Annotated in this window: 51 protein-coding genes, 1 tRNA gene and 6 pseudogenes (2 of these 58 cut by a window edge); 22 read left to right on the top strand and 36 right to left on the bottom strand. The window is 33.2% G+C overall.

From position 1 onward, the window contains the following. Together ADIWIN_RS08345 and ADIWIN_RS20510 are read right to left on the bottom strand one after the other, a co-directional pair. Positions 1-390, bottom strand: partial view of an ATP-binding protein gene (locus ADIWIN_RS08345; RefSeq protein ID WP_020898234.1) — the 5' end (the start) only. The gene continues 1605 nt to the left of window position 1, outside the view; 390 of the gene's 1995 nt are visible here — the first part of the coding sequence; it begins with the start codon at positions 388-390; its stop codon lies off the left edge, out of view. A 172-nt stretch (positions 391-562) separates the two neighbouring features. Then, a complete protein-coding gene (locus ADIWIN_RS20510; protein ID WP_020898233.1) occupies positions 563-736 on the bottom strand; it encodes a hypothetical protein in 174 nt (57 codons plus the stop codon). Between the two features lie 915 nt (positions 737-1651). Between ADIWIN_RS20510 and ADIWIN_RS21855 the strand changes: the two genes are divergently transcribed. The 6 genes from ADIWIN_RS21855 (at position 1652) to ADIWIN_RS08315 (ending at position 7894) form a co-directional block, all read left to right on the top strand. Then, entirely contained in the window at positions 1652-2875 is a 1224-nt protein-coding gene (locus ADIWIN_RS21855; protein ID WP_020898231.1) for a helix-turn-helix domain-containing protein, read from the top strand. An 807-nt stretch (positions 2876-3682) separates the two neighbouring features. Continuing rightward, on the top strand, positions 3683-4585 hold the full coding sequence (locus tag ADIWIN_RS08335) for a CsgG/HfaB family protein (RefSeq protein WP_020898230.1): 903 nt from the start codon (positions 3683-3685) through the stop codon (positions 4583-4585). A gap of 38 nt (positions 4586-4623) precedes the next feature. Beyond that, positions 4624-5091 (top strand): hypothetical protein, encoded by a 468-nt coding sequence (locus tag ADIWIN_RS08330; protein WP_020898229.1) that lies wholly within the window; start codon positions 4624-4626, stop codon positions 5089-5091. A 2-nt stretch (positions 5092-5093) separates the two neighbouring features. Beyond that, a complete protein-coding gene (locus tag ADIWIN_RS08325) occupies positions 5094-6002 on the top strand; it encodes a DUF6175 family protein (RefSeq protein WP_020898228.1) in 909 nt (302 codons plus the stop codon). 107 nt (positions 6003-6109) lie between these two features. After that, positions 6110-6937, top strand: a complete 828-nt coding sequence (locus ADIWIN_RS08320; RefSeq protein ID WP_152487235.1) for a hypothetical protein — start codon at positions 6110-6112, stop codon at positions 6935-6937. 198 nt (positions 6938-7135) lie between these two features. Further along, positions 7136-7894: a hypothetical protein gene (locus ADIWIN_RS08315; RefSeq protein ID WP_020898226.1), complete on the top strand. Its 759-nt coding sequence runs from the start codon at positions 7136-7138 to the stop codon at positions 7892-7894. Positions 7895-8145: 251 nt separating this feature from the next. Here ADIWIN_RS08315 and ADIWIN_RS08310 read toward each other — a convergent pair. From ADIWIN_RS08310 to ADIWIN_RS19520, 15 genes and pseudogenes are all read right to left on the bottom strand, one after another. After that, positions 8146-8219: transfer RNA gene (locus ADIWIN_RS08310), tRNA-Asp, on the bottom strand. Positions 8220-8294: 75 nt separating this feature from the next. Continuing rightward, positions 8295-9224, bottom strand: a complete 930-nt coding sequence (locus ADIWIN_RS08305) for a DUF58 domain-containing protein (protein ID WP_020898225.1) — start codon at positions 9222-9224, stop codon at positions 8295-8297. 67 nt (positions 9225-9291) lie between these two features. Then, entirely contained in the window at positions 9292-9609 is a 318-nt protein-coding gene (gene trxA / locus ADIWIN_RS08300; RefSeq protein WP_020898224.1) for a thioredoxin, read from the bottom strand. Between the two features lie 296 nt (positions 9610-9905). Beyond that, a complete protein-coding gene (locus ADIWIN_RS08295) occupies positions 9906-10874 on the bottom strand; it encodes an alpha/beta fold hydrolase (protein WP_020898223.1) in 969 nt (322 codons plus the stop codon). 9 nt (positions 10875-10883) lie between these two features. Then, positions 10884-11864 carry an alpha/beta fold hydrolase gene (locus ADIWIN_RS08290; protein ID WP_020898222.1) on the bottom strand — a complete coding sequence of 327 codons (981 nt, stop codon included), beginning with the start codon at positions 11862-11864 and terminating at the stop codon, positions 10884-10886. A 106-nt stretch (positions 11865-11970) separates the two neighbouring features. Then, positions 11971-12717 carry an SDR family NAD(P)-dependent oxidoreductase gene (locus ADIWIN_RS08285; RefSeq protein WP_020898221.1) on the bottom strand — a complete coding sequence of 249 codons (747 nt, stop codon included), beginning with the start codon at positions 12715-12717 and terminating at the stop codon, positions 11971-11973. Between the two features lie 62 nt (positions 12718-12779). Then, positions 12780-13343, bottom strand: a complete 564-nt coding sequence (locus tag ADIWIN_RS08280) for a TetR/AcrR family transcriptional regulator (RefSeq protein ID WP_040756739.1) — start codon at positions 13341-13343, stop codon at positions 12780-12782. A 51-nt stretch (positions 13344-13394) separates the two neighbouring features. Beyond that, on the bottom strand, positions 13395-13748 hold the full coding sequence (locus ADIWIN_RS08275; RefSeq protein ID WP_020898219.1) for an SdpI family protein: 354 nt from the start codon (positions 13746-13748) through the stop codon (positions 13395-13397). 141 nt (positions 13749-13889) lie between these two features. After that, the gene (locus ADIWIN_RS08270; protein ID WP_020898218.1) at positions 13890-14912 is read right to left on the bottom strand and encodes an SseB family protein; all 1023 of its coding nucleotides are present in this window, start codon (positions 14910-14912) and stop codon (positions 13890-13892) included. A gap of 154 nt (positions 14913-15066) precedes the next feature. Further along, a complete protein-coding gene (locus tag ADIWIN_RS08265; RefSeq protein WP_020898217.1) occupies positions 15067-15606 on the bottom strand; it encodes a hypothetical protein in 540 nt (179 codons plus the stop codon). Between the two features lie 342 nt (positions 15607-15948). After that, the gene (locus tag ADIWIN_RS08260; protein WP_020898216.1) at positions 15949-16896 is read right to left on the bottom strand and encodes a hypothetical protein; all 948 of its coding nucleotides are present in this window, start codon (positions 16894-16896) and stop codon (positions 15949-15951) included. Positions 16897-16957: 61 nt separating this feature from the next. After that, complete coding sequence (locus ADIWIN_RS22410) at positions 16958-17200, bottom strand: hypothetical protein (protein WP_498370481.1); 243 nt, start codon at positions 17198-17200, stop codon at positions 16958-16960. Positions 17201-17272: 72 nt separating this feature from the next. Continuing rightward, a pseudogene (gene dnaE / locus ADIWIN_RS08255) lies at positions 17273-21336 on the bottom strand (DNA polymerase III subunit alpha); the annotation flags it as partial. Between the two features lie 217 nt (positions 21337-21553). After that, on the bottom strand, positions 21554-22003 hold the full coding sequence (locus ADIWIN_RS08250) for a ferritin-like domain-containing protein (protein ID WP_020898213.1): 450 nt from the start codon (positions 22001-22003) through the stop codon (positions 21554-21556). 192 nt (positions 22004-22195) lie between these two features. Continuing rightward, on the bottom strand, positions 22196-23407 hold the full coding sequence (locus ADIWIN_RS19520; protein ID WP_020898212.1) for a DUF6252 domain-containing protein: 1212 nt from the start codon (positions 23405-23407) through the stop codon (positions 22196-22198). 214 nt (positions 23408-23621) lie between these two features. Between ADIWIN_RS19520 and ADIWIN_RS08240 the strand changes: the two genes are divergently transcribed. The 6 genes from ADIWIN_RS08240 to ADIWIN_RS08215 all read left to right on the top strand — a co-directional run bounded on the left by ADIWIN_RS08240 (position 23622) and on the right by ADIWIN_RS08215 (position 29225). Further along, complete coding sequence (locus ADIWIN_RS08240; RefSeq protein WP_020898211.1) at positions 23622-24134, top strand: 30S ribosomal protein S16; 513 nt, start codon at positions 23622-23624, stop codon at positions 24132-24134. A 173-nt stretch (positions 24135-24307) separates the two neighbouring features. Then, a complete protein-coding gene (gene rimM, locus ADIWIN_RS08235; RefSeq protein ID WP_020898210.1) occupies positions 24308-24838 on the top strand; it encodes a ribosome maturation factor RimM in 531 nt (176 codons plus the stop codon). Positions 24839-24894: 56 nt separating this feature from the next. Next, on the top strand, positions 24895-25554 hold the full coding sequence (locus ADIWIN_RS08230) for a tRNA1(Val) (adenine(37)-N6)-methyltransferase (RefSeq protein WP_020898209.1): 660 nt from the start codon (positions 24895-24897) through the stop codon (positions 25552-25554). 180 nt (positions 25555-25734) lie between these two features. Further along, positions 25735-26766: an AI-2E family transporter gene (locus ADIWIN_RS08225; RefSeq protein ID WP_020898208.1), complete on the top strand. Its 1032-nt coding sequence runs from the start codon at positions 25735-25737 to the stop codon at positions 26764-26766. 255 nt (positions 26767-27021) lie between these two features. Beyond that, the gene (locus tag ADIWIN_RS08220; protein WP_020898207.1) at positions 27022-28200 is read left to right on the top strand and encodes an acyl-CoA dehydrogenase family protein; all 1179 of its coding nucleotides are present in this window, start codon (positions 27022-27024) and stop codon (positions 28198-28200) included. Positions 28201-28328: 128 nt separating this feature from the next. Further along, positions 28329-29225, top strand: coding sequence for a metallophosphoesterase family protein (locus ADIWIN_RS08215; RefSeq protein WP_020898206.1), 897 nt, complete (start codon positions 28329-28331; stop codon positions 29223-29225). 512 nt (positions 29226-29737) lie between these two features. On the opposite strand, the gene ADIWIN_RS08205 is transcribed toward ADIWIN_RS08215, so the two are convergent. The 8 genes from ADIWIN_RS08205 to trmB all read right to left on the bottom strand — a co-directional run bounded on the left by ADIWIN_RS08205 (position 29738) and on the right by trmB (position 35359). After that, positions 29738-30070 (bottom strand): 2Fe-2S iron-sulfur cluster-binding family protein, encoded by a 333-nt coding sequence (locus ADIWIN_RS08205; RefSeq protein ID WP_040756735.1) that lies wholly within the window; start codon positions 30068-30070, stop codon positions 29738-29740. 59 nt (positions 30071-30129) lie between these two features. Further along, positions 30130-31191 (bottom strand): NAD(P)/FAD-dependent oxidoreductase, encoded by a 1062-nt coding sequence (locus tag ADIWIN_RS08200; RefSeq protein WP_020898204.1) that lies wholly within the window; start codon positions 31189-31191, stop codon positions 30130-30132. 62 nt (positions 31192-31253) lie between these two features. Then, positions 31254-31496, bottom strand: a complete 243-nt coding sequence (locus tag ADIWIN_RS08195) for a NifU family protein (protein ID WP_020898203.1) — start codon at positions 31494-31496, stop codon at positions 31254-31256. Next, positions 31497-32636: an Mrp/NBP35 family ATP-binding protein gene (locus ADIWIN_RS08190; protein ID WP_020898202.1), complete on the bottom strand. Its 1140-nt coding sequence runs from the start codon at positions 32634-32636 to the stop codon at positions 31497-31499. 180 nt (positions 32637-32816) lie between these two features. Beyond that, positions 32817-33698 carry a hypothetical protein gene (locus ADIWIN_RS08185; RefSeq protein ID WP_020898201.1) on the bottom strand — a complete coding sequence of 294 codons (882 nt, stop codon included), beginning with the start codon at positions 33696-33698 and terminating at the stop codon, positions 32817-32819. A 25-nt stretch (positions 33699-33723) separates the two neighbouring features. Next, a complete protein-coding gene (locus ADIWIN_RS08180) occupies positions 33724-34053 on the bottom strand; it encodes an MGMT family protein (RefSeq protein ID WP_020898200.1) in 330 nt (109 codons plus the stop codon). Next, positions 34053-34607 carry a hypothetical protein gene (locus ADIWIN_RS08175; protein ID WP_020898199.1) on the bottom strand — a complete coding sequence of 185 codons (555 nt, stop codon included), beginning with the start codon at positions 34605-34607 and terminating at the stop codon, positions 34053-34055. Before ADIWIN_RS08175 ends, ADIWIN_RS08180 begins: the two co-directional genes overlap by 1 nt. A 77-nt stretch (positions 34608-34684) precedes the next feature. Then, complete coding sequence (gene trmB / locus ADIWIN_RS08170) at positions 34685-35359, bottom strand: tRNA (guanosine(46)-N7)-methyltransferase TrmB (RefSeq protein WP_040756756.1); 675 nt, start codon at positions 35357-35359, stop codon at positions 34685-34687. 96 nt (positions 35360-35455) lie between these two features. On the opposite strand from trmB, the gene ADIWIN_RS08165 reads away from it, so the two are divergent. Continuing rightward, positions 35456-36517: a glycosyltransferase gene (locus ADIWIN_RS08165; protein ID WP_020898197.1), complete on the top strand. Its 1062-nt coding sequence runs from the start codon at positions 35456-35458 to the stop codon at positions 36515-36517. Here the strand turns inward: ADIWIN_RS08165 and ADIWIN_RS08160 are convergent. Then, positions 36491-37534: a sensor histidine kinase gene (locus ADIWIN_RS08160; protein WP_040756731.1), complete on the bottom strand. Its 1044-nt coding sequence runs from the start codon at positions 37532-37534 to the stop codon at positions 36491-36493. The genes ADIWIN_RS08165 and ADIWIN_RS08160 overlap by 27 nt on opposite strands. Further along, on the bottom strand, positions 37534-38220 hold the full coding sequence (locus ADIWIN_RS08155) for a response regulator transcription factor (RefSeq protein WP_020898195.1): 687 nt from the start codon (positions 38218-38220) through the stop codon (positions 37534-37536). Before ADIWIN_RS08155 ends, ADIWIN_RS08160 begins: the two co-directional genes overlap by 1 nt. A gap of 231 nt (positions 38221-38451) precedes the next feature. Here ADIWIN_RS08155 and ADIWIN_RS19515 point away from each other — a divergent pair, with 231 nt between their 5' ends. Together ADIWIN_RS19515 and ADIWIN_RS08145 are read left to right on the top strand one after the other, a co-directional pair. Further along, the gene (locus ADIWIN_RS19515; RefSeq protein WP_020898194.1) at positions 38452-40047 is read left to right on the top strand and encodes a T9SS type A sorting domain-containing protein; all 1596 of its coding nucleotides are present in this window, start codon (positions 38452-38454) and stop codon (positions 40045-40047) included. A 75-nt stretch (positions 40048-40122) separates the two neighbouring features. Continuing rightward, a pseudogene (locus ADIWIN_RS08145) lies at positions 40123-41102 on the top strand (long-chain-fatty-acid--protein ligase). Positions 41103-41360: 258 nt separating this feature from the next. Here ADIWIN_RS08145 and tyrS read toward each other — a convergent pair. Beyond that, positions 41361-42674, bottom strand: coding sequence for a tyrosine--tRNA ligase (gene tyrS, locus ADIWIN_RS08140; RefSeq protein WP_020898191.1), 1314 nt, complete (start codon positions 42672-42674; stop codon positions 41361-41363). 162 nt (positions 42675-42836) lie between these two features. Between tyrS and ADIWIN_RS08135 the strand changes: the two genes are divergently transcribed. Then, entirely contained in the window at positions 42837-43850 is a 1014-nt protein-coding gene (locus ADIWIN_RS08135) for an NAD-dependent epimerase/dehydratase family protein (protein ID WP_020898190.1), read from the top strand. Here the strand turns inward: ADIWIN_RS08135 and ADIWIN_RS08130 are convergent. The 3 genes and pseudogenes from ADIWIN_RS08130 to ADIWIN_RS08120 form a co-directional block, all read right to left on the bottom strand. Beyond that, a complete protein-coding gene (locus ADIWIN_RS08130) occupies positions 43837-44310 on the bottom strand; it encodes a DUF4296 domain-containing protein (protein WP_020898189.1) in 474 nt (157 codons plus the stop codon). The genes ADIWIN_RS08135 and ADIWIN_RS08130 overlap by 14 nt on opposite strands. Before the next feature lies 1 nt (position 44311). Then, entirely contained in the window at positions 44312-45655 is a 1344-nt protein-coding gene (locus ADIWIN_RS08125; protein ID WP_020898188.1) for a dihydroorotase, read from the bottom strand. 6 nt (positions 45656-45661) lie between these two features. Continuing rightward, a pseudogene (locus ADIWIN_RS08120) lies at positions 45662-46380 on the bottom strand (polyprenol monophosphomannose synthase). Positions 46381-46527: 147 nt separating this feature from the next. On the opposite strand from ADIWIN_RS08120, the gene ADIWIN_RS08115 reads away from it, so the two are divergent. Together ADIWIN_RS08115 and ADIWIN_RS08110 are read left to right on the top strand one after the other, a co-directional pair. Then, on the top strand, positions 46528-47178 hold the full coding sequence (locus tag ADIWIN_RS08115; protein ID WP_020898186.1) for a DUF4271 domain-containing protein: 651 nt from the start codon (positions 46528-46530) through the stop codon (positions 47176-47178). A 16-nt stretch (positions 47179-47194) separates the two neighbouring features. Further along, positions 47195-47943, top strand: a pseudogene (locus tag ADIWIN_RS08110) (uroporphyrinogen-III synthase). Between the two features lie 73 nt (positions 47944-48016). Here ADIWIN_RS08110 and pckA read toward each other — a convergent pair. Beyond that, the gene (gene pckA, locus ADIWIN_RS08105; RefSeq protein WP_040756730.1) at positions 48017-49633 is read right to left on the bottom strand and encodes a phosphoenolpyruvate carboxykinase (ATP); all 1617 of its coding nucleotides are present in this window, start codon (positions 49631-49633) and stop codon (positions 48017-48019) included. Positions 49634-49698: 65 nt separating this feature from the next. After that, positions 49699-50086 (bottom strand): annotated as a pseudogene (locus ADIWIN_RS08100) (DUF423 domain-containing protein). A gap of 134 nt (positions 50087-50220) precedes the next feature. On the opposite strand from ADIWIN_RS08100, the gene ADIWIN_RS08095 reads away from it, so the two are divergent. The 3 genes from ADIWIN_RS08095 to ADIWIN_RS08085 all read left to right on the top strand — a co-directional run bounded on the left by ADIWIN_RS08095 (position 50221) and on the right by ADIWIN_RS08085 (position 52760). Beyond that, complete coding sequence (locus ADIWIN_RS08095) at positions 50221-51585, top strand: saccharopine dehydrogenase family protein (protein WP_020898181.1); 1365 nt, start codon at positions 50221-50223, stop codon at positions 51583-51585. Positions 51586-51696: 111 nt separating this feature from the next. Beyond that, on the top strand, positions 51697-52218 hold the full coding sequence (locus ADIWIN_RS08090; protein WP_152487234.1) for a hypothetical protein: 522 nt from the start codon (positions 51697-51699) through the stop codon (positions 52216-52218). Between the two features lie 71 nt (positions 52219-52289). Further along, positions 52290-52760, top strand: a complete 471-nt coding sequence (locus ADIWIN_RS08085) for an Lrp/AsnC ligand binding domain-containing protein (RefSeq protein WP_020898179.1) — start codon at positions 52290-52292, stop codon at positions 52758-52760. 56 nt (positions 52761-52816) lie between these two features. Here the strand turns inward: ADIWIN_RS08085 and ADIWIN_RS08080 are convergent, their stop codons facing one another. The 3 genes and pseudogenes from ADIWIN_RS08080 to ADIWIN_RS08070 all read right to left on the bottom strand — a co-directional run bounded on the left by ADIWIN_RS08080 (position 52817) and on the right by ADIWIN_RS08070 (position 55893). Next, positions 52817-53854: an aldo/keto reductase gene (locus tag ADIWIN_RS08080; RefSeq protein ID WP_020898178.1), complete on the bottom strand. Its 1038-nt coding sequence runs from the start codon at positions 53852-53854 to the stop codon at positions 52817-52819. 256 nt (positions 53855-54110) lie between these two features. After that, positions 54111-55070, bottom strand: a complete 960-nt coding sequence (locus tag ADIWIN_RS08075) for an OmpA family protein (RefSeq protein ID WP_020898177.1) — start codon at positions 55068-55070, stop codon at positions 54111-54113. Positions 55071-55132: 62 nt separating this feature from the next. Further along, positions 55133-55893: pseudogene (locus ADIWIN_RS08070) on the bottom strand (exodeoxyribonuclease III). Between the two features lie 202 nt (positions 55894-56095). On the opposite strand from ADIWIN_RS08070, the gene ADIWIN_RS08065 reads away from it, so the two are divergent. Beyond that, positions 56096-57671 carry the start of a DUF8818 domain-containing protein gene (locus ADIWIN_RS08065; protein ID WP_040756729.1) on the top strand. It continues 1850 nt past the right edge of the window, so the window shows 1576 of its 3426 coding nt (coding positions 1-1576); the start codon lies at positions 56096-56098; its stop codon lies off the right edge, out of view.

The raw sequence follows: 57671 nt of genomic DNA, 5'->3' as shown, positions 1-57671 counted from the left end.
TAATTCATCATAATACTTTAATGCGCCACTGTAGTAATAAAATGCGCTATCATATTGAATCTCATAATACTGTTTTGCTATACCAATATTAAGATTAGCTACAGCTAATGCCAATGTATCAGATAATTTATGCGCTAGTTGTAAATTATTTTTATTTTGTTGTCGCCACAGATCAGTTTGACCTAACACATCATATAATAGACCTAAACTTCTTCCACTTTTAAGAACTGTGCTGTCTTCAGAAGTTTTATGTGATAACACCATCGCTTTTTTAGCATAAACAACCCTTAAACTATCAGATAAATCATCATCAAACGATAGGCTTCTTAACTTAAAAATACTATCGTATGTATTTGAATAGTGTTTTTGAGCAAATGCGTTTCCAAACAAGAATAAAAAAATTAAAGCAAGATAAATACGCATCCAAACGAAGTCATTAATTAGTCACTCAAATATATACTAAAATATCAATACTATATTTTAATAATCGATAGGTTTCAGACTAACGCAAAAAGCCCACTCAATGAGTGGGCTGTGAAGTCTTATTAAATAAAACGTTATATTATCCTTGAGTTTTCAATTTTATTCTAGTCTTATCATGAGCCAATAGGTCATAACTCGTTTTTTCTTTGTAAGTAGGTTCTTCATCATTAACTGCAACGTTGTCTGATTGGATTCCAGATACTGTTAATAATAAAACAGCTAGTAATGCAAAAGTAATTTTTAGGGTTTTCATAAGTATTATATTTAGGGTTAAAATTAGTCAATATCAAAATCGGTAACGCTTCGCGATACACTGAGGGAAGGGAATGGATAATTAACTATTTTAGGGAAACCTAAAACAATACTAAAACTTAAAACGAGGGACGTTTTTGTAGACAATTACTTGCCTCTAGTAAAATGGATTAAAATTCTCCTTTTTAAGCGTTTTCAAAACTTAATTAGAACTGCAAATATACACGTATTTTTGAATATTCCTAACGAATATCCGACTAAACGCTTTTATTACCCGATTAACCGTTAAATTAATGTTCATAACCTGTTGAAAACTCGCGCCCTAGTTAACATTATTGCTTTATTAAATTCTTTAAAGTTTATGAACTAAATAACCTTTAAAAACAAAAAAAGGGCACCAATTTCTTGCTGCACCTTTTTTTTATTGATTAATAGCATTTATAAGACACATCCTTTTCGATAAAGTCACATAAATTAAATCCACTATATTCTAAAATAAATAAAAACTCCACATCAGCATTACCACAAAAAATATTTAATATTCCGCAAAATGAATACAGCCACCTACAGTTCTTTTAAACTTATTTCCTCTTAACAAATCACTCTAAATTAAAAGCCTAACAATCTTGTAATTATGTCGATAAAACTACAAGCGAAATACAGTCTAATAAACAAAAAGATTATTCTAGAACTAAGGATGAGAAACTAATGAAACAGACTCAACCGACACTAAAAGCTATACCTTTTGAGACGTCATAAAATTGATACACCAAAAATTAATTTTGAGTGTGATTATTATATATATTTAAGATTTTTTAAGCAAATTCGTACAAAACATTTAAAAACCATTGATAAGTTTCTAATCTAAAAATTTTATTTTAAAATTTAGCTCACTATTAAACCACCCTATCGACTAATGCTTCACCATTATTTAAAAATTGTTTTTTACTTCTTTCCAATTCTAATTATCGCACAAAATATTGATCCCGTTGCTCTAGAAGACGACATTTCCAAACTCAATGATCAGCAACTATATGAAACCTCTTTATTAAAATTAGACAAAATCATTCAAAATCCTAAGTCGGATTCATTTGACAAAGCTCACGCTCATATACAAATGGCCTATACATTTAAACGCGTGTATAACTATGTCATGACCATAAATAAGCTTGACCTAGCCGAAACAGAAGCCAAAACATCCATTCATAGAGAGGAATTAGAAGCACAAATATTGGCAGAGAAAATGTTTGTTTATTTTGACATGCAGGATCAATCAAAAGTGTCAATGCTTCTTAAAAAATTGGCTGACAATAAAGTAAAACACTTAACGCGAGAAACGCTTGCCCATTACTATACAGTATTAGGCACAGTAGCTTTTCAGGAAGAAGATTATGTAGAAGCAGAAGAGAATTACGACCTAGCCATTTCGATTTTAGAACAAGACAACCCCAAACACTTACCTAATATATATAGAGCAAAACTAGCACTATACTCAACACTGGGTGATTATACTAAAGTAATGAAAGCTTTTGAAAAAGGTTTATATTATGCAGAAAAACATAATGTGCCAATCTATGATATTATCATACACGAAGGTCTAACTAAACATTATGAGAACATTGGCGATTATGAAAATGCTTTAAAAACGCAACAATTAGTTTCTAAGAAAAGAGATGAGTACAAGGCCACTAACAACAGCGAAAAGCTTTTAACTTTACAAAACAGCCTCAAACAAGAAAGATTAAAAATTGAACTAGAAGCTAAACAAAAACAACAGTTTTATTTAATTGTTATTTCGATAACCGTTATTACCTTAATTATTGTGCTCTTAGTATTACTACGTGTTTATAAACAAAAGAATAAATTGATATTACATGAAAATCAATATATCCGTAAAGAGGTCGAACGCCTTACTACCGAAATAGACACAAAAAATAACCCTAAGACTATTTTAGAATCACACAATTTAACCGAACGACAACTCGAAGTCATTAAATTAGTACAAGAAGGAAAAACGAATAAAGAAATTGGTGGCGAACTTTATATTTCCGAAAACACTGTAAAATATCACTTAAAAGCCATTTACGAACTTTTAGGTGTAAAAAATCGAATAGTTCTGCGTCAAACCTATGAGCTATAATTAAAATTCTATATAGCCTTAAAACAGAATAAATACAACACTGCCATAAAAGAGTAACATAAGAAAACCGCCAAAAGCGGTTTTTTTTTATGATAACAATTTTACAGACTCTATGCGAGAAGTTATTCTGGCCAGCAGGATAAATCTTTCCCTAATTAAAACACCGTTAATTTAAATATCTAAGATTAACCAAGGATAATACCTATAGATTAATAATCCATTTTGCACCTAAAAATTATTAAGAAACAGTGATTACAACCCATTTTTAAGAGCTTTCATCGATAAAATTAAGTCGAAAAATTGAATTATTCACGAAATAAAATTCAAAACAACACTTTCAAAGTCATAGTTGCTTTTAATCCAATACTAGATAATCACCTAAAAAACAACAAACTACACAACACTACCCTATAGGTAGTTTGCAAAACTACACACTTACTACCCGCTGAATTTTCAGTTTTGCAGAAAAATCCAATCATATTTGCCAACACCAAATCAAAAATTATGACGAACCTAAATCTTTTAAAAAACCAAAGAATCTCACCCCCTATGAAAAGCCACTTCAGCTTAAAGGATTCTAAGCCACAACTCAAATTTTTGAAACTTCAAGTCAATTAAAAATTTGACATAGCTAGCAATTCGCAAATTATAAGAGCTAACCAACAACAAAAAAGCATCTTCTAAAAAGCACCAACAAGTTGAGACAATTAGAAAAACAAATTATTAATAACACAGAACAATTCAATTAAAAGAAAGGACAACAATCCTAATACTTTTTAAACCACATTAATTCTAACTTAATATAATATGAAAAATACGATTACATTTTTATGCTTACTGTTTTCAATTTTGGCTATTAAAGCTCAAAACAGAACCACTATTGCTTTTCTTCCAATGTCCTATGACGAAGCATCTATTAGCAGCAATGAAGCAAGAATAGTTCAAGAAACAGTAATAAATGGCTTTGTTTCCTCCAAAAGATTCACCGTAGTAGATAGAGAAAAATTAGAGGAGATTGAAAAAGAAAAGAGCCTTCAAAGAACAGAAGCTTTTATGGATAGCGATAATACCGTCGCAGATGGTCTAGGAAAAGGAGCTAACTTTTTAGTTGACGGAAGTATTATTGCTATTAGCAACTCTGAAATTAAAAAGAATAAATGGACATCCAATATCAGTGTACAAATTAGAATGCTAGACGTTTCTACCGGTGAAATTCTATCTACTGAAACGGTAAATTCAACTTTTATCTCATACAGTGGAGACGTTAAAAAAGTGATGAAATCTTATTATTCAAAAGATGAATTTAAACGAGTAGAAGAAAAAGAAGAGCGATTACAAGACCCATCACCTACAAGCTCAGAGGCATTTAATGTTGCCTTAATCCCCTTAAGTGACAACATCATTAAAATCACAAGATCTCTTTTCCCTATGGCAGCCCAAATCATTAGCTGGGACAAGAAGAAAAAAGATGAGTTTATACTTGGAGCAGGCCATGCTTCAGGGATACAAATCGGACAAATTGTAGATGTTGTTAAGCCCTCAACAGTTGTCATTGGAGATAAAGACTTGCAAAGAAATGAGATCGTAGGGTCTGCTTGGATAATTAGAGTAGATGACCAAAACTTTTCCGTGGCCACATTAATAAATAACCAAAAAGACATCAAAAAAGCCATTAAAAAAGGAGAACCAATAGGAGTATTAATCAGATAAATAACCCATCAAATATTAACCATTAAATTTTAACAATTATGAAAAACACGTACTTATTATTAATTCTTGTTGCTATACTAGCTACAAGCTGCGGATCACAAAAAATAACAAACCCATACTCTACTTCTGAACTTATAGCTCATGACACGCAAGGTATTGTGACGTTACGAGGTGTTAGCGATGAATTTAAAGGAGAATCTGAAGCTGAAGCTAACGCACATAAAAAAGCTATGCAACATTTATTTTACATGGGCTTCCCAGGAACTGACATGAAAAACCCTATGATCCAAAAAGGACAGCGTATTGAAACTGAGAACAAAGCTTTCTTTGATGAGTTTTACAAATCAGGCTACAAACAATACATAACAAGCAACAAAGTTGATTATTACGGCTGTCAAACTGAGACTAAAAACTGCGTAACTGCAGCGTCAACTTTTACTCTTAACTATAATCTTTTGAGAAGAGATTTAGAACGTAACAAAATTTTAAATAAAATAGGATTTTAAACATGACTAAAAGAACAAATATTATAAAAACAGGAATTTTAGTGATGTGCTTTTTGCAAACCTTTTCTACGTTTGCTCAGATTGCATCAACTAGAAGTGATGAAGTTGAAAGGGCACAAGCTAAATTAATGGTTGTACCCTACACCAAGGAAGGTGAAGAAGTGAAATCAATCCTAGACGACAATCCATACATTCGCTCTGCCATGTCTATGGTTAAACAGTCTTTTGATCAACGCGGATGGACTACTGTAGATTTCGTTGCAAGTCTTAGAGCTGCAGAATCTAATCGTGCTTTTCAAATGGATAGACAAGCAGACTTTAAAGCCGATTTAATTGCTGGTTCTGGTGCAGATATCTATGTTGAGGTAGATACACAACTTTCTACTGATGATTCTGGATCCGCAAGTGTAACGTTGGTCCTTCAAGCTTTTGAAGCCCATTCGGGAGCTAGTTTTTCTAATCAATCAGAAAACAGTGGGCGATTCAACACTCAAGATTACGATAAGCTAATCGAAAAAGCCTACGACCGTATTAGAGAAGAGTTCTTAAACATGCTGCTTATAAAAACAGATGAAATTAGAGAAATAGGACGCGCTATTAAAATAGAACTGAATTTGCATGAAGATGCTGAAATTGATTTTGATACAGAAGTAGGGGAAGGTGACTTTCTTAACGAAGCTATCGAAGATTGGATTTATAAAAATGCCTATAAAGGAAGAGCTAATTTAGCTGGCATTTCAGAAAAGACAATGGCATTTGACCAAGTGAGAATACCGCTTTTTGATCAAGAATCTGGCCGACCATATAACCCAAATAGATTTGCGAGCGAACTGATTAGATTTTTAAAATCTAATCAGGTATCAGCCTCTAGAAACATTAAAGGACAGAACCTATTTATTACAATTAAATAATGTTTATACAGCGTACAACATATAGTTTGTTTTTGGTTTTGTTTTTGGTGTTCTCTAGTAGCATAATTTTTGGTCAAGATTCTAGTACCATTAACTTTAGCTACAAAATGCCAAATACAAAGACTAAAAACGGTGTCAATAAGGAGCATTACAAATTGCTGGAACAAAAAATTGAAGGGATTTATAATCAAAGAGAAAATAACTTCCTTTCTACTCAAACTCCCTTTGAAATTGTTCCAAGAATAGAAATCGTTGACGAAAAGAATGCTGGAGATATTCAGACGGTTAAGGTCGTTAAAGTTGCAGTGTATTTAACCATTACAGAAGCAGAACTTCAAACGCTATTTAATCAGTTTAAAACAACGGTAATAGTAACTGATAAAGTCTTGGAAAAAGCAATAACAAAAGCAATCAAGCAAATAAAAACTTCAGACCCAAAATTCAAAATCTTTTTTACCAAGGCTGAAGCGAATGTTTTAGCTTATTATGAAAAGAATTGTGCCAAAATCCTCAAATCAGCGAGCACACATATCGAAAGAAAAGATTATAATAAGGCTTATGGATTGCTAAAGTATATCCCGGAAAACATGAGTTGTTTTACTGATGTTGAGCACTTAATAACCAAGATTTATACCGATAATAAAGATGACAATTGTAAAAAAATACTTGAACAAGCACGTAATCAAAAAGCATATAAGGATTATTCTTCAACCTTATACAGTTTAGTATTTATTGATTCCGAAAGCTCATGTTATCCTGAAGCCTTAAAAATGGCTCAAGAGGTAAAAACACTAATGGACAAAGAGGATGCAGAAGCATTTATGCCACCACATGAGGAGAGAAAAGCGAATTTTGCTAAACTTTCACATTTAGAAAAGATTAGAATGTTAGCTGCGCAAGCTCGTATTTTAAATCTCAATTTCATTCAAGAATAGATTTAGGGAGTCTATTAATTCTAAGTAAAGCCGTCTCAATGTCATTTTTAGAGTCGGCTTTCTTGTTTCTCAATTTCGCTACATATTTCATTAAAACCCATCTTAATTCAAATTACTTAGACCACTTATCATTAAGTAATCTTAGTTATACAAACCAACCATACATGACATTTTAAAAATTTATAAAAACACCTAATTATGAAAATCAGATTTTTAGTTTTACTACTATTTGTTGCAAAAATAGGTTTTACACAAAGCGAAACGCTTGATGAGCAAAAAAGAACCAACATCAACACAATAACAAGCTTGTTTAAAGCCAAAAACATTGACCAATTAGCTAAGCACATCAATTACCCTTTAAACCGAGAATATCCTCTACTAAGCATACAAAACGAAGCCGATTTTAAGCAGCGCTTTTCCGAGGTTTTTGATGATAAACTAGTTGCACTAATCACAAATTCTAAAGCTGAACAGTGGGAAGAAGTTGGTTGGAGAGGTATTATGCTAAATGATGGAGTAATCTGGATGGATAGCGACAACGGAAAAATAAAAGCCATAAACTACGAAAGCGAGACTGAAAGAAAGAACAGAACCGCATTGATAGCCAAGGATAAAGAAAACCTGCACAGCTCTTTGAAAACATTTGACAACCCAACGCTTAAGCTAAAGACTAAAAAACACATCATTAGAATAGACCAGCTCGCTAATAACACTTACAGATACGCATCTTGGAACATAACTGATAAAGAATCTTCAAAACCCAATTTAGTGTTGAGTGACGGAGACTATGAATTTCAAGGTAACGGAGGTAATTATGCTATTACATTTACAAACGGACTATACACTTACACAATATACAGAAATAGCATATCTAAAGATGATGAACCCGAAGCTACGCTCGAAGTTTTAAAAAACGATCAGATTGTTTTAACAGAGAATGGTAAATTGATATACTAAAAACGAAAGTTAAAGACGGCAACGACCTCTAAATTTAAAATAGAAACTAATATTGACGCTACTCAAAAAGCCCCTAAAAACAAAAAGCATCCCGATCTTCTTATACAGAAAAAAGGAAAGCTTCTCATTGGTAAGAACTCAACAACAATGAGTTTCTTACAACTACTCTAGGATCTCTCCTAGAACAACACAACGTCATTATATTGCTAAAAAAAAGCCTCAATTTCTTGAAGCTTCTTTTGCAATTTTAGCGGTCTGGACGGGACTCGAACCCGCGACCTTCGCCGTGACAGGGCGACATTCTAACCAACTGAACTACCAGACCGTTGCTTAATTGCGAGTGCAAATATACACTGCATTTTCAATTCCACAAACAAAAAACAAAAAAATAAAAAATATTTTAAATAAATTTTTGTCGCTCTATCATGTAGGTGGTTAATATACTATTAAAACCAGCATTAATATCAGCCTCTACATACTTAATTCGGTATTGACCACACCTTAATTTTAAGTCTGTAAAGTATTCTTTTACAGATTTTTCGTAGTTCTCTTTGATGTTATCGGCGTACAAATTTATATGGTCACCAGTCTCAACATCTATAAATCGTGTTGGTATATTATTAAAATTAAAAGATTGTTCTTTTTCTTTATCAAAAACATGAAATAAGACCACTTCATGCTTATTATGCTTTAAATGTCGCAACGCTTCAAACAATTTTTCATCCTCTTCTGAGGTTTGAAACATATCTGTAAACACAAAAATCAAAGATCTACGATAAATTTTTTCTGCAATCTGATGTAAATACCGATACGTTTCTGTTGTTTTAGTCTCAGATTTAGAAACTACCGCGTCACTCAACTTATGTAATAGCATTTGATGATGACGCTCACTACCCTTTTCAGGGGAATAGAAATCATAAGTATCACTATAAATACTCAAGCCAACAGCATCGCGTTGTTTTTTAAGAATATGCATCATAGATGCACTTGCCAGAGCCGAGAATGCGATTTTATTAAGATTATCTATAGAAGTTCCAGCCGATTCAGGATAATGCATAGAACGGCTATTATCTAATATAATATGGCAACGCAAATTGGTTTCTTCATCATAACGCTTGGTATACAAACGGTCTGTTTTCGCATATAACTTCCAATCTATATGTCTCGTGCTTTCTCCCGGATTATAAATCTTATGCTCAGCAAACTCAGCAGAAAACCCATGAAATGGACTTTTATGCATCCCAGCAATAAAGCCTTCAACGACTTGCTTCGCTAATAATTCGAGATTTTTAAAACCTCCTGTTTTATTGAGTTCTTGTTGTAAATCCATCAGTTACCGAAACTAAAAAAGGTTTGCCGTATAGGCAAACCTTTTATCATTTCTTTTAGAGTATTGACTACAAAAGTGCGTCGATAGCGTCAGAATATGCCTTTTTAGGCGCAACTCCAACCTGGCGACCAACAACTTCACCACCTTGAAAAACCAAAACAGTAGGGATGTTTCTAACACCATACTTAGCAGCGAATTCTTGATTTGCATCAACATCTACCTTACCAACTACAGCTTTACCTTCGTATTCTGTACTGATTTCATCAATGATTGGTCCAACCATACGACATGGTCCACACCAAGCAGCCCAGAAATCAACTACTACTGGTTTGTCACTCTTTAATACTGTCTCTTCAAAATTTGCATCTGTTATTTCTAATGCCATAATATTTATTTTTAATTGTATTGTACTTCGTTTTTAGTGCACCTTTTACTGGTACAACTGCAAAATTAGTCAAAATATTTGGCAAACCTTACAATGGCTGTATATGTTTTGGTTATAGCCATATAGATGCCTTATATATTTACTTTGTTGGGCGCATAAACCAGGCTGTCCACTATATCTTTTTTGCTTTTAATGGCAAAAAAGGATGCCGTTACCATCCTTTGCGCAAATTTAGGATAACTACAAGCCTTTACCTTAAATATGATTTATAAAGTAGGTTTCGCACTTTTAACTCTTTATCTTATCTCATTCTTAGACAAAAATTCTAAAATAAGTATTGCAATATCCTGTGTCTTTTCTTCTGCTGCAAAATGGCCAGCATCTAATAAGTGCAACTCTGCATTGGGTAAATCTCTTAAATAAGCTTCCGCTCCTTTATAATTGAATTTCAAGTCCTTTTTACCCCAAGCTATTAAGGTTTTTGGTTGGTTCTCTCTCAACATCTTTTGCCATTTCGGATAGCGAATTAAATTGGTATTGTAATCTTTAAATAGCTGCACTTGAATTTCTCTGTCTTTCTTAGACCTTAAAAATGTTAAGTCGTGTGTCCAAGCATCCGGACTCTGAATATTGATACTTGTAGCGTCTAAATCAAATAAATACTGCTGGTTTATTATCGCATCTTCACCTGTTAAACGATATAAAAAATCGTGCTTTACTTGTGAGGTATCCGTTTGTGCTGTTCTAAAAAAAGCTTGTCGTTTAGGCGTTAAACCGTCTAAATACGCATTCGCATTTTGAACAATTAAAGCCTCAATCCGTTTTGGATTTCTCATCATCATTCGGTAACCCACAGGAGCCCCAAAATCTTGCATGAACATTACATAATTCTTAATTTGAAGTGTATCGATTAACTTCTCCGTATAATCAGCCAAGAGATCAAAAGTGTATGTCGTCGTTGCAGGATCTAAATGCGTGCTATAACCCGACCCTAAATTATCTGGTGCAATTACATGATAATGCGTCGCCAGCATCGGAATAAGGTTTCTATACGAATGTGAAGATGACGGATAACCATGCAGCAATACTATCGTTGGATTGCTTTTATCTCCTGCTTCTCTATAAAATAGTTTTACACTATCAATTTCTACATAATTATAGGTTGTCGTTGGTGGTAAAAAGAACTGTTTTTTAGTCTCGTCTGTTTTACCCTGACATCCAAATAAGGATAATATTACCAATAAAATTATTACAAATTGCTTCATTCTAGATGTTTATTTATTTTGATTTCTCATGAAGTTTCTAATGCTTTCAATAATGGCATCACCCTCTTCTTCCAAAGCAAAATGCCCTGTATCATAAATGTTATAATCAATGTCTTTTACGTCTTTTTTAAACGCTTCGGCACCACTTTCAGGAAAAAAAGCATCGTTTTTACCCCAAACTATTAATAATGGTGGTTGGTTATCTCTTAAATAATCTTGCCATTTTGGGTAAAGCTTCACGTTATTTTGATAATCGTAAAACAAATCTAAATTTACGGCATGTGCATTGGGTCTAGACAATCTTAAGAAATCTAAATTGTAACTATCAGGATCTACGGTTTCAATATCTCTAACACCATGTGTGTATTGCCATTTTAAACCTTCCAAAGAAAAAGCAGTCAATAAAGCATCTTCGGTTTCTTTTGTTCTATTTTTCCAAAGTGCTTTTATTCCAGCCCAAGCATCGCCTAGACCTTCTTCGTAAGCATTTCCATTTTGATTGATGATTGCTGCAATTCTTTCAGGATGTGCAGTCGCTAATCTAAAACCAATAGGAGCTCCATAATCTTGAATCATTATAGCATAAGAATTAATCTCCTTTTGCTCTAAAAAGGAATCAATAGTAGTCGCTATATTATCAAAGGTATACGTATATGTTTCAGCATCTGGAAAATCACTGTTCCCAAAACCTGGATAATCAGGTGCGATTAAATGAAACTCGTTAGATAATTGTGCTAACACTTTTCGGTATTGGTACGATGATGCCGGAAAACCATGTAGTAAAACAATAGTCGGGTTTTTGGGATTACCAGCTTCTCGATAGGCAATATTTATCCCGTTTACAGCTAATGTTTTATATTTTAATGTTGATTTTTCACTAGTACTATTGGACGTTGTAGTTTTAGACATACGGTCCGTTTCTGATGTTACTGTCTCTTTACAAGAAATAAACAGTAAAACGATACTCACGGTTAGGACTAAATTTTTCATAGTTTGAATTCAAATTTAAATCTCAAAATTATTTTGAGATTTATAAAATAGAAAAGCCATAACCAAAATGAGTTAAGGTTATGGCTCAATAATTATTTTTAGTTTTTTAATTTCTACCAGCCATAACACCACCATCGGTATCCCAAATGGCACCTGTTACCCAAGCTGCTTTGTCTGATAATAAAAAGATAATAGTATTGGCTACATCTTCAGATTCACCAAAACGACCTATGGGGTGAAATCCGTTAAAACCAACCAACGCTTCTTTAGCCGCTTCTTCACCTCCAAAAACACCATGATAAACAGGAGTATTAACTAAGGCAGGAGACACTGCATTAACACGAATGTTATCTTCTGCTAATTCCATAGCCAAATGTTGTGTTAGCGAATGCAAACCTGCTTTCTGCATAGAATAGGCCGTAGAAGGTGTTGCTTTTACGGCTTGTTTTGCCCACATAGAACCTACATTTACAATAGAGCCTCCTTTAGTTGCTTTCATTTTTTTAGCGGCACTTTGTGTGATAAAGAAGAAACCTCTATTTAAATCTAAATACGAATTATAGTCTTCCATAGTGTGATCTAAAAACGGTTTAGGGCCAAAAATCCCTGATGCATTTACCAAATAGTCCAAGTTATCTAAATCCTCAATTTTAGCGATTAAAGCATCTACATCTGTTGTACTAGATATGTTTGCCGTGTGTTTAACCAAGTTTGGTGCATCCGCAATTTTATCTGTATTTCTACCTACAACATGTACTATTGCTCCTCCTTCTAATAAGGCGTTTGTAGTGGCATTACCTATTCCGCTTGTTCCGCCAATGACTAAAGCTACTTTGTTTTCAAATTCTTTCATTATATTTTTATTAAATTATTAAAATTAGACAGACAAGTCTGTCTTTGTTTGTTCAAATTTTTTTAAGCTATTATTTTTTCACATAAATTTTTAGACTCAACAATAGGCCAGTCTTCTCGGTGCAAGTGACTTTCTCCAACGGCACTTTCATACAGTAAATAAATCTGTCTTGCGAGTGAATTTACTTGCTCACTTTTCACTTGTTCTAAATTGTTGGTGATCAGTCTTGCTATAATCGCGATAAAGTCGTTTTTTTGAGATTGAATTTCATGTCTAATAATCTCATTATCTTTTGGAATTTCCGAAACGGTTTTTATACACCAACACCCATTAAAATCTTTATCCTGATAAAACAGTTGAAGGAAATCGAATATCGCTAGGATTTGCTCTTTTCCTTTTGGTTTAGACGTTGTAAAATTTTCAAAATCTTCTAAAAAATTGACATTCTTGTATTGGAGATACGCCAAACAAATGTCTTCTTTAGATTTAAAATGATTATATAACGTTGCCTTAGCAATGCCTGCTTCCGCAATAATTTGATTGATACCTGTAGAATTATACCCATTCTTATAAAATAAAAATGAGGCCGTTTCTGTAATTCTATTTTTTACTTCGGCATGTTTCATGGTGCAAATATATAAAATAATTTTATAAACAGACAAGTCTGTCTATTTTATTTATTCAGTATCTTTAAATTCTTCTTTGATTTTTTTCTCGACTTTAACGATTAATAAAACTACCATTAAAATCATTAAACCTAAGCCTAACATAGTAGAAATACTTTCAGATGGCTCGTACACCAAACCAACTAATCCAAATACTGAAAGTAGAAGTCCGTATTTTATCATTTGTTTAGATGAATATAGTTGTGCAAAATCCCATCTCACTTGATTTTTCATAGAATTTGCTGTCCTATAACCATAGATTCCGTTAATCTTCTTTGGTGGAAATTTATACATAAATAGTCCTACAACACAAAAGATGAGTCCGCTACTGAATGGAATTAAAAATAATGGATTTTCGAACAACATGTTATTAATTTCTATTTAGGGTTTTTACCTATAGTATAAACACTTCATTTATAAATAAGTCATAGTGAGAATATTTTACAGCAATGTTAGCAAGTTGACATTGACTAAGCAATTAATTATTCAAGGTGTTAGATAGCGTTATTATTTAATTGCGTCTTCAAAAGTTGGTCTTTTTCGTTTACCAGAAATAACACCATTTATAATCAATCTGATGTTTTTATTTACAGCGTCATTAGACTTTATTTTAATCGCATTGTCGATAGTATTTTTAGCTTCTTGGTCTTTATTGGCTACAAGTAAATTCATTGCGTGATTGCCCATCAATGCATAATCATTGGGTTTTCGTCTTAGAGATTCTACAGAATAATACAATGCTTTATCAATGTCTTTCAAGTGCATAGCTTCCAAAGAGGCCTCCATAGCAATGATATGATTTTCCAATTCAATTTTACAAGCATTTTCTAAATGTTCAAGAGCTTCAGAATGTCTTTCTAATCGTTGAAGCGCCTTGGACATTAATATCATACTTTGCCAATGTTCAGGAATTATGGCAAGACATTTTTCAAATTCTATTACAGATTCTTCTAGTCTTGATTTTTCTGATTTATTTAATTTTTTAATATGGTATCCATCAAGCAAAATCAATCCTTCTTGTTTATTTCCTGCTCGTTCAAATATTTCATTAAACTCTTGAAATTTAATATCCTCTATTTCCTGTTCATCAATCTTGTCATAGAGTGTTCCATCCATGAGGTTTTCAATTTCCTCTGGGATTAATTCCTTTACATAGTTTGAATTAGGATTTAGAATAAATGTTGCTCCTTTCGCAATACGAAATAAGTCCTGGCCTTTAAGACTCACATATGGAACTTCTTCTTTTATTACTCCTTTATCAAAAATTCTATTTGTAGAAGTAAAAATTGGAATTTGTCCTTCTTCAAACGTTACAAATCGCACAATTGTATCCTCTTCCAATGTTTGAATTCCTTCTTCCGAATCCATATGTTCGTCGGTCAAAACAAACAATTGACTCCATAATAATTTTTGATAAAATTCCTTTTGAGCAGCTATTTCTTGTGTAGCTCGTAAGAAAATTTTCTCTAATTCATTTTCTGGAAATGTTGAGTCGGTTGTCTTCTTCTTAAATATATCAAATATTCCCATGCGTATTGTTCCAAATTGTAACTAACTATTTTGTGTATAGCTAGTGACGTGGTTAAGCAACTAATTTATTAAATAAATCTCAGATAGAATATTCTGTAGGAATGTTTGTAAGTTGGCTAGAACTAGCAATAAATTATATAAAGTGTTATGCGCTTTAATATTTTTTTACTAATTCAAATTTCTTAGATTCCAATCTGTCAATTGGGTCTTTTCCTATTATTTTTTCTCTTATCATTTCAATCAATTCACTATCGCTAAATTCAAGCAACAGTTTTCCATTTCCAAATAATTCAGATTGTTCAATTTTTGCTGTTTTGTCAATTCCTTTTCTTGAAAATACAATAGCAAAATCCCCAACATTTTTTTTGGTGTATTTCGAAACGCTGAAAAAATTTGTTGAATTAAGTTTGCCTGAATAATTTTTAAAATCAATTATAATTGCCGAACAATTATAATTCCTTTTAGTGTCTGACCAAAAAGAAGTTAAATCAGAGGGATTATTATTCACTAATAAATCTCTTCTATGGTTTTTTAAGTTATTCTCTATTTGTTCCTCGCTCAAATATTTTTTGAAGTTGTCTTTAAATAAAAACCTAAAAATATTTACACCTATAGATTCATATTCTGACCAGTTTTTTTCGCCAGGAAGACATTTTTCAAGTTTTGCAATTAGGTTTTCTCCCTCAAATTTCAATTCAAAACTGTTTGATTTAATTCTAAGATTGGATATTTTAGATTTAATATACCAATGAATAACTTGACTATTTTGTAACTCAAAATGTTCCCTAATTAGGTCTTGTAGAATAATTGTTTTAATATTTTCTTCTTTTAATATTTTATAAATTTCTTCTCCGGGAAATGAAGTGAATATAAAAGAAGGTATTAATTCTGATGATGTTTTACTTATGTTCGTAATTCTAGCCTTAATTTTTGAGATACTCCTAGATTTATGGTGAAATATCTCGAAGGAAAATGATTTTTTTTCTTTTGACGCAGAAATATCATAGTTAAAATCCTTATGTAAGTCTTCATTGATTTAGTATCCTTTGCACTTTAATAGGAATGTAGTAAATTCTTCAATTCCATTTCCACTAGAGTTTTGAATGAAAATTTCAATTAATTCACGATGAATGTTGTTTATTGAAAATGGATTTCTAAAACTAAAATCCTCTTTTTTTAGACTTGTAATATGTGCTCCTGCAAATTTGTCTATTATTTCTTCAAGGTTGTGAAAATAGGAAGGATAAAAATCATAAAATTGATGGTCAAGTTTTACTGAATTATCACCATTAGTTGTCATATATGAGTGAATTCGAAATTCAAAAATATCAGATGACATTGCCTCTGTAATATAAGCTAAAACCTTTTTATTGCAAAAAGAAAAATTGTCGGATAAAGATGGATAATGTTCCATTATATAACTTCTATAATTACTTATATCAGTAACAATTTTGTTTTCTAACTTAGTGTAATCTTTTTTCTTTATGATTAATTTTTCCTTTTTAGGACCAGTTTTCGAAAAGGCTCTAATTTCTTTGATTCTTTGAGTTTTATCCTTGTTGTTTTTAAAATTGTAAACTTCAGGGAAATAATTATGAGTCGGTTCAGTTTTATTTTTTTCAAATAATTCTAATTCCTTAATATTTAGATTTAATAAAGCAATTTTAATTTTTGATATATATTGGATTAATTCTCCACCAAAGCGCAAACGAGTTGTCCAAAGACATTCAATTAATTCAAAATGCAATTCATTTATCAATTTGATTTTCTGATTATCAAAATCCTTTATTGATTCTGATTCTAACAAATCAAAAAAATCATTAGAAAATGTTAATGGAAATAAATCAAATTTTAGTATTCTATTAATTAAATTACTTATTTCTAATTTAGCCTCAAAGTATTCTTTAGGTTCGTTTACGTTCGATTTGTTAATTCGAATGAAAGCGTCAATTAAGGATTCATAATATTTTCTAGTTGTTGTCATTCTATTTGTTTATCCTTATTGCGCATAACACATAAATATACGCAAGTCAAGTTCTAAACATCTAATTCAACTTATAAATTATATCATGCTCCTTCAAACTATTTAAGAGTTGTTGCGAAATCTTAACTTTATTTTTTCGACTTGGCATCTGTACTTTTATCTTTTCAGCATTATCATAGACCACAAAATTTAAGGTTTGAGTGCCTTCGTGGAATTTTATTAAGTCATACAACACAGAAACTGTTTCCCTTTCTAAATCTTTAATGTTTAATTGAATGGATAACTTTTTAGCATAGGTATCCATCACATCATGCAACAACTGGAAACTATTAAATTGAATCCTTGGATCTCCTTTTTTACCTGTGTCTCTGTTTACCCAACCTTCGCGCACAAAGGCTCTGACATAGACAAAAGAGTTAATCACAAAAAAGTGTCTAAACTTTAAATAATCTTCACCAAAAATTCGAAACTCAAAACTATCGGTATAATCTTCAATCGTAAAAATAGCCCAACCTTTTCCTTGTTTACTCACACGATGTTGCACATCGGTAACAACGCCACCAAAAGTAACTTCCTTATTTACGATGGTTTCCAAATCATTAAAATCCTCCACCACTCCGTTGCAGAAAGTTTTCATTTCAATATTAAAATCATCTAGTGGATGACCAGAAATATAAATCCCAACCACTTCGCGTTCTCGCGATAATTTCTCCATCGTTCCCCAATCTTCACATGGAGGCACAATAGGTTCTGCGATCTGAACATCACTAGCGGCCCCAAATAAACTGACTTGCGCCGAGTTTTCATTTTCCTGATGCTTGGCTCCATACTTAACTGCTTTTTCTAAAAAGCTGACACCATCACCTTCGTCTGCAAAGTATTGCGCTCGGTGTGTATCTGCCCAACAATCAAAACCACCTGCATTCGCCAGCCCTTCAAAAGCTCTTTTATTGGCAGCACGCAAATCAATACGTTTGGCAAAATCGAAGATAGATTTATAGTGTCCATCTTCTTTTCTGTTTTCTACAATCGTCTGAACAGCTCCATGACCAACACCTTTTATCGCTCCCATTCCGAAACGAACAGCATTATCTTTATTTACTGAAAACTTGTAAAAACTTTCATTAACATCGGGTCCTAAAACTGGTAATCGCATCCGTTTACATTCTTCCATAAAGAAGGTAATGGATTTAATATCATTCATATTATTAGATAATACAGCAGCCATATATTCTGCTGGGTAATGCGCTTTTAAATAGGCTGTTTGGTAAGCAATCCATGCGTAACATGTAGAGTGCGATTTGTTAAAGGCGTAACTTGCAAAGGCTTCCCAATCCTTCCAAATTTTTTCTAACTTTTTAGCGTCTAAACCTTTTGCACTTGCTTGTTCAATGAATTTTGGTTTCATTTTATCCAAAACCGCAATCTGCTTTTTACCCATCGCTTTTCTCAAGACATCGGCTTCACCTTTGGTAAAGTCAGCCAACTTTTGAGACAGTAGCATTACTTGCTCTTGGTAAACCGTAATTCCGTAAGTTTCCTTAAGGTACTCTTCCATTTCTGGTAAATCGTACACAATCTCTTCATCACCATGTTTACGCGCAATGAAACTTGGAATATATTCCATTGGACCAGGGCGATACAGGGCGTTCATGGCAATTAAATCATCAAAAACCGTAGGTTTCAGATTCTTCATGTGTTTTTGCATGCCTGGCGATTCATACTGAAACACACCAACTGTTTCGCCGCGTTGGAATAACTCATATGTTTTCACATCATCGAGTGGAAAACTATCAGGATCAAGTAAAATATCGTGCTTGGCTTTTACAAGTTTTACGGTATCCTTAATTAAGGTTAACGTTTTAATCCCAAGAAATCCATTTTCAACAACCCTGCATCCTCAACAACAGAGTTATCAAATTGGGTAACATATAAATCGGAATCTTTAGCCAGCGCAACAGGCACATAATTGGTAATATCTCCTGGTGTGATGATTACACCACAAGCGTGAATCCCTGTGTTACGAACCGAACCTTCTAAAATCCGTGCTTGGTTGATGGTTTCGGCTTGTAAATCGTCACCATCAGAAATATTGAGTAATTCATTAATTTTCTCTAAATCTTCAGCTCTAAATTTACTTGCTAACTCCTTTTCCGAAAGCCCAAAAATCTTGCCTAATTTAGACATCAACGGAATTAACTTCGCAATATGATCGGCTTCATTTAACGGTAAATCTAAAACTCTGGCGGTATCTCTAATTGAAGATTTTGCAGCCATGGTTCCGTAAGTAATAATCTGCGCTACTTGGTTAGAACCATATTTATCAATTACATATTGCATTACACGACCACGACCTTCATCATCAAAATCGATATCAATATCGGGCATACTTACACGATCTGGATTTAAGAAACGCTCAAAAAGTAAATCGTACTTAATAGGATCAATATTGGTAATCCACAAACAATAGGCCACTACCGAACCTGCTGCAGATCCACGACCAGGACCAACGGAAACATCCATTTTTCTGGCTTCGCGAATAAAATCTTCTACAATTAAGAAATAACCTGGATATCCTGTTTTTTCAATAACGCTTAACTCAAAATCGAGACGCTCCTCAATGGCTGGTGTAATCTCACCGTAACGTATTTTGGCACCTTTGTAAGTTAAATGTCTTAAAAATGCATTTTCACCACGTTTACCGTTATCTGCTAAATCTTCTTCAAATTTAAATTCTTCAGGAATATCGAAAGCAGGTAATAATACATCTCTAGCTAATTCGTAAGGCTCAATCTTATCGACTACGTCGCCGATATTCACAATCGCTTCTGGCACATCTCTAAAGAGTGCTTTCATTTCTTCTGAAGACTTAAAGTAATATTCTTGATTTGGTAAACCGTAACGATAACCACGACCACGACCAATTGGCGTCGCCTGTTTTTCACCATCTTTTACACATAATAAAATATCGTGTGCATTGGCATTTTCTTGATCGACATAATAGGTATTATTGGTAGCGACCAATTTAACATCATGCTTTTTTGCCATTTGAATTAATACCGGATTCACCCGATTTTCATCCTCTTGGTTATGACGCATTATTTCAACATATAAATCATCTTGAAACGTTTCTTTCCACCACAATAAGGCTTCTTCCGCCTGATTTTCACCCACATTTAAAACCTTACTTGGCACTTCACCATAAAGGTTTCCGGTTAAACAGATTAAATCTTCTTTATAGTGTTCAATCAGTTTTTTATCAACTCTTGGTACGTAATAAAAACCATCTGTAAAGGCCGCAGATGATAATTTTGCCAAATTGTGATAGCCCTTTTTATTCTTGGCCATTAACACAATTTGATACCCATTATCTTTTCGGGTTTTATCTGCGTGATTTTCGCACACAAAAAACTCACAACCAATAATTGGTTTCATGATTTTGCCTTTCTTTTCTAACCCGGCTTCTTCTGCTTGCTTGTGCTGTGCTTTTACCCCTTTATTATGATTGGAAACCGCAGTCACAAAATGAAATGCTCCCATCATATTTCCGTGATCAGTCATCGCGACTGCTGGCATATTTTCTCTAGCAGCTGCAGCCACTAAATCTTTAACACTAATCGTAGATTGAAGAATGGAATACTGTGAATGGTTATGTAAATGTGCAAAATCGACATCCTTAATTTGCGATGCCGCTTCTTTATCAATGGTTACAGGTACCGCTTGTTCTTTTTGAAGGCGTGCGTTAATTTTAGCACTTTCCTTCTTAAGGTTGATGTGTTTTAAACCAATAAGCTGAACTTCCGCAGGATTTTCTTGCGTGAAATTCTCAAAATATTCTGGCTCTACATCTAACTGCTCTTTGGTATATTGTTTACGTCTTATTAATTCTAAAAAACAACGTGTGGTTGCTTCAACATCGGCTGTGGCATTGTGAGCTTCAGAAAATGGCTTATTAAATAAGTACTGATGTAATTCCGTTAGGGTTGGCAATTTAAACTTCCCGTAACGTCCACCAGGCAATTGACACAAACTTGCTGTATGTTCTGTACAGGTATCTAAAACCGGTAATTCTTGAAGTGGATTTGTGACGTTTTCACGTACAAATTCCGCTCCCATAATATTTAAATCGAACTTTACATTCTGACCAACAACGAATTTTGTTTTAGCTAAAGCCGCATTAAATTTCTCTAAAACTTCAGAAAGTGACACACCTTGTTCTTGCGCTAATTCAGTTGAAATACCATGAATTTTCTCAGCATCATACGGAATATTAAAGCCTTCTGGTTTTACCAAATAATCTTCGTGCTCAATACAATTTCCCATACCATCATGCAATTGCCAAGCAATCTGAATACATCTTGGCCAATTATCAGTATCTGTAATTGGTGCATCCCAGCGTTTTGGTAATCCTGTGGTTTCAGTATCGAATATTAAGTACATGTAGTGTTCTGTTGTTTTTTATTAAGTGCTGCGCATTACCGCAAGGACATCAAAGTGTAAATTACTCATAATCAGCAAAAACCACAATTAAAGCCCTCAAAAAGTTAGCTCATAAAATTACATAGAATTTGAACTTTTCTGAAATGAAATTACAAAGAGTTTTGAACATAAAAAAAGCCAGCTTTAAAAGCTGACTTCAATCTTTATTTTAAATTAATTACGATATTAACTCCTCTTGCACTTTCTCTGAATTAATTGCGGCTTGGATAGCGTTTTTATGCTTTAACAACAAGGCGTCAATACTTGGCGGCAAGTTACGTTCTTTAATTAAATCGTTATAAACGTCTAAACTCGCTTCTTCACCTTTAATAGCCTCTTCTAAAATAGTCTCTTCGTTATTAGAACTAAATGCAGACTTTAAACTCATCCAATTTCTATGCATTGCACCTTTAAAACTTCCAGAATCTTCTGGAATCTCACCATACTGCAATATCTCAGTTCTTAGTTCCTTTGCAAATTCACTGCGTTCTGAGGCTCTACGCTTAAAAAACATTTCTAATCGTTTACTATCCACATTGTCAATGGCATTTAAATAGCCTTTTTCGGCATCGTAATTCTTAATTAATAATTCGTTTAATTTATTTGAAATTTCTTCTGTATACTTCATTATATCTTGTTCATTTAAGATTTCAATAAGTTCTTTTAGGTTGCGTATTGTTTCACAACCATAATTAATATAACAGAAATGATAGGAAACACAGCACAACTTAACATCTTTAACAAAGACTTATAAGTCTTTAACAAAAAAAAGCGTCACTCATTATGAGTGACGCTTAAATATTATTATATAATGATTAATTTATGCTTGCAAATAATCTGGAACTCCATTACCGTCAGTATCTACAGCATCATCAGGGTTACCATCACCATTTGGATCCGCATTTTCATTTATAGTCAATATTGTATCTCCGTCATCATCATTATCTAAATAATCCACATCACCATCACCATCAGTATCAATAGGATTTCCGTCTGCATCTTTAGCTTCATATTGCGTTAATATGCCATCACCATCATCGTCATTATCTAAATAATTTGGAATTCCATCACTATCCGTGTCATCATCCTCAAGATCACCATTACTATTAAAATCTTCATACGCATCAGGCACACCATCTCCATCGGCATCACCACAATCTAAATTATCAATTTGCAACTGAATACTTCCATCAGCGTCACCACAAATTTCTATTTGTTCTTGTAAGTAAAGGATAAACTGTGCACACTTTTCATTATAATTACCAATAGTTGCCGTTGTATATTGTGAGTTTGCTTCTACAACATTTGCAGTAGCAATTTCGCAAGATATTTGGCAGTCAGCTAAACCATCTATTATATCTTGTAAAGCGCCATCGGAATCACCACAATAGATACGTTGATTTGTTAAAGCTTCCGAATACGCACTACATGCCGCTAAATAAGCCGCACTATTTACAAATTCTAAATCAGAAGAAAATGTATTTTCATAAGCTATCAATGCAACATCAGAAGCAACCTCTACATCTATACACGTTATAGGGTTTGTTGGAAACTCACCAGATAGCAAAGGTACTTTATAAAAAATACCATTGGTAAACCCAACAGAGTTTAATCCAGAAGCATCAAAAGCTAAAAATCTATACGTTCCTGTAAAGGTTTTATTAACTACATCTATTTCCTCAATGATAATTTCACCAAGTTCAGGATAGATTGAAACACTTTCATCTGGTTTATTGGTCGTAGAATACGTTGCACCAAAACCATCACTATATTGTGCTTCAACAATATCTATATCACCCACAATAAAGGTTGATTCAATTACAGAAGGAACAATCAGTTTTACAGTTTCAGAATTGTTAATTCCTGTAATGGTCAAAAACCCAAATGCGTCAATACTAGCTGAGAAAGCCTTAGCTCTCCACAGTTCATTTTCACGATCACCTTGAAAAGCAGGCGTATTAAACTGTACTTCGTCACCACAACTGAATGCTGTTAAAAAAATAAGAGATAAGAGGATTAGTTTTTTCTTCATTTAAAAAAGGCTTTTGTCTGTGCTCCAAATATAACGAAACAACAATGTCAAAAGTATAATAATTTTTAATAATGAGCATAACTCCACTTTTTCTTTTAGTTAAAGTACACTTAGCGCTCGTTTAAAACAAATTAAACCGTTGCAAATTAAAAAATTATAGTATCTTTGCGCCCTCATTAATAACAGAGGTCGAGAACCTCATTAATTAATTATTATGCCTGTAAAAATTAGATTACAAAGACACGGTAAGAAAGGAAAACCTTATTACTGGATCGTAGCAGCGGATTCTCGCGCTAAAAGAGATGGTAAATACCTTGAAAAGTTAGGTGCTTACAATCCTAACACAAATCCTGCAACTATCGAATTAGATGTTAATGGAGCTGTAACATGGTTACAAAACGGTGCACAACCTACTGACACTGCAAAAGCAATTTTATCTTATAAAGGAGCAATGCTTAAACACCATTTAGCTGGTGGAGTTAGAAAAGGTGCACTTACTGAAGAACAAGCACAATCGAAATTCGATGCTTGGTTGGAAGAAAAAGCAGCTAAAATTGAAGCTAAATCTGACGGTTTATCTAAAGCTGATGCTGATGCTAGAGCTAAAGCATTAGAAGCAGAAAAAGCAGTAAACGAAGCACGTATCGCTGCAGCTGCACCAGTTGTTGAAGAAGAAGTAGCAGAAGATGTTGCAACTGAAGAAACAGCAGCTAACGAAGAAGAATAAAAAAATTATTTTTTATACTTTTAACCCAGACTATTTTAGTCTGGGTTTTTTTATGTGAAATTGTATATTATTTTGAATACCATACGTTATTAAACAAATTTCGTCATAAAGAAAAACCTTACTATTACTAACTGAGATCCTGAAACTAGTTCAGGAAGACAAATAAATTTGTCATGAAAAAAGAAGATTGTTTTTATTTAGGAAAAATTGTATCGAAATACAGTTTTAAAGGAGAACTTTTAGCAAAGTTAGATACCGATGAACCCGATTTGTATGATAACCTCGATGCTATATTTATAGATCTGAGAGGAAACTTAGTGCCTTTCTTTGTTGAATCATCACAATTACATAAATCGGATTTACTACGTTTAAAATTTGAAGACGTCGATACGGAAGCAGATGCTGATGCTTTAATAAAGACTGAATTATACTTGCCATTAGATTTGCTTCCTAAACTTGAAGGTGATAAATTCTATTTTCATGAAGTTATAGGCTTCACAATTAAAGACACCAATTTTGGAGAGGTAGGTATTCTTCAAAGTATTAATGACACCACAGCCCAATCTTTATTCGAAATTGATAGAGATGGTATTGAAATCTTAATTCCTATGAACGATGAATTTATAGTTAAAGTAGATCGGAAAAATAAAACTATAGAGGTTAATACTCCTGAAGGGTTAATTGATTTGTATCTCGAAGAATAATGAGTTCTCTTCCTTTCAAATTCAAAGAATTTACAGTCCATCAAGACCGTTGTGCTATGAAAATTGGTACAGATGGAGTGTTACTTGGTGCATGGACTTCTGTTGATAAAAATCCATTCTCGGTTTTAGATATTGGATCCGGAACCGGAGTTTTAGCCTTAATGATTGCACAACGAAGCTATGCTGAAAATATCGAAGCTTTAGAAATTGATGCAGATGCTTATGAGCAATGTTCTGAGAATTTCGAAAACTCACCTTGGGCAGATCGTTTATTCTGCTACCATGCGTCTTTGTTAGAATTTGTTGAAGAACTAGAAGATGACTACGATCTTATTATTTGTAATCCTCCATTCTATTCTGAAGATTACAAAACCGAAAACGAAGCTAGAGACCTAGCGCGTTTTAATGACGCCATGCCTTTTGAGCATTTAGTTTATGCTGTTGCGAATTTACTTTCAAACGATGGACTTTTCTCTGTTGTAATTCCTTATAAAGAAGAAATTAAATTTAAAGATTTCGCTTTAAAAGCTGGTTTACATCTTAATCGCTCACTTTATGTGAAAGGCAATCCTGAAACTGAAATTAAACGCAGCTTGCTAGAATTTTCTTTTCATAAATCAAAAATTGAACATTCAGAATTAATTATTGAAACTGCTCGTCATCACTACACAGAAGATTACATTAATCTCACCAAAGATTTTTATTTAAAAATGTAAAAAACATAAACCTAGTATATACTCAAAACAGAGCAGTATAAACCTTTAGATATACATGGCTTCCTCCCTTCTATTAATTTTTATTCTGCACCGACTCTATTCATTTCATACCAAATAAAAATCGTTTGGTTTTAAAATTTTGATGTATTTTTAAGATATCTAATTCTTAAAAAACCTGACGTGAGCACTCCAAAAATAGAAATTTCTACAAATAATTTAATAAAAACGCTTTTACTTACTGGCGGTCTATTAGTTTTATTTTTCTACGGAAAAGACCTAATAATTCCTTTATTAGTTGCTGCAATCATTGCTATTTTACTAGATATACCAGTTCAAAAACTCAAAAGTTGGGGATGGCCTAATTGGCTTTCTATTGCCTTAGCAGTTTTATTTATGCTACTATTTTTTTTATTGATTTTTTGGCTTTTAAATTCCCAAATAAATACCATGGCAGAAGATTGGCCAACTATTAAAGACAAGGCAAATGAAAAATTAAATTCATTATCGCAATGGGCAAACAACCAGTTAAATTGGGATTATAAAGACTATATAGAAGGCAATAAAAAACTGGTTGAAAAAGCGGAAGGCTTAGCTAGTACTTTCTTAGCTTCACTTATGAGTCTATTATCGCAATCCCTTATTATATTTGTCTATATTATTCTTTTTTTGATGCAAAAAAAGCAGTTTATAACATTTTTTAAAAAACAATTTTCAAATGAGGCCGCGATAAGTTCATTATTAAGCAAATCAGCTCAAACCATTAAAAATTACTTCGTTGGTAAAGGAAAAATAATGGTATTCTTATTTATCATTTATTATATTGGATTCTTATTTGGCTCTGTGCCTTATGCGTTATTTTTAGCTCTATTTGCATCGCTGTTTTCCATTATTCCATATGTTGGTAATTTAATTGGTGGTGGAATTGCTGTAGCGCTTTCTTATCTCTATGCCGGATCAACGCCTGCCTTAATTGTTATTGGTGTGATTTCCGTAACTCAACTCGTAGAAAATTATGTACTAACTCCTTGGATTATTGGAGATGAAATTAATTTAAATCCCTTCATTACTATTTTCGGAATCATTTTATTCTCTGCATTATGGGGAGTTGTTGGAGCGGTCATATCTTTACCATTAATTGGTGTTTTAAAAGTAATATTCGATCATACCAAAGGCATGGAAGCGTGGGCTTATTTATTAAAAAAAACAGACTAACCGTCATGATATTAACGCGGTTAAATTTTACTCCTATTTCTAATTTTTAGATATAAAATATACCACTAACCACTTCTAAAAATCACACATTAAATTGTTAACCGCAATCGTATTCGCTATTTTTGTAATTCATTTAAACTAAATATAACATTAGGAGGAGACCTCATTATATATGCTTAAAGAAACGATATCTTTTATCAGTAATTTAAGCACAGTCGTCACCTCTAATTTTTAATCTCTATAAAATCTAATTCCATGAAACCAGATTTATTCGAAGCACCAGATTATTATAATCTTGATGAATTACTTACAGAAGAGCACAAGTTAGTACGTGATGCAGCAAGAGCATGGGTAAAACGCGATGTCTCACCTATTATTGAGGAGTATGCTCAAAAAGCAGAATTCCCTAAACAAATCATTAATGGTTTGGCCGAAATTGGAGCTTTTGGCCCATATATTCCAGAAGAATACGGAGGAGCAGGATTAGACCAAATTTCTTATGGTTTAATTATGCAAGAAATTGAACGTGGAGATTCTGGTGTAAGAAGTACAGCATCTGTTCAATCTTCTTTAGTAATGTATCCTATTTGGAAATATGGTAACGAAGCACAACGCCAAAAATATTTACCAAAATTAGCTTCTGGTGAGTGGATTGGTTCTTTTGGATTAACAGAACCAGATCATGGTTCTAATCCAGCAGGTATGGTGACTAACTTTAAAGACATGGGAGATCATTATCTTTTAAATGGTGCTAAAATGTGGATTAGTAACTCACCTTTTTGTAACGTTGCTGTGGTTTGGGCTAAGAACGAAGAAGGACGAATCCACGGACTTATTGTAGAACGTGGTATGGAAGGTTTTTCTACACCAGAAACACATAACAAATGGTCACTAAGAGCATCTGCAACCGGTGAACTTATTTTTGATAATGTAAAAGTGCCCAAAGAAAATTTATTACCAAACAAATCTGGACTAGGTGCACCTTTAGGTTGTTTAGATTCTGCTCGTTTTGGTATTGCTTGGGGAGCGATTGGAGCTGCAATGGATTGTTACGATACAGCGTTGCGTTACAGTAAAGAACGTATGCAATTTGGAAAGCCGATTGGACAATTTCAACTACAACAAAAGAAATTAGCCGAAATGATTACCGAAATCACAAAAGCACAATTATTAGCTTGGAGACTTGGTGTAATGCGTGAAAACGGTACAGCAACCTCAGCTCAAATATCTATGGCAAAACGAAATAATGTAGATATGGCTTTAACTATTGCCCGCGATGCTAGACAAATGTTAGGTGGTATGGGAATTAGTGGCGAATATAGCATTATGAGACACATGATGAACCTTGAAAGTGTGGTTACTTACGAAGGCACACATGATATTCACTTGCTTATTACCGGACTCGACGTAACGGGCTTAAACGCTTTTAAATAGTCGTTAAGCGACATTTAAGTATTGCACTCGGAAGAGTTCGTTTCGAAACATAGCAAAACGAAAATTAAAAAATGCTTCTCATTATTGAGGAGCATTTTTTGTTTAAATTAGTCGAACAGAAAAATTACATGTCCTCAAAAACAAGATTAGATCGCGCATATGAGAACGCCAAACGACTTCAGTTTGATGATTCCTCTAAGTACATACTATTTAGCGATTGCCATAGAGGTGATAATAGTTTTGCTGATGATTTTGCCAATAACCGCAACATTTACTTCCATGCATTACGACATTATTATACGGAAGGTTTTAGCTATTGCGAACTTGGAGATGGTGACGAACTGTGGGAAAATCTCACATTTGAAAGCATCTTCTATGCGCATAAAAATGTATATATGCTAATGAAACAATTTCATGATGAAGACCGTTTACACATGATATGGGGCAACCATGATATGGTATATCGCGATACCAAATACGTAGAAAAACATTTAGCTACGTTTTTTGATCCAAAAACAGGAAATGATGAAGATTTATTTTGTGGTATTCAATATCATGAAGGTATTGTTTTAGAACATTCTGAAACCAATCAAAAGTTATTCTTAACACATGGTCATCAAGCAGATTGGTGGAATTTTCTGTTTTGGAAATGGAGCCGATTTATGGTTCGTATCCTATGGAAACCATTAAATGTTATGGGCATTGCAGATCCTACAAGTCCTGCTAAAAATTATACAGAACTCATTAAAATAGAAAAGAGAACCAAACGCTGGATTATTGAAAACAACAATTTAATCACCATCGTTGGCCATACACACCGACCGCGTTTTCCAGAACCTGGAGACATTGCTTATTTTAATGATGGCAGTTGTGTACACCCAAGAAGTATTACTGGTCTTGAAATTGAAAATGGTGAGATTTCATTAATTAAATGGCAAATTATAACTTCTGAAGATGGTAATTTGAAAATTGATCGGTTTTTATTGGAAGGACCCACAAAATTATCAGAGTATAAAACGGAATGATTTTTATGGGGTTATTAGAAATGTATTTCTGGATGATAATTATTATTTGTGGTGTTTTGAATTTATTCATAATAACTACCAACGAAGATTTAAAAGATGAAAAGCGATTTAAGAAATATTTGAAAATTTCTTTTTTCATTGGTCTTTTTGGAATAGTAATGGTTTCAACTGATTGGAATTTCCTCTGTGGGTACCAATGTTTAGTTTTCACATTCTCACCATTTATTACATTACTAGTCTGTAAAGTAGTAATGATACTTTCTAAAAAAATCACAAAGAAAGAAGGCTTCTATATTAATAAAAAACCATAAACCTATGGAAGTTATAAAACAGAGCTCGCTGACGGAATTTATCAAAAAAATTATGGTGAATTAAAACATGAAAAATACTATAGTTGGTACACCGGTTTTATAACTGCAATACCAATTATCATTTTCTTTTCACTTTTTATTCTTATTAAAGAGTGGACCTGTTGATGTAATTATGAGATTCCTGCCTGCGCAGGAATTTGTTTAAGACTCAGGCGCTAATTCCACCTCTAAACCTTCCATTTCTGGTGTCATTTGAATTTGGCAACCTAAACGCGAATTCTCTTTAACATCAAAGGCTTCTGAAAGCATCGCCTCTTCATCGTCTTGCATTTCTGGCAATTCTGTTTTGCTTAAGACATAACATTGACAAGAAGCACACATAGCCATACCGCCACAGATTCCTATGGTTCCTTCTGGAGCTAGTTCGTAAGAACGAACAATCTCCATTAAGTTCATGGCCATATCTGTTGGAGCTTCAATGTTGTGTTTTACCCCTTCTCTATCAATGATAGTTATATTTATATCTTGTTCCATAATCAGTTCCCAAGAATGCGGAAACATCCTCTTTTAAGATTCGTTAAGTCTATTTTACATTAATCGAAAGCTTTAACAACTGCTTTCGGAGCTTCCTTTCGCGTACCATCAAAGCCATCAACACCAGCAACCGTTGTATATTTTAATACATAACGTTTTCCTGGATTAATAATTTTATAAGCAGACTGACACATTAATGTAGCTTCGTGAAAACCACAAAGAATTAATTTTAGTTTCCCAGGATACGTATTAACGTCTCCAATAGCAAAAACACCAGGAATATTAGTTTGATAGTCTAATGAATTATCAACCTTAATGGCATTTTTTTCTATCTCAAGTCCCCAATTTGCAATTGGTCCAAGTTTAGGAGATAATCCAAATAATGGAATAAAATGATCACATTTTACTTCAAATTCCTTTTCAATATGTTGCGCTTGTTTTACAACTATAGCTTTCACTTTATCATCACCAACAATACCTACAACTTCGGCCGGTGTAATAAGGTTTATTTTTCCTTTATTCTTTAATTCTTGTACTTTTTCAACAGAATCTAAATGGCCTCTAAATTCGTTTCGTCTATGAATTAAAGTCACACTTTTAGCGACATCACTTAAAAAGATACTCCAATCTAAGGCTGAATCTCCACCTCCTGCAATCACCACATTTTTACCGCGATACATTTCAGGTTCCTTAATCATGTACTCAACACCTTTATCTTCAAAATCAGCTATATTATGGATTAAAGGTTTACGAGGTTCAAAACTTCCTAATCCACCTGCAATTGCAACTACTGGAGCTTGATGTTTTGTACCTTTATTGGTGGTAACGATAAACGTACCGTCCTCTTGCTTCTCTATAGTTTCTGCACGTTCACCTAAAGTAAATCCTGGCTCGAACTGCTTACATTGCTCCATTAATTTATCCGTTAAATCGCCAGCTAAAATCTCTGGATATGCCGGAATATCATATATGGGTTTTTTAGGGTAAAGCTCTGTACATTGGCCACCTTGTTGTGGTAAAGCATCAATTAAATGGCATTTTAATTTTAAAAGTCCGGCTTCAAAAACCGTAAAAAGTCCTGTTGGGCCAGCGCCAATAATAAGTATATCTGTTGTAATCATGAATGTAAAATTGAATACAAAATTACTAATGTCATTTTATTCAGAATGTGATAAATGTCACATTATTTTTCAACATTAATAACTTTTTCGATTTGTGGAGCATATTTTTTAATAGTCATCTCTACACCAGATTTTAAGGTCATCTGATTAACGCTACACGATGTGCAAGCACCTACAAGTTGTACTTTTACAAACTTACCATCGTCAATAGATAATAAATTAATATCGCCTCCATCACTTTGTAGAAACGGACGGATTTCATCCAATGCTTTTTCTACGTTTAATCTAAGTTCTTCTGTGCTCATTTAATTTTTTTTAACAGCAGAGCAACCTGCCATTGTTGTAATTTTTATCGCTTCCGTAGCTGGTAATGCGTCATTACGATCTACCACCTGCTGAACAACATCTCTTGTAATTGCTTCAAAAGCTGCTTCAATCGGAGTTCCTGTTTGCATTGCTGCTGGTCGTCCTAAATCACCAGCTTCTCTTATACTTTGAACCAATGGTACTTCACCTAAAAACGGCACATTTAAATCTTCCGCTAAATGCTTAGCTCCTTCTTTTCCAAAAATATAGTATTTATTTTCTGGAAGCTCCGCAGGTGTAAAGTAGGCCATATTTTCTATAATACCTAAAACAGGTACATTGATACTATCTTGCTGAAACATCGCCACTCCTTTTTTAGCATCTGCTAAAGCTACATTTTGAGGTGTACTCACCACAACAGCACCTGTGATAGGCAAAGCTTGCATAATACTTAAGTGAATATCTCCCGTTCCTGGAGGTAAATCAATTAACATAAAGTCTAATTCTCCCCAAGCCGCATCAAATATCATTTGATTTAAAGCTTTAGAAGCCATTGGCCCTCTCCAAATAACGGCTTGATCTGGCTTTGTAAAAAATCCGATAGATAATACTTTTACTCCGTAATTCTCTACAGGTTTCATCTTAGATTTTCCATCAATGGTTACAGATAGTGGTCGTTCGTTAGCCACATCGAACATAATCGGAATTGACGGTCCGTAGATATCAGCATCTAAAATACCAACTTTAAAGCCCATCTTTGCTAAAGTCACAGCCAAGTTAGCTGTTACCGTAGATTTACCTACTCCACCTTTACCAGACGCAACTGCCACAATATTCTGAATACCTGGAATTGACTTTCCTTTAATCTCGTTTTTTGGAGATGTTGCTGGTGCATCAACTTTTATATTGACTTTTATCTTTGCTTTTTCGTACACTAGCTTGTGTATTGTTTGCAAAATTTCAACTTCTGTCTTTTTACGTGCTTGAAGACTTGGGTTTCTTATGGTGATGTCTACGATGACTTCATCTGCAAACGTCACAACATTAGTTACCGCTCCACTATCTACCATATTTTCACCTTCACCAGGTGCTGTTATAGTTTTAAGCGCGTTAAGTATATCTTGTTTTATTAATTTCATATCGTTTAAAGACTTAAGAAAATAGAGACTAGAATAAAGACTCGCGTTTTTTCTTATTAAGATTAATTCTAAACGCAAAGATACTTAGAATAGTTTAGAATTTGAACTAGATAAATTGAATTGATTAATGCCTGAATTCGAATTTTAAATACATTAAGCGTTTGCAATTATTAAGAAAAACTACTCAGTAAGAAATAGGCCATTCAATTTTCTAATTAATGTTATGGAATCTTTATACTTAAAATTAGATTTTGTTTGATTTACTATGGGTTCAGAATCAAACTGACTATAGTTTATATGGCCTTCAAATGTATTTGAATAATATATTTTATTAAAGGACATCAACTTAACTCTTAATTTCGTTTTGTAATTGCCTTCATATCTTTTCACTGTAGAAAAAATAAAATGTTTAGGTTTCAATCTATAATCTTCATGACCTGTACCACATAAAAAACTGTATTGTTTTAAATACTCTATTGGTTTCCATTCTTCATTTTTATCTTTTGCTTCCAATAACATAAACAAATCGCCAGCGATAGGTTTTTGTATTATTGTTTCCTCTTTACCATAATTATAGACATAAACAGGAAACGTTTTAAAATGAATTTTACTCCTTTTTTCTAATTTCTCTAATAACTTGTTTTCGTATTTATTAATTGATAAACTATCATGATCATTAGGATTGGTTTCGTCATTTAAATTTAAAATTGAATCCTGAATTATTGGTAGAGGTGGCGGAGGTGGTGGAAAACTTAAAATATCAAACTCATCAGTATGAAATTTAATTCTAGTATTATCTACAAAGACTTTTATACTATCGTGACTATTTAAAGGAATACCGTCATCCGTATAATCTGAAGACTTATATTTCACCTCAAAATTCATATTTAATGAATCCTTTACATTTATGGCATAAACTATAGGTATAGAACGTAACATCGTGATTGATTGCTCAGCCATTATAGTATCACAATCTTTTGGGGTAACAAAAGGCAATGTTATATTGTTTTCACTGTTATAACATGACGTCATTAAAATGAAAATTATACAAAGTTTTTTCATAATAATATTTTAACTTAAAATAGCCTTACAATTCCTTAGCAGGGTCCCAATAAATAGTCTCTAAGTTCTGAATTTGATTTTCAACAACCTCAACACCTTCACTTTCCAAAAGCTGTTGCATTAAATTGGTCCCTTCAAAATGATGTTTGCCTGTTAAAAGTCCTTTTCGGTTTACAACTCTATGTGCTGGCACATCTTTATTATGCGAGCCATTCATGGCATACCCCACAATTCTCGCGCTTTTTCCTGCTCCTAAATATTTTGCAATGGCTCCGTAACTGGTTACTCTTCCGTAAGGAATTTTCTTAGCTACCTCATATACTTTTTCGAAAAAACTAAGCGTTTCAGGTTTCATTACAGTTCTCTTAGAATGGTAATAAACGTAACTAAAGCAACAAGTCCGGTAATTATACCAATACTGAGATTCATACTTTTTTGAGAAGTGAATTTTCGATCTTTAATCTTATCAAAAAAGAAAATATAGAAATACAACATTACAAAGGTACCTGTTGCAGCACCTGTTACGTAAGTGACAATGCTTAATTTTTCGAAATTCATCCAACCAAAAGACACCAAAGTAATAGTCATATATGCTTGAAACGGAATCGGGAAAATATTGAGCGCAGACAACAACATACCATGTAATAATCTCCCGTGTTTACTTTTAATTTCAGTTTCTTGTTTTTGCTCTTTTTGCTTAGACGCTAACATCAAAAAATAAATAGTAATGAGTACAAATATTACAAAAGCGACACGTTTTAAAATCGCTACGATATCTGAGTGACTAGATAAATATCTTGCAAAGATAGCCGCTACATAGGTTTGAATATATACTACAATACAAACGCCTGTAGAAAACATGATACCGCGAGCAGCTCCTTCCTTTAAGCTAATTCTTGCCGCTGTCATATTTAGCAATCCAGGAGGTATAACTCCTACAAATGCCACAAAAAGCCCAAGAAAAAAATGACGGTAATGCTCAATTTTTAGTTGATTTTAAATCTAATATACGTAATTGCTTTATCTTTTTCTAAATACTGACTTTCGTAAAACGTTTGAATTTCAGTTACATCCTCTGGACTGCCTTCTAATTTATAAACATTATGATTGGCATATAACACCTCGTAACCCGAACCATGCAATAAACCTAAGGTATAGCCATGCATAAATTCACTATCGGTTTTTAGATGCATTAATCCACCAGGTTTTAATACCTTTTTATAGCGTTCTAAAAACTGTAGATTCGTCATTCTATGTTTTGTCCGCTGATATTTAATTTGTGGATCTGGAAATGTAATCCAGATTTCATCAACTTCATTTTCTTCAAAAATAAACGCTATTAATTCAATTTGTGTTCTAATAAATGCTGCATTAGGAATATCGTCTTCAATCGCTGTTTTTGCTCCTCTCCAGAATCTTGCTCCTTTAATATCTATACCAATAAAGTTTTTGTTCGGATAGCGTTTTGCCAAACCAACGGTATATTCTCCTTTACCACAGCCTAACTCTAGAACTAAAGGGTTATCGTTTTTAAAAACTTCCGTTTTCCATTTTCCTTTTAATTTGTACGTAGCATCGACCAATTCTTCTCGTGTTGGTTGATATACATTATGAAAGGTTTCGTTTTCCCTAAAGCGTTTAAGTTTGTTTTTACTTCCCACTACATATTGATTTATTAATAATTCGGTAAAATTAAGCAAACATTTTAGGTTTACCTTTGTTTATTACAATCTAAAATTAAGAAACACTAATAAAAGTTGAATACAAAAAAAAGGATTTTAGTTGCGCCATTAAATTGGGGATTAGGACATTCTACACGATGTATTCCCATTATTAATGAATTAATAGCGCATAATTTTGAACCTATTATTGCTAGTGATGGTATCGCTTTAGAATTATTGAAAAAAGAATTTCCAAAACTAAGCGCCTTTGAGTTACCATCCTATAATATTACGTACGCCAAAAAAGCAAATAGCTTTAAAATTAAATTATTGAAAGATTCACCACATCTTTTAAAAACAATTAAACGCGAAAAAAAGGTTGTTGAAAGTTTAGTTGAATCAGAAGGGATTATTGGTATTATTTCAGATAACAGATTTGGTGTTAGGTATAATGCTATTCCGTCGGTATTCATTACACATCAATTACGCGTGTTAAGTGGTAACACTACATGGTTAAGCAGTAAATTGCATCAAAACATAATTTCTAAATTTGATGAATGTTGGGTTCCTGATCATATGGGCACAACTAATTTGAGTGGAGACTTAGGCCATGTTCCTAATTTTATAGCATCGGTAAAATATTTAGGACCATTAACACGATTTAAAAAACAAAATGTAGAAATAGAATACGATCTTCTTGTTTTACTATCTGGACCAGAACCGCAACGTACCTACTTAGAAGAAAAGCTTTTAAGCGACCTAAAGCACTACAGCGGAAATGCGCTCTTTATAAAAGGAAACGTAGAATCTGAACAACAGAAAACGGTTGTAAACAATGTTACTATCTATAATTTTATGACAAGTAACCAACTTGAAATTGCCATTAACAAAAGTGATGTTATTCTAAGTCGGTCTGGTTACACAACCCTGATGGATTTAGCAAAACTTGAAAAGAAAGCCTTCTTTATACCTACTCCAGGTCAATTTGAACAAGAATATTTAGCTAAGAAATTAGCTTCTGAAGGTATTGCCCCTTATTGTAAGCAAGAAGATTTTGACATTAATATGTTATCTGAAATTAAAAATTATAGTGGTTTTAAATCGGAAGACTACCAACTAAATTATAAAAAGTTATTTGGTCTTTTCCAAAGTAAATGAAAACTCACTACCCACACCTAATTCACTTTCAATATATATTTTTTCTTCGTGGGCCTCAATAATATGCTTTACAATTGATAACCCAAGGCCAGAACCACCCTCTTTACGAGAACCACTTTTATCTACACGATAAAACCGTTCAAATAAACGTTGAAGATTAGCTTTAGCAATCCCTTCACCATTATCAGTAACTCGTATAATCGCTTTATTCTTAATGAGGTTTTCTATGCTTACTTCTGTAGTTCCTTTTTCTCTTCCGTATTTAATAGAATTAACAATAAGATTGGTTAAAACTTGCTGAATACGTTCTTTATCTGCATAGACCTTTATAGGTTCTGTATAATCGATATCAAAAGTTAATGTAATCTGTTTTTTAGCTGCTTTCATTTCGAACAGATCAAATACATTTTGAACCACTTTAACCATATCAAAATTTTCTTTATCTAAACTAAGAACACCAACTTCTAATTTGGTAATCATGTCTAAATCCTTAATAATGTAGGTTAAGCGCTCGACTCCTTTAGCCGCTCTAGCTAAATATTTTTTTCTAATCTTTTCGTCTTCAACCCCACCTTCTAACAACGTAAGCAAATAGCTTTGAACAGTAAATAAAGGCGTTTTTAATTCGTGTGAAACATTACCAATAAATTCTTTTCGATATTCTTCTCTAATTTTTAGAGTTTCAATTTCAAATTTTTTGTTTTTGGCGTATTTGTCAATTTCTTTCGTTAATGTTCCCATATCAGTAGTTATGGGTTGTTGCCTTAGACTTGTAGATTCTAGCAGTGTTAAATCATCATAGATTTTTTTAACACGCCTGTATATAAAACGTTCAACTCTATACTGAATAATAATAAAACAAAACGGAAAGCATACAAAGGGGTAAAAAACAAAATGCCAATTAATTATATGATAATAATTCAAAAAAACACCCACAAGAAGAGATGTAAACAACGTAACGTATAGCGCTGTTCGCAAGGCGAATTTATAAGATTTTTTAAGATTTTTATGATGCATTAATCTACAAACTTGTAACCCACACCTTTTACGGTTTTGAAGGACTTGTCCCCTATTTTTTCACGGAGTTTTCTAATGTGTACATCGATGGTTCTTCCGCCAACAACGACTTCATTTCCCCAGACTTTATCTAGAATTTCGTCTCGTTTAAAAACCTTACCTGGTTTGGTTGCTAACAAAGATAACAATTCAAATTCTTTTCTCGGTAATGCCGTTTCTTTACCGTTAACAGTAATTTTGTATTCCTCTTTATAGATTATTAAATCACCGATTTGAATCACCGTTTCAGCACTACTTTCAGAGTGTTTAAGTCGTCGGAGTAAGGCTTTCACTTTACTAATTAAGACTTTAGGCTTTATAGGTTTCGCGATATAATCATCAGCACCAGCTTCAAAACCGGCTACTTGAGAATAATCTTCACCTCTTGCAGTTAAAAACGTAATGATAGTTTCGCTTAGACTAGGCTCCTCTCTAATACGTTCGCAAGCTTCAATACCATCCATTTTTGGCATCATCACATCAATTATAATTAAATGTGGTTGGTGTTTTTTAGCTAATTTAACAGCTTCTTCACCGTTTTCACCTTTAATAACTTGATAGCCTTCTGCCGACAAATTAAAACCTACTATTTCTAAAATATCTAGGTCATCATCTACCAATAAGATCTTAATGTCTTTCTTTTTCAATTGAATAAGGTTTTAAATAATTGTAAATATAAATTATATCCCTGTTAACTATCTACAAATAGTGAATTGATAACAATTCCCTAACATTGAAATTGTAAATTATTGAAACTAAGAAGCACCTGACATTTACCATGTTAACATATTGTAAAATGATAACTATTAACGACTCTGATTCTTAAAACTCACTATTTGTTATTATATTTGTTGTCTAACTTTTATACAATTAAAATTATGAAAAAAATTTACTTTTTATTATTTACATTAATCTCAACTTTTTCTTTTGCCCAAGGCACTGAAACATTTGATGGCTTTTCTGTAGAGGGAAATAGCTACGTTGATGGAACTTTTACAGGTCAAGATGGTTCTACTTGGACTTATACACAATGTAGAGCAGACTATGAAATTACTGGACAATCTATAATGATTGGAAGAAACAGAACACCTCAAGCTGAATTTAGTTCAGGATTAATTTCTGGAGGAGTTGGTACTATTAGTTTTAATTACATGCAGGCTTTTGGAACTGCTGTTAATTTAAACGTATTGGTTAATGATGTTGTCGTTGGTAATGTAACAAGTAATGCAGAGCAAGATGTTATAAAAGCATCTGGAACTATTACAGTAAATACACCAGGTGATGTCGTAATAAAATTCATCAATGCAGAAAATGGTGCTGGTCAAGTTGCTGTTGATGATGTTGTTTGGACCGCATTTGCAGGAACAGCACCTCCAAGTATATCGATTACAAGCCCAAGTGATAATACTGCATTTGCTCCAGGTATGACATCTGTAGATGTAGAATTTATTACTGCTAATTTAGCAGGTGGAGAAAGCGTTACATTAACTGTTAATGGAACTCCAACAGCAAACGCAACAAGCCCTTTTGCAGTTGCAACGACAAATGGTCAAACTTATACTGTAACAGCTGATTTAGTTGATGGTGGTGGTACAACTTTAGATACTGACATGATTACGTTTAGCGTATCATCTATAAACCAAGTCGCTAGCATTACTGAATTAAGAGCTGGTACTCTTGGCGGAACTTATGAATTAACAGGTGAAGCTATTATATCTTACATTGTTACTGAAAATACTAGAAACCAAAAATACATCCAAGATGGTGGTGCTGGAATCCTTATTGATGATGCAGCAGGTATGTTAGCAACTGCTTTAAACATTGGTGATGGTATTACTGGTTTAAAAGGTCAGCTTACTGAATTTTCTGGAACCCTTCAATTTATTCCAACTCAAGATATAGCAGGTACTTCTTCTACAGGAAATACGCTAACTCCAATTGTTCTTTCTGCTTCTGACCTTATTAATAGCGGAGATACTTACCAAAGTAGATTAATTACATTAAATAATGTAACTTTTGCAGACGCAGGAGTATTTGTTGATAACACAAGTTACGACGTAGCTGATGGAGCAGATGTAACCGTTTGTAGAGCTGGATTTGGTGATGAAGATTTAATTGGTTCTGCAATCCCTACTACTGCGTCAAGCATTACAGGTTTAGCTGCTCAATTCAATTCAGTTAACCAAGTTATACCTAGATACGCTAGTGATATCGCAGCACCATTAAGTGTTACTGATTTTAGCGCTAATACATTTAGCTTATATCCTAACCCAACAAATACAGGTTCTGTTTCAATTTCTTCTACAAATAGCGCTGCTATCTCTGTACAAGTTTTTGATATCTTAGGTAAACAAGTTAAAAACCAAACATTAACAAACAACACGTTAAGTGTTGCGAACTTAAAGTCTGGTGTTTACATCGTAAAAATTACTCAAAATAATGCTTCTACTACTAAGAAATTAGTAATTAAGTAAGTATATTTTTTTAATTCATATTAAAAGCGTCCTGATAATTATCGGGACGTTTTTTTATTTTCATACTTTTGCTGCATGAAATTTAAAGACGCCATTTTTAATATAAAATCTGATACTGAATTTGAAGTATTAGCTTTAGATATTTTTAAATTTCAGTTTCATAATAATAAGGTGTATCGCTCCTTTTGCGATTTATTATATAAACATCCATCAGACATAAAACGAGTTTCAGAAATTCCGTTTTTACCGATTCAGTTTTTTAAATCTCGTGATGTTTTAAGCACAACGTCACCTATAGACAAACTATTTACAAGCTCTGGCACTACAGGAAGCATAACAAGTAAACATTTAGTCTCAGATATAAAACTATACGAAGAGAGCTACTTAAAAGCCTTTAAACACTTTTATGGAAATATTGAAGATTATGTAGTTTTAGCTTTACTGCCTTCTTATTTAGAACGCGATGGCTCTTCTTTAATTTATATGGTGAATGATTTAATTGAAAAATCGAACCAAACCGAAAGCGGGTTTTACCTCAACAATATTGAAGAATTAGCGCATACATTAAAATCACTAGAAGCTAAAAAACAAAAACATTACTCATAGGAGTTTCTTTTGCACTATTAGATTTAGTTGAAGCACACCAACTTAACCTGAAGCATACTACAATTATGGAAACTGGTGGGATGAAAGGCAGACGAAAAGAAATTATTAGACAAGAGCTACACCAAATCTTACAATCTGGATTTGGCGTTCCTCAAATCCACAGTGAATATGGTATGACCGAGCTTTTAAGCCAAGCATACTCTAAAGGCCATGGTGTTTTTGAATGTCCACCTTGGATGAAAATAGTAACGCGAGATACAGAAGATGCCCTAACCATACAGCAACCCAATAAAACGGGAGGTATTAATGTAATTGATTTGGCAAACCTTAATTCTTGTTCATTTATTGCGACTCAAGATTTGGGTAAAGTCTATGATAATGGCCATTTCGAAATTATAGGAAGATTCGATAATTCTGATATTAGAGGCTGTAATTTAATGGCTTTATAAATTGAATTTGCATTCAAAATAAAACTAGAATGCTAATGAAATTGCTATCTGCACTCCGCTAGAAATAATCTTATTACTTTTATTGTAAGGAACTAAAATTACTCACGACTTAGTAACAGCTATGAAAAAGTAAGATTTTCAAAAGTTGATTGATTGGTTAGGAGTGCTCAAAATTAATTTTGGGCACTTTTTTTATGCACAAAAAAAAGACCTATCAGTTTTAAAACTGACAGGTCTAAATATATTTTAAGTACTTGATTATTCTACAACCTCTAAAATGAAGTTTGTTTTCTTTCCTCTACTAAGAATAATATACTTGTCATGAATTAAATCTTCAGATGACAACATATAGTCCTCTTTTACTTTTTCTTTATTTACTGCTACCGCATTTTCCTTTAACGCTCGTCTTGCATCACCATTAGAACTTAGGAAATCCGTTTTCGCAGCCAAAGCACCAATCATGTCTATACCTTCATTAAATTCTGCTTTAGAAATTTTAGCATGCTTTACACCTTCAAAAACATCTAAAAACAAAGACTCTGACAATTGTTTAATCTCGTTTTTAAAGTCCTTACTAAATAATATTTCTGATGCTTTTACCGCATTATCATAATCATCTTTACTGTGCACAAATACAGTTACTTCTTCAGCCAAACGTTTTTGCAACAATCTTAAATGTGGAGTTTCTTTATGAGCTGCAATCAAAGCTTCAATCGTTTCTTTATCTAAAAATGTGAAAATTTTAATGTATTTCTCAGCATCTTCATCGGTAGAATTCAACCAAAATTGGTAAAATTTATAAACAGATGTTTTATCAGTATCTAACCAAACATTTCCTCCTTCAGACTTTCCAAATTTAGATCCATCTGCTTTTGTAATTAACGGACACGTCATTGCATAGGCTTTTGCTTGGTCTTCACCATCGTGCATACGTCTAACCAATTCTGTTCCTGTTGTAATATTTCCCCATTGGTCACTGCCTCCCATTTGAAGTTTACACTCCATGGTTTTATACAAATGGTGAAAATCGTAACCTTGAATTAACTGGTATGTAAATTCCGTGAAACTCATACCAACATTACCTTCATCACCACTTAGACGCTTCTTTACAGAATCTTTAGCCATCATGTAATTTACCGTGATCCGTTTACCAACATCTCTTGCGAAATCGATAAAACTAAAATCTTTCATCCAATCATAGTTATTCACTAAAACTGGAGCATTTTGTTCAGTTGAGTTAAAATCTAAAAAACGAGATAACACGCTTTTTATTCCTGCAACGTTATGTGCTAAAGCAACTTCATCTAATAAATTACGTTCATCACTTTTACCAGAAGGATCACCAATCATACCCGTAGCACCTCCGACTAAAGCTACAGGCTTATGACCTGCTTTTTTTAAATGAACTAATAATATAATTGGCACTAAGCTACCAATGTGTAATGAATCTGATGTAGGATCAAAACCAATATAGGCAGTAGTCATCTCACTGTCTAATTGTTCTTCAGTACCAGGCATGATATCGTGTACCATTCCTCTCCAACGTAATTCTTCTACAAACTTATTTGCCATTGCTTTTTAGTTTCAAATTAATTTACGCAAAGATATGTTTCCCCTTTTAAAGACAAAAGACAATTTTAACTCAATTTGCTTAAGCAGATACTGATTAGACCTATTACTTATAAATCGAAAATTCACATTAAGAATAAGGCTTAAAAAACGTAACTTTACACAATGATTTTAGTTACAGGAGGTACAGGTTTAGTTGGTTCTCATCTGCTTTTTCAACTTTTGAAAAGTGATGAACCTATACGTGCTATCTATAGACGAGAAAAAACATTAGCACGTGTAAAAAATGTCTTCTCTTACTTTTCTAATGATGCTGAAACGCTTTTTAATAAAATTGAATGGGTTGAAGCGGATATTAATGATATACCTAAACTTGAAGCCGCTTTTAAAGGTATTACACACGTCTATCATTGTGCCGCCTTCGTCTCTTTTGAACCTGATAAATATAACGACTTAAGAAAAATAAATATTAAAGGCACAGCTAACATTGTTAATCTATCGATTAGTCATCAGGTTAAAAAATTATGTTATGTGAGTACTATTGCTGCAATCGGACATCATAGTAATCCTGAAAAATTAATAGATGAACAAACCGATTGGAGCCCTGAAGATGACAATAGTGTCTATGCGATTACCAAATATGGAGCAGAGCTTGAAGTTTGGCGAGGCACGCAAGAGGGTTTAGATGCTGTGATTGTAAATCCTGGAATTATTTTAGGGGCTGGCTATTGGAATGGTGGAGGTAGCGGCAATTTATTTAAGCGCATATATAAAGGCATGCCTTATTATACAACAGGAGTCACTGGCTATATAGATGTTTGGGATGTGGTTAAAGCCATGGAACAACTAATGCATAGTACCATTAAAAATGAAGGTTTTATTTTAGTTACTGAAAACTTAAGCTTTCAAACTTTTCTTACTAAAACTGCAAAAAAATTAGAGGTTAAGCCACCAACAAAAGAAGCAAAACCTTGGTTATTAGGAATTGCGTGGAGATTAGATTGGCTACAGCATCTGCTTTTTGGAAAACGCAGAAGTTTATCTAAACAAACTGCAAAATCTGCGTTAAGCGTTACAAATTATGATGCTTCAAAAATAATAAATAGCTTAAATTTTGAATTTAAACCTATAGATAAAAGTATAGAAGAAGTTAGTAAATTATTTCTTAAGGATTATTAGGCTTCATTTTTTTTAAAGCAGTCTTATCAAAAGTTTTCCGAATAGAATCTTTAGTTGTTTTTTTTACCATAGCAATTGAATCTCTAAGTTGTTTTATAGAATCAGCCTCTATTTCTCTTATGTCTTCAAAATGTTGTTTTTCAGATTCTAGTCGCTCTTTTACCTCATCAACAATCGCTTTATACGTTTCGGTTTCATAAGCGTAATAGTTGTTACTTTCTGCAAACCGAGTGCTATCTACATTATGTTTTTTTAAAATGTAGAATTCCGGATCGAAATAATTTTTTTCTAAAGTGGATCTGTTAACACCTTTTGATGCATTCACTAAATACAGATCGTAAAGCAAATCCGTCATTTGTGCTTTAGATATCAAATTATCTGGTTTTATTGGTTTGTTAATACCATCGCAGGCAAAAATTAAAATACCTAATACCAATATAATACTGATTCGCTTTAACATCTTATCTATCAAAAGTTAGTCGTTGTCCTGCTTTAACCTCTAAAACATTGAAATTATTATATACCAATTGACCGTTCACAAACGTATGTGTGATTCTGCTTTTAAAGGTGTTACCTTCAAACGGAGACCAACCACATTTGTATAGAATATTACTCTTATTAACCGTCCAAGGACTTTGAGGATCTATAATTACTAAATCTGCAAAATAGCCTTCTTTAATATAACCACGTTTTTCAACATTAAACAGTATAGCCGGATTATGGCAGGCTTTCTCAACAATTTTTTCTACGGAAATTTTTCCTTGGTGATGTGCTTCCATCAAAGCCATCAACGCATGTTGTACTAATGGTCCTCCGGAAGGTGCACTTGTATACTTATTATTTTTCTCTTCTAAAGTATGCGGAGCATGATCTGTAGCAATGACATCTATTCTGTCATCTAATAATGCTTTCCAGAGTTGATCTCTATCTTTCGATGTTTTCACTGCAGGATTCCACTTAATATGGCTTCCTTTTTTAGCATAATCTTCTTCTGAAAACATCAAGTGATGCACACAGACCTCAGCTGTAATCTTTTTGTCTTTTAATGGAATTTTATTCGAGAATAAACTTGTTTCCTTTCCTGTAGACAGATGAAACACATGTAACCTTGCCCCTGTTTTCTTAGCTAATTCAATCGCTTTTGAAGATGATATGTAACACGCCTCTTCACTTCGGATTTTAGGATGCATTTCCATAGGAATATCATCACCATATTCCTCCTTATATTTCGCTAAGTTTGCCTTTATAGTCGCTTCATCCTCACAATGTACAGATATAACCATATCAGTACTCGAAAATATTTTTTCAATCACTTTAGGATCGTCTACGAGCATATTTCCTGTAGAAGAGCCTAAAAATAGTTTTAGACCTGCAACCGTTTTGGGATCCACCTTTAAAATTTCATCCAAATTATCATTGGTGCCACCAAACATAAACGAATAATTAGCGTAAGATGAGTTTGCTGCAATGGCAAATTTCTCTTCTAACTTTTCTACCGTTGTCGTTTGTGGATTGGTATTTGGCATCTCAATGAAAGACGTAATTCCACCAGCAATAGCTGCTCTAGATTCCGATTCTATATTTCCTTTATGTGTGAGTCCTGGTTCTCTAAAATGCACTTGGTCATCTATCATTCCTGGAAAAACATAATTCCCTTCTACATCAATAACCAAAATATCAGCAGACTTAACACTTATTGATGTGTCAATCTCTTTTATAATATTATCTTCAATAAGAATGTCACCTTCAACAATTTTTCCTTCGTTAACAATTCTTGCGTTTTTTATGAGGGTATTTCGCTTCATGTATCTTTACTTAGCAAATAAGCTTTTTAATTTTAAACTAACTACTCCAAATATAGCTTCGGTAATAATACCTCCACTCATTTTAGATTTTCCTTTTGTTCTATCTTTAAAAATAACTGGTATTTCTACAATTTTAAAACCTTTTTGTGGGCTTTGAATTTCATTTCAATTTGAAACGCGTAACCTACAAACTCTATTTTCTTAAGATTTATGGCTTCTAAAACAGATCTTTTATAACATATAAATCCTGCTGTAGAATCCTTAACTTTCATTCGTGTTATTAATCTCACATAACGTGATGCTCCATAAGATAACAAAATACGAGACATTGGCCAATTAACAACTGTAATACCTTTTACATATCTCGATCCAACAGCGACATCTGCACCAGCAACACAAGCTTTATACAATCTAGAAAGATCATCTGGATTGTGTGAAAAATCGGCATCCATTTCAAAAACATATTGATACGATTTTCCTAAAGCCCATTCAAACCCTGCAATATAAGCGGATCCTAATCCACTTTTTTCATTGCGTTCTAACAAAAATAATTGATCCTTAAATTCTTGTTGTAACTGTTTAACGGTATCTGCTGTTTTATCTGGTGAGTTATCATCCACAATAAGTACATGGAATTCCTTTGACTGTGAAAACACAGCTCTGATGATTGATTCTATATTTTCAATCTCATTATAGGTCGGGATTATGACAATTGCGTCAGACATTAACTCACTTTTAAACACTCGTTGGAGCGACTTCTTAGAATTTCAACAAAAATAAAGTTTTTAATGGATTATATACTGTAATTAACTTTTTTGATAGTTATGAATCGTACTTCTAATTGTAAGCTCATTTTTTTATAATTTAGCGGCATGCGAAATTATATAACACACGAGTGGTTTACCATTTTTACAATCATAGGATTGTTTACCATCGTGGTTGCTAAATATTTAAACACACTTCGCTTCAACGATTTCTTGTATGTCATTGGTAATTCAAAATACCTTAAGATATACGCTAAGGATCAAAAATTTATAGATCAATTTGATAGCTTTCTGTTTATTAACCTTTCGCTATCCCTAAGTATTTTTATCTATTTTGCTTACAATACGTTTGTAACACCTGTTCATTTTGAGCTGATGTCATTCTTAAAACTAACGTTTGCTGTCTCTACTGTTATTATTATAAAAACACTTTTGGAACGCCTTATTGGGAGCCTTTTTGAAATTGATAGTTTAATAGATGATTACTTATTTCAAAAGACAACCTTTAAGAATTTTTCTGGTCTCGTTTTTTTAATGGCAAATTTATTTTTACTGTATACAGACATACCTATGAATATTATCATAATCTCAGCAATCTCTATTGTTTGCCTTATAAACGCCATTGGATTTTTATCTTCATTCAAAACCCATCAAAAATCAATAAATCCAAATTTTTTCTATTTTTTATTGTATCTTTGCGCTCTCGAAATTAGCCCTTATATACTTTTATTTAAGGTAATTAGGGAGTATAACGTTTAAAACACCCCGTTTACGTATGAAAGTGAAAACAATTTTAGTATCACAACCAGAGCCTAAAATAGAAAACTCCCCATACTTTGATTTGCAAGAAAAGCAAAAAGTAAAAGTGGACTTTAGACCCTTTATTCATGTTGAAGGTGTTTCCTCTAAGGATGTGAGACAGCAAAAAGTAGATCTTACAAAGTACACAGCCATTATACTTACAAGTAGAAATTCAGTAGATCATTTCTTTAGAGTTGCAGATGAAATGCGCTTTAAAGTGCCAGATTCTATGAAGTATTTCTGCCAGTCTGAAGCTGTTGCCTATTATCTACAGAAATATGTGGTTTATAGAAAGCGTAAAATTTACGTTGGGAAGCGTACGTTTGAAGATCTAATGCCTTTGATTAAAAAATATAAAGACGAATCGTTTTTATTACCAACAACAGATAAAGTTAAACCTGTTATACCTGAATTATTAAACGAATTAGGTGTTAATTGGAAACAAGCTACGTTTTACAAAACGGTTATTAGTGATTTATCTGATTTGGCTGATGTGTATTATGATATTTTGGTATTCTTTAGCCCTTCAGGTATAGATTCTTTATTCCATAACTTTCCTAATTTTGAACAAAAAATACACGTATTGCTGTATTTGGAAACACAACCGTTAAAGCAGTTGAAGAAAAGGGAATGCGTGTAGATATCGCTGCACCAACTCCAGAAACACCTTCAATGACAATGGCTTTACAGAAGTATATTGATTCCGTAAATAAAGGTAAATAGTACAAACTATTAGATATAAAAAAAAGCGATTCTAAATTTTAGAATCGCTTTTTTAGTTTATATAAGTTATGATCTAGAATGCATAACGTTGTGGACCACCACGTCTTACTTCTTCTGAAGCATAAGACTCAAACTTCTTAAAGTTCTCTCTAAACGCATTAGATAATTTAAATGCCATAGTATAATAAGCTTTATCGTCATTCCAAGTCGTTCTTGGACTCAACACTTCTGTTGGTACTCCAGGACAACTTCTTGGTTGTGCCACTCCAAATACGGAATGGATATGATAATCTTCATAAGTATAGTCGCCTAATTCACCATTTAATGCTGCATTAATCATGGCACGTGTATACTTTAACTTCATACGTGTCCCAACTCCGTAAGGACCACCTGTCCAACCGGTGTTGATCAGCCAAACATTAACACCTGCTTCCAGCATTTTTTTGCTTAACATATCAGCATATTCAGTTGGATGTAACGGCATAAATGGAGCTCCAAAACAAGCAGAAAAACTTGGTACTGGCTCTACGACTCCAGCTTCTGTTCCAGCAACCTTAGCTGTATACCCAGAAATAAAATGGTATGCTGCTTGACTTGGAGTCAGTTTAGATATCGGAGGCAAAACACCAAAAGCATCTGCCGTTAAGAAAAATATATTCTTAGGATTTTCACCCACAGAAGGTTTTCTAATATTCTCTATATGGTAGATTGGATAACTAACTCTTGTGTTTTGAGTAATAGAGGTATCAGCAAAATCGACGTTGCCCTTATCATCCATAATTACATTTTCTAAAATGGCTCCTTTTTTAATCGCAGCAAAAATCTCAGGCTCTTGTTCTTGAGATAGGTTAATTACTTTAGCGTAACAACCACCTTCAAAATTAAACACGGTATTTTCTTTTGTCCATCCATGTTCATCATCACCAATTAAACTACGATTAGGATCGGTAGAAAGTGTTGTTTTTCCTGTTCCGGATAAGCCGAAGAAAATAGACGTATCACCATCTTTACCTACATTGGCACTACAATGCATTGGTAACGTATCTTTAAATACTGGAAGAATGAAATTTAATGCTGAGAAAATTCCTTTTTTAATTTCACCTGTATAACCAGTCCCACCGATTAAAGCAATCTTACGTGTAAAATCTAAAATCGCAAAGTTATGTTGGCGTGTACCATCAACTTCAGGATCAGCCATAAAACCTGGCGCGTTTACCACAGTCCATTCTGGTGAAAAGTTTTCTAATTCAGCTTCCGTTGGACGTAAAAACATGTTATACGCAAACATGTTGCTCCAAGAATACTCATTAATAACTCTAATATTTAATTTGTAATCCTCATCTGCACAAGCGTAACTATCGCGTACATAGATTTCTTTTTCAGATAAATAATCAACGACTTTATCATAAAGCTTCTGAAACTTATCACTATCAAAAGCAATATTGATGTTTCCCCACCAAACTTTGTCTTTAGTGATATCATCTTTCACAATAAATCTATCCATTGGAGAACGACCTGTAAACTCACCTGTATTAACTGCTAAAGCACCTGACGACGATTCTACGCCTTGGCCTTTAGAAATTGTTTCAGCATGCAATTCATCTGAAGATAATTGATAATTTACTTTTGCATTTTTAATTCCATATTGATCCAACGAAATCGTTTTCGTTGATTGGGAATGATTTGCCATAATATTTGTGTTGTTTAGTGCTGCAAAATTATAATATTATTTTGAAACAACACCTTTGATTTATATTAATCCATCTTATTTTTTATAATGCCTATTAACATTATTACCCAAGACATTATAAGCAATAATCCACCGACAGGAGTCATTAAAGCAATAGATTTAAAATCGAAGCCAGAAAGTGAATTTGTTGCCAGCCCATATATAGAGCCAGAAAAGAAAATAACCCCCAATAAAACCAAATAAAAATAATCTTTTTTGTTTTAAACTTACAAATGATGTACTCCCTAAAATTAGGAGAAAAAAAGCATGATATATTTGATAGCGCACACCTGTCTCAAAGGTTTTAATCGCATTAGAATCAACCAACTTCTCTAAACCATGTGCAGCAAAAGCACCCAAAATAATACCTAATATTCCTAAAACTGATCCGGTAACTAATAATCTCTTGTTCATAATTAAAAATGTGAATTCGGTTTATTATGCCTCTTGTATTTGTTACATTCGTACGAAGAATTTATTTAAGCATTTTTACTAAAACTCAAAATGCTTGCATAAATTCAATACAAAATTAGTTATATAAACTCATTATGCGAAACATATTAATCATTGGAGCAGGAAAATCTTGTTCTTATCTTATAAAATATTTACTCGATAATTCTCAATCCGAAAAGCTTCATATCACCATTGGAGATCTCAATGTAGACTACGCTAAAAAGCTCGTTGGCGATCATCCTAATACAGACGTTATTCATTTAGATGTATTTAATGCAGAATCTAGAGTTGCTGCTGTTAAGAAAGCAGATATAGTGGTCTCAATGCTCCCTGCACGTTTTCATGTAGAAGTTGCCAAAGATTGTATTACCTACAAAAAGAATATGGTTACGGCGTCTTATGTAAGTCCAGAAATGCAAGCCTTAGACGAAGATGCCAAAGCCAATAACCTCATCTTTATGAATGAAATTGGTGTAGATCCTGGCGTTGATCATATGAGTGCTATGCATGTCATTGATCGTATTAGAGACAAAGGTGGAAAATTGATTTTATTTGAATCGTTTACAGGTGGTTTAGTAGCACCCGAAAGCGACAACAATCTTTGGAACTATAAATTTACATGGAACCCAAGAAACGTAGTTGTTGCCGGACAAGGTGGAGCTGCAAAATTTCTGCAGGAGAACCAATTTAAATACATACCCTACAATCGTTTGTTTAGACGTACCGAATTTTTAGATGTTGAAGGTTATGGCCGTTTTGAAGGTTATGCTAACCGAGATTCTCTAAAATATCAGAAAGTTTATGGATTAGATCATATCAAAACATTATATAGAGGTACCATTCGACGTGTTGGTTTTAGTAGAGCATGGAACGTCTTTGTACAATTAGGAATGACAGATGATAGCTACACTATTGATGATAGTACCAATATGAGTTACCGTGATTTTGTAAATTCCTTTTTACCATACAGTCCAACGGATTCAGTGGAGCTTAAATTTAGACATGCCTTAAAAATTGACCAAGATGATACTGTTTGGGAAAAGTTCTTAGAACTCGACATTTTTAATCCTAAAAAAATGGTAGGACTTGATAAAGGCACTCCTGCTCAAATCCTTCAGAAAATATTAATGGATAGCTGGACATTAAGCGAAAACGACAAAGATATGATCGTAATGTATCATAAATTTGGCTACGAACTTGATGGCAATAAATATCAAATTGATTCTACAATGGTTACCCTTGGAAAAGACCAAACCTATACTGCAATGGCCAAAACAGTAGGTTTACCAGTTGCCATTGCGACTTTAGCTATCCTGAATGGTAAAATAAAAACACCAGGAGTTCAAATTCCAATAACAAAAGAAGTTTATACTCCAATTTTAAAAGAATTAGAATCTTATGATATTATATTTAAAGAGTATGAAGTCCCTTATTTAGGTTATAATCCGCTTAATGCTTAATCTGATTATGTTTTTTTTCTTATTTCATTTAACCAATTACCGTTATTTAAAAAATTGTATATTGACACCGTAATTAACCAAAAATCAAATAAGTACCCAAATTTAAAAAACATGAAAACCCTACACTTACTCAAAATTTTCGTTTTATTGCTTTGTATGACATCTTGTAGCGATGATGATAACGATAACTCGCCTCCGCTTAATGAAAACCCAGGAATGGTTGCAACGATTAACGGAGGCACTTTTAACGATTATAATTTTACAGATGGCACATACCTAATTTCCTCAGGAACAAATGGTAATACCATGAGCATTAATATTGCAGATACTAGTGGAAATCAAGTCACTTTATTTTTAAATGGCACTGGTGGCTTTAGCTCCGGTACAGTAAAGGAAATGGGAGATATCGATTCGAATAATTTTGTGACCCACGGTATTATAAGACAAGCCAATCCTCAAATTAGTTATTACTCTACATCAGGAAATGTTACAATTACTGAAGATAGAACACATCCAACAGAAACAGGAATTCGAATTATTTCTGGAACTTTCAACATTTCTGCAACTACTTTAGATAATGCTAATACTACCGTTTTAATCGGTTCTTTTACGGAATTAGAATACGAAGATTAACTATATATCATCATAATTATATTGAATTTGATTCGTTATTTTTAACTTTCAATTTATAAACAAGAATCCCAATGAAAATTAACGATAACGGTATTTACATCGATGGCATAGATAAAAAAATACTGCGTGCTTTAATGGAAGATGCCAGAACACCCATTCTTGAGATTGCTCGTAATGTTGGTATTTCTGGTGCTGCCATACATCAGCGTTTAAAAAAACTTGAAAAATCGGGACTTATCGCTGGATCAAAATTTATAATTAACCCGAAAGTTTTAGGCTATACCACTATGGCTTTTGTTGGAGTTTATCTCGATAAAGCCATTAGCAATCCTGAAGCTGTAAAGCAATTACAAAAAATCCCTGAGGTGATTGAATGCCATTACACTACAGGTAACTGGTCTATTTTTATTAAAATTCTCTCTAAGGACAATGAACACTTAATGCATGTGCTCAACTCAGAAATACAAAGTATCAAAGGAGTGTCTCGAACAGAAACATTTATTTCTTTACAAGAACAAATTAATCGACAGATTAAAATTTAGTCAATAAAAAAAGCACTCATCAAACATGAGTGCTTTTTTTTAATGAAGCAACTAACTTATGTTGCAGGGTTAGGAATCTCAGCATGCACAGCGTTTATAGCTTCCATAACCTCATCTGATAACGAGATATTAATACTATCTATATTTTCTTCTAATTGTTTAAGATTCGTTGCTCCAATGATATTACTAGTTACAAAAGGACGTTCATTTACAAAAGCAAGCGACATTTGTGCCAATGACATATTGTTATCTTCTGCAATTTTCAAATAACGTTTCGCTGCTTCCGTGGCATTTGCGCTATTATAGCGCGAAAAATGAGAATACACATTTAAGCGTGCATCCTTTGTCGCTGTTCCGTTTATATATTTCCCAGATAAGACACCAAATGCCATTGGTGAATAAGCCAATAAGCCTATATTTTCTCTATGCGCTACTTCTGCCAAATCTCCTTCAAATGGTCGACATAATAGTGAATACGCATTTTGAATCGTAATCATCTTTGGTAGATTATGCTGCCTAGATTCTTCTAAATAACGCATAGTTCCCCAAGCTTTTTCATTAGAAATTCCGACTTCTCTTATTTTTCCTGATTTAATAATATCATCAAGATTGTGAAGAATTTCATTAAAATTATCTTCCCATTTATCTTTTGAATTATAATTATAATCGCGTTTACCAAAGGTATTTGTATCTCTTTCTGGCCAATGCAATTGATACAAATCTATATAGTCCGTTTTCAAACGTTTCAGACTATCATTTACCGCATCGTTAAGCGCTTCTTTACTAAAACCATTAGTTCTAATATGAGCTGTATAATCACCTGTTCCTGCTATTTTTGAAGCAAGAATAACCTTGTCTCTATTTCCTGTTTTAGCAAACCAATTACCTATAATACGTTCGGTTTCTGCATAAGTTTCTTCCTTTGCAGGTACAGGATATAATTCTGCTGTATCAAAAAAATTAACTCCTTTATCTAATGCAAAATCCATTTGAGAAAAACCTTCATTTTGGGTATTTTGATTTCCCCAAGTCATGGTGCCAAGGCATATTTTGCTAACTTTTATTTCTGTATTTGGTAATGTTGTATATTTCATAGCACTTACTGCGAAAGCAGGAATCTCATTTTAGTTAAACTTAATTTTCTAATCTAGGTTTCGACTGCGCTCAGCGGTACATTTATATGCCTAGAATATACTGTAAAAATAAGAAGACCTCACAGGTTTTAAAAATCTGTGAGGTCTAAATGTTTGTTAATATATCATTACGAAAAGCCTTTGGAGTCGAGACAATTCATTTAAATTGAAACTCAAATTCAAAAGATTACTTTGTTCCTGGCAATGACTTTCTAGTTTAAATTTCATTCAACAACTTAGAAATCTCATCCAACTTAGGTGTCAATATCACTTCAATTCGTCTGTTTTTTGCTTTTCCTTCAGAAGTATCATTTGTTGCGATTGGAGCAAATTCTCCACGTCCTGCAGCTGTTAAATTTCCAGGATTAATAGCGTCATTTTCTCTAAGGATGTTTACAATGGCAGTCGCACGTTTTGCAGATAAATCCCAGTTACCACTCAATTGTGCATTCCCATTGTAAGGCACATTATCGGTATGCCCTTCTATTAAAACTGAGATTTCAGGATTTTCAGCTAATACGCTTCCTAATTGTTTTACAGCTTGTTTTCCTTGTGATCCTACATACCAACTTCCAGATTCAAACAATAATTTGTTTTCCATAGAAATATAGACTTTACCATTACGTTGTTCAACAGTTAATCCTTTACCTTCAAAATTAGTTAAGGCTTTAGAAATAGCATCTTTTAATTTATGCATTGCTTCATCTTTTGCTGCAATCACACTTTCTAATTCAGCAACACGTTGCGAACGACTTTCCAATTCTCGTTTTAGCGTATTTAAACGTTCATTTTCTGCTGCTAAGGCTTGTTCCTTCGCTTCTAACTGTGCTAAAAGTTCTCTGTTTTTCTGTGAGTTTTTCGCAATTGATGCAGAACTATTTTCTTCTAATGCTTTGTAGGAAGCTTTTAAAGTTTCAAGATTTGTTTTAGCGGCAGCATAATCTGCTTGAAGCTTATCGCGATCAGCAACAGCAACATCGTAAGCTGATTGAAGCTTACCTAAATCGTTATTTAATTGGGTTTTATCTTTAGATAAAGTTTCTAATTCATCTGACATACTGCGGTTTTCCTTTTTAAGAGTCGCGTATTTATCTTCAAGATCTGTGTAGATTTTCTTAGAGACACAAGATGAGAATAGGGTAAATGTTAATGCTAAAATTGAAAGTTTTTTAATCATGATTTTGAGGCTATTTTATGTTTATTAATCTTTTTGTTAGTGCTTAAATTTAAATCTAGAACTTATAAATCTAATTCGAGCAAAATCGGACAATGATCACTATGAACTGCTTCCGTTAGTATAACGCTGCGTTTTATTTTTCTTGTAACGGAGCACTTACCATAGCGTAATCTAACCTCCAACCTTTATTATTGGCTCTAGAATTTGCCCTGTAACTCCACCATGAATACTCCTGACGCTCAGGATGTAAATACCTAAAACTATCTATAAAACCACTATCTATAAATTCTCCTAACCACTCGCGTTCTTCTGGTAAAAATCCTGAAACCCCTTTCATTTTTGGATTGTGAATATCGATTTCTTCATGACAAATATTATAATCTCCACAAACCACTAAATTTGGTTTTTCAATTTGAAGCTCATTCAAATACTGCTGAATAAGATTCATATATTCAAACTTATGGGATAACCGTGCATCATTAGTACCAGATGGTAAATACATGCTCATCACTGAAACTCTGTCATAGTCAACCCTAATGTTTCTCCCTTCAAAATCCATGGACTCTATTCCTGTACCAAATTCAATATGATTGGGTTCTTTTTTGCATAAAACAGCAACACCACTATAGCCTTTTTTCTGTGCGCTATACCAATAATTAAAATTGTAACCTGCTTCTGTAAACAAATCTAAATCGACTTGTTCTTCCATTGCTTTAATTTCTTGTAAACAAATTACATCTGGCGCTGTTGCTTTTAACCAATCTACAAAGCCTTTCTTTACGGCCGCTCTAATACCATTTACGTTATAAGAAACTATTTTCATGTGTTTATATTTATTGTTTTTCAATGGTCACATGCTGTTCGCTTTTAATCATCCGTTTGGGTAATTAAAGCTTCAACATGCTCGTTTCATCTCGTCATTTTCTGTTTAACTGCTAAATTAAATAATACTGTACTTTTACCCTATAATTTTATACTGCATTTAACGATAAAATATTTCTTGCTTTAAGAAGTTATTATTCTACATGAAATACGCTATACTTATTATAATAATTATCTGTTCTTTTAGTGCTATGGCACAAGAGAATTCCAGTAATTATATAAAAAAGAAAATAGCAGTTAGGGATTCTATTCAAATTGATTCTGTTAATATCAACCCTTCCTTATTTAAAGTCAGGACTAAAGACAACAAAATTATAGATTCCACTTTGTATACAATCGATTTTATAAAAGCCATTCTACGTTTTAAACAACCTCTTAAAACGGATACCATTCAAATTGAATATTTACGCTATCCTAAATTTATAACTAACCTTTACCAGCAGTTAGACGATACGGTTATTATTGAACGCACATCAGAATTTCAGCAATTATACCAACTTCAGAATACCACCTCTAAAAATACCTTTACTCCTTTTGATGGCTTAACAACATCTGGAAGTATTTCGCGTGGAGTAACGATTGGGAACAATCAGAATTCCGTGTTAAATAGTGAACTCGATTTACAAATTTCGGGAAAACTGAGTGATAAAGTGTCCTTAAGAGCGTCTATACAAGATGCTAATATTCCGCTGCAAGAAAGTGGCTATTCGCAACGTTTAGATGAATTTGATCAAGTTTTTATTGAGTTGTTTAGTGACGATTGGAACATACGCGCAGGAGATATCGATTTAGAAAACACTAAAAGTTATTTCGCCAATTTTTCGAAACGTGTACAAGGTTTAATGGTGAATGCTAACCTAAGTGAAAAAACATCAGTTTATGCCTCAGGTGCTTTAGTACGTGGTCAGTTTACAACAACACAATTCACAGCTCAAGAAGGTAACCAAGGTCCTTATAAATTACGCGGCTCAAACAATGAATTATACGTTCTTGTGGTGTCTGGTAGCGAAACCGTTTACGTAAACGGAGTGCCTTTAGAACGTGGAGAAAACAACGATTACATTATTGATTATAATGCTGGAGAAATCATTTTTAACTCTACATTTCCCATTACTTCTGAAATGCGGATTACGGTAGATTATCAATTTAGTGAACGTAATTATTCGCGATTTACAGTCTTTGGAGGTGCAAATTTTGAAACCGAAACTTTAAAGTTAAACGTGTCTATTTATTCTGAAAGTGATGCTAAAAATCAACCATTGCAACAAAACCTTTCTACAGAGCAAACGCAAGTTTTGGCAGACGCTGGAGACAATCAAGATTTAATGTCGGCACCTTCTGCAACACCAACATCCTACTCCGAAAATCGAATTTTATACAGAAAAGAAACTTTTGGAGCAGAAGACATATTTGTGTTTTCTAATACCCCTGAAGATGAATTATTCAGTGTGCGTTTTACCTTGGTTGGTGCAAATCAGGGAAATTATGTATCGGTGAATACAAATGCTATTAATAATATTTTTGAATATGTATCACCAATTGCTGGTGTACCTCAAGGAAACTATGAGCCTATAGTACAATTAATCGCACCAGAACGATTGCAAATTGCGATTGTTAATGGTCAATATAGACCAAGCACAAAAACAGATCTCTTTTTTGAATTGGCAGGAAGTAAAAAGGATAGTAATTTATTTTCGAATTTAGATGATGGCAATAATG

The organism is Winogradskyella psychrotolerans RS-3, from assembly GCF_000427335.1.
In the GTDB taxonomy this organism is placed as follows: Bacteria; Bacteroidota; Bacteroidia; order Flavobacteriales; family Flavobacteriaceae; genus Winogradskyella; species Winogradskyella psychrotolerans.
The sequence above is the reverse complement of the archived record's forward strand: the minus strand, read 5'-3'. Positions and strand labels throughout refer to the sequence as shown.

Bases quoted from the DNA above. Each gene is read 5' to 3' on its own strand.
- ADIWIN_RS20510 (WP_020898233.1), bottom strand. From the start codon at position 736: ATGAAAACCCTAAAAATTACTTTTGCATTACTAGCTGTTTTATTATTA.
- ADIWIN_RS21855 (WP_020898231.1), top strand. From the start codon at position 1,652: ATGCTTCACCATTATTTAAAAATTGTTTTTTACTTCTTTCCAATTCTA.
- ADIWIN_RS08335 (WP_020898230.1), top strand. From the start codon at position 3,683: ATGAAAAATACGATTACATTTTTATGCTTACTGTTTTCAATTTTGGCT.
- ADIWIN_RS08330 (WP_020898229.1), top strand. From the start codon at position 4,624: ATGAAAAACACGTACTTATTATTAATTCTTGTTGCTATACTAGCTACA.
- ADIWIN_RS08325 (WP_020898228.1), top strand. From the start codon at position 5,094: ATGACTAAAAGAACAAATATTATAAAAACAGGAATTTTAGTGATGTGC.
- ADIWIN_RS08320 (WP_152487235.1), top strand. From the start codon at position 6,110: ATGCCAAATACAAAGACTAAAAACGGTGTCAATAAGGAGCATTACAAA.
- ADIWIN_RS08315 (WP_020898226.1), top strand. From the start codon at position 7,136: ATGAAAATCAGATTTTTAGTTTTACTACTATTTGTTGCAAAAATAGGT.
- ADIWIN_RS08305 (WP_020898225.1), bottom strand. From the start codon at position 9,224: ATGGATTTACAACAAGAACTCAATAAAACAGGAGGTTTTAAAAATCTC.
- trxA (WP_020898224.1), bottom strand. From the start codon at position 9,609: ATGGCATTAGAAATAACAGATGCAAATTTTGAAGAGACAGTATTAAAG.
- ADIWIN_RS08295 (WP_020898223.1), bottom strand. From the start codon at position 10,874: ATGAAGCAATTTGTAATAATTTTATTGGTAATATTATCCTTATTTGGA.
- ADIWIN_RS08290 (WP_020898222.1), bottom strand. From the start codon at position 11,864: ATGAAAAATTTAGTCCTAACCGTGAGTATCGTTTTACTGTTTATTTCT.
- ADIWIN_RS08285 (WP_020898221.1), bottom strand. From the start codon at position 12,717: ATGAAAGAATTTGAAAACAAAGTAGCTTTAGTCATTGGCGGAACAAGC.
- ADIWIN_RS08280 (WP_040756739.1), bottom strand. From the start codon at position 13,343: ATGAAACATGCCGAAGTAAAAAATAGAATTACAGAAACGGCCTCATTT.
- ADIWIN_RS08275 (WP_020898219.1), bottom strand. From the start codon at position 13,748: ATGTTGTTCGAAAATCCATTATTTTTAATTCCATTCAGTAGCGGACTC.
- ADIWIN_RS08270 (WP_020898218.1), bottom strand. From the start codon at position 14,912: ATGGGAATATTTGATATATTTAAGAAGAAGACAACCGACTCAACATTT.
- ADIWIN_RS08260 (WP_020898216.1), bottom strand. From the start codon at position 16,896: ATGACAACAACTAGAAAATATTATGAATCCTTAATTGACGCTTTCATT.
- ADIWIN_RS22410 (WP_498370481.1), bottom strand. From the start codon at position 17,200: ATGGATACCTATGCTAAAAAGTTATCCATTCAATTAAACATTAAAGAT.
- ADIWIN_RS08250 (WP_020898213.1), bottom strand. From the start codon at position 22,003: ATGAAGTATACAGAAGAAATTTCAAATAAATTAAACGAATTATTAATT.
- ADIWIN_RS19520 (WP_020898212.1), bottom strand. From the start codon at position 23,407: ATGAAGAAAAAACTAATCCTCTTATCTCTTATTTTTTTAACAGCATTC.
- ADIWIN_RS08240 (WP_020898211.1), top strand. From the start codon at position 23,622: ATGCCTGTAAAAATTAGATTACAAAGACACGGTAAGAAAGGAAAACCT.
- rimM (WP_020898210.1), top strand. From the start codon at position 24,308: ATGAAAAAAGAAGATTGTTTTTATTTAGGAAAAATTGTATCGAAATAC.
- ADIWIN_RS08230 (WP_020898209.1), top strand. From the start codon at position 24,895: ATGAAAATTGGTACAGATGGAGTGTTACTTGGTGCATGGACTTCTGTT.
- ADIWIN_RS08220 (WP_020898207.1), top strand. From the start codon at position 27,022: ATGAAACCAGATTTATTCGAAGCACCAGATTATTATAATCTTGATGAA.
- ADIWIN_RS08215 (WP_020898206.1), top strand. From the start codon at position 28,329: ATGTCCTCAAAAACAAGATTAGATCGCGCATATGAGAACGCCAAACGA.
- ADIWIN_RS08205 (WP_040756735.1), bottom strand. From the start codon at position 30,070: ATGGAACAAGATATAAATATAACTATCATTGATAGAGAAGGGGTAAAA.
- ADIWIN_RS08200 (WP_020898204.1), bottom strand. From the start codon at position 31,191: ATGATTACAACAGATATACTTATTATTGGCGCTGGCCCAACAGGACTT.
- ADIWIN_RS08195 (WP_020898203.1), bottom strand. From the start codon at position 31,496: ATGAGCACAGAAGAACTTAGATTAAACGTAGAAAAAGCATTGGATGAA.
- ADIWIN_RS08190 (WP_020898202.1), bottom strand. From the start codon at position 32,636: ATGAAATTAATAAAACAAGATATACTTAACGCGCTTAAAACTATAACA.
- ADIWIN_RS08185 (WP_020898201.1), bottom strand. From the start codon at position 33,698: ATGAAAAAACTTTGTATAATTTTCATTTTAATGACGTCATGTTATAAC.
- ADIWIN_RS08180 (WP_020898200.1), bottom strand. From the start codon at position 34,053: ATGAAACCTGAAACGCTTAGTTTTTTCGAAAAAGTATATGAGGTAGCT.
- ADIWIN_RS08175 (WP_020898199.1), bottom strand. From the start codon at position 34,607: ATGACAGCGGCAAGAATTAGCTTAAAGGAAGGAGCTGCTCGCGGTATC.
- ADIWIN_RS08160 (WP_040756731.1), bottom strand. From the start codon at position 37,534: ATGCATCATAAAAATCTTAAAAAATCTTATAAATTCGCCTTGCGAACA.
- ADIWIN_RS19515 (WP_020898194.1), top strand. From the start codon at position 38,452: ATGAAAAAAATTTACTTTTTATTATTTACATTAATCTCAACTTTTTCT.
- tyrS (WP_020898191.1), bottom strand. From the start codon at position 42,674: ATGGCAAATAAGTTTGTAGAAGAATTACGTTGGAGAGGAATGGTACAC.
- ADIWIN_RS08135 (WP_020898190.1), top strand. From the start codon at position 42,837: ATGATTTTAGTTACAGGAGGTACAGGTTTAGTTGGTTCTCATCTGCTT.
- ADIWIN_RS08130 (WP_020898189.1), bottom strand. From the start codon at position 44,310: ATGTTAAAGCGAATCAGTATTATATTGGTATTAGGTATTTTAATTTTT.
- ADIWIN_RS08125 (WP_020898188.1), bottom strand. From the start codon at position 45,655: ATGAAGCGAAATACCCTCATAAAAAACGCAAGAATTGTTAACGAAGGA.
- ADIWIN_RS08115 (WP_020898186.1), top strand. From the start codon at position 46,528: ATGCGAAATTATATAACACACGAGTGGTTTACCATTTTTACAATCATA.
- pckA (WP_040756730.1), bottom strand. From the start codon at position 49,633: ATGGCAAATCATTCCCAATCAACGAAAACGATTTCGTTGGATCAATAT.
- ADIWIN_RS08095 (WP_020898181.1), top strand. From the start codon at position 50,221: ATGCGAAACATATTAATCATTGGAGCAGGAAAATCTTGTTCTTATCTT.
- ADIWIN_RS08090 (WP_152487234.1), top strand. From the start codon at position 51,697: ATGAAAACCCTACACTTACTCAAAATTTTCGTTTTATTGCTTTGTATG.
- ADIWIN_RS08085 (WP_020898179.1), top strand. From the start codon at position 52,290: ATGAAAATTAACGATAACGGTATTTACATCGATGGCATAGATAAAAAA.
- ADIWIN_RS08080 (WP_020898178.1), bottom strand. From the start codon at position 53,854: ATGAAATATACAACATTACCAAATACAGAAATAAAAGTTAGCAAAATA.
- ADIWIN_RS08075 (WP_020898177.1), bottom strand. From the start codon at position 55,070: ATGATTAAAAAACTTTCAATTTTAGCATTAACATTTACCCTATTCTCA.